Here is a 57,671-nt window from a genome sequence, read left to right on the forward strand (position 1 = left end):
CGGGTTGTCCAGGCATGGCCTGGTGCCGCATACCGGTCGGAGTCTTGCCCTGTTGGGTGGGGGTTCGGGGTTTGGTGTGGTGCTGTGGGTTGTGGGTTGGTCGTTTGTTGAGAATTACACAGTGGACGCGAGCATCTTTGTGGTCAAGTTGTCAAGGGCGGACGGTGGATGCCTTGGCACCAGGAGCCGATGAAGGACGTGGGAGGCCGCGATAGGCCTGGGGGAGCTGTCAACCAAGCTGTGATCCCAGGGTGTCCGAATGGGGAAACCTGGCATCAGTCATGTGATGTCACCCGCACCTGAATGCATAGGGTGTGTGGAGGGAACGCGGGGAAGTGAAACATCTCAGTACCCGTAGGAAGAGAAAACAATAGTGATTCCGTGAGTAGTGGCGAGCGAAAGCGGATTTAGGCTAAACCGGTTGCGTGTGATACCTGTCAGGGGTTGCGTGGTCGGGGTTGTGGGACTCTGCTGGACAAGCTGACACTTGTTCGAGAAGTTATAAAGCCAGTTGCTAGCCGAATGGTGTGGGAAAGCCAACCGTAGTCGGTGATAGTCCGGTAGGTGAAAGTGGCTGGTCTTCTGTGGATGTTCCCGAGTAGCGGCGGACCCCTGTAATCTGCCGTGAATCTGCCAGGACCACCTGGTAAGCCTGAATACTTCCTGGTGACCGATAGCGGACTAGTACCGTGAGGGAATGGTGAAAAGTACCCCGGGAGGGGAGTGAAATAGTACCTGAAACCGTTCGCCTACAATCCGTCGGAGCCTTTAGGGGTGACGGCGTGCCTTTTGAAGAATGAGCCTGCGAGTTAGTGGCATGTGGCGAGGTTAACCCGTGTGGGGTAGCCGTAGCGAAAGCGAGTCTTAATAGGGCGTTTAGTCGCATGTTCTAGACCCGAAGCGGAGTGATCTAGCCATGGGCAGGCTGAAGCGCGGGTAAGACCGTGTGGAGGGCCGAACCCACCAACGTTGAAAAGTTGGGGGATGACCTGTGGTTAGGGGTGAAAGGCCAATCAAACTCCGTGATAGCTGGTTCTCCCCGAAATGCATTTAGGTGCAGCGTTGCGTGTTTCTTGCCGGAGGTAGAGCACTGGATGGTCTAGGGGGCCTACAAGCTTACCGAAATCAGCTAAACTCCGAATGCCGGTAAGTGAGAGCGTGGCAGTGAGACTGCGGGGGATAAGCTTCGTAGTCGAGAGGGAAACAGCCCAGATCACCAGCTAAGGCCCCTAAGCGTGTGCTAAGTGGAAAAGGATGTGGGGTCGCATAGACAACCAGGAGGTTGGCTTAGAAGCAGCCATCCTTTAAAGAGTGCGTAATAGCTCACTGGTCAAGTGGTTCCGCGCCGACAATGTAGCGGGGCTCAAGTACACCGCCGAAGCTGTGGCATTCACATTTTTACTTCGCCTATGCCTTTGGGTGTGGGTGCAGGTGTGTGGATGGGTAGGGGAGCGTCGTGCCGGGGGTGAAGCAGCGGGGTGACCCAGCTGTGGACGCGGCACGAGTGAGAATGCAGGCATGAGTAGCGAATGAAGGGTGAGAAACCCTTCCGCCGGATGACCAAGGGTTCCAGGGCTAGGTTAATCCGCCCTGGGTGAGTCGGGACCTAAGGCGAGGCCGAGAGGCGTAGTCGATGGACAACGGGTTGATATTCCCGTACCCGCGAAAGAGCGCCCATGATGAACCTCGTTGTGCTAACCACGTGATCTGGTGGAGGTCTTCGGACTGATGCTGGTGAGCCTGGGAACCTGGTGGGTAGTAGTCAAGCGATGGGGTGACGCAGGAAGGTAGCTGATCCCGGCCGGTGGTTGTGCCGGGGTAAGCGTGTAGGCCGGTGTGTAGGCAAATCCGCACACCTTGTGGCTGAGACGTGATGCCGAGCCGATTCAGGTGAAGTCAGTGATCCTATGCTGCCGAGAAAAGCCTCTAGCGAGTTCTTAGCGGCCCGTACCCCAAACCGACACAGGTGGTCAGGTAGAGAATACCGAGGCGATCGGGCGAACTGTGGTTAAGGAACTCGGCAAATTGCCCCCGTAACTTAGGGAGAAGGGGGGCCGGACGCGTGAAGGGACTTGCTCCTGGAGCGTGGTATGGCCGCAGAGAGCAGGGGAAGCGACTGTTTACTAAAAACACAGGTCCATGCGAAGAAGTAATTCGATGTATATGGACTGACGCCTGCCCGGTGCTGGAACGTTAAGGGGACCGGTTAGCTCTTCGGGGCGAAGCTGAGAACTTAAGCGCCAGTAAACGGCGGTGGTAACTATAACCATCCTAAGGTAGCGAAATTCCTTGTCGGGTAAGTTCCGACCTGCACGAATGGCGTAACGACTTCCCCACTGTCTCAACCACAGGCCCGGCGAAATTGCATTACGAGTAAAGATGCTCGTTACGCGCGGCAGGACGGAAAGACCCCGGGACCTTTACTATAGCTTGACATTGGTATCTGAATTAGCTTGTGTAGGATAGGTGGGAGCCGGTGAAGCTTGTACGCCAGTACAGGTGGAGGCAATCTTGAAATACCACTCTGGTTGATTTGGGTATCTAACTTGGGGCCGTGATCCGGTTCAGGGACAGTGTCTGGTGGGTAGTTTAACTGGGGCGGTTGCCTCCTAAAGGGTAACGGAGGCGCCCAAAGGTTCCCTCATCCTGGTTGGCAATCAGGTGTTGAGTGTAAGTGCACAAGGGAGCTTGACTGTGAGACTGACGGGTCGAGCAGGGACGAAAGTCGGGACTAGTGATCCGGCACTTGCGTGTGGAAGCGGTGTCGCTCAACGGATAAAAGGTACCCCGGGGATAACAGGCTGATCTTCCCCAAGAGTCCATATCGACGGGATGGTTTGGCACCTCGATGTCGGCTCGTCGCATCCTGGGGCTGTAGCAGGTCCCAAGGGTTGGGCTGTTCGCCCATTAAAGCGGTACGCGAGCTGGGTTTAGAACGTCGTGAGACAGTTCGGTCCCTATCCGCCGTGCGCGTAGGATACTTGAGAAGGGCTGTCCCTAGTACGAGAGGACCGGGACGGACGAACCTCTGGTGTGCCAGTTGTTCCGCCAGGAGCATGGCTGGTTGGCTACGTTCGGAAGGGATAACCGCTGAAAGCATCTAAGCGGGAAGCTCGCTTCAAGATGAGGTATCCCACCCACTTTGGTGGGGTAAGGCTCCCAGTTAGACGACTGGGTTGATAGGCCGGAGATGTAAGCACGGTAACGTGTTGAGTTGACCGGTACTAATAGGCCGAGGACTTGACTACTAAGCTGCTACGCGTCCACTGTGTGATTCCCGACAAACGAACACCCGACCCCCCGCCCAAGGGAATGTGGGTGGTTGTGGGTGGTGTTTGATAAGTCGATAGTGTTACGGCGGTTATGGCGGAGGGGAAACGCCCGGTTACATTCCGAACCCGGAAGCTAAGCCCTCCAGCGCCGATGGTACTGCACTCGTGAGGGTGTGGGAGAGTAGGACACCGCCGGACTTCTTCATGGTTGTGGGCCATCCGATTCCGGGTGGCCCACAACCATTTTTGCGTTCGGTCGTGTTTCCCGACGACGACGACGCAGGCGTTGTTCAGTCGCGGGTCTGGACGTCGGAGCGGATGTCGCGCAGCAGTGCGGCGCCCTCGCCGGTGTCGCGGCCCGGGAACAACGCGATCGCGATGCTGCCGTGGTCGGCCCAGCCGCACACCGAGATGTCGCCGTCGCTGCCCCGGCTGACCCCACACTTCATCACGCCACCGAGCGGGCCGGCCTCCACCTTGCGTACGTCGGAGACGGCGCCGGTGTCGTCGGCCACCAGGTCGAACATCGAGTCGAGGTCGCGTTCCGGGCTCCACAGCAGCGTGGTGCCGCCGAAGAGCAGCACGCTGCGCTCGGACTCCGCCGGATCGCCGTACACGGCTCCGACGCTCTCGTCGAGGTCGATGCCGGCGGCGAACGCCGTACGCAGGTAGTCGGCGGTGGTCTGGGCCCGTTCGCTGGTGTCCCGTTTGAGACCGGCCGCGGTCGGTGGCGTACTGAGGGTGGTGTCCTTCTGCTGGGTGATCCGCAGCACGGCGGAACCGACGACCCCGGCACCGACCAGGCCGGCGACCAGGACCAGCCCACCGACGATCCGGCGGCGACGGGACGCCTTCGCCGGCCGGGACGGGCGCTCGTCGGTCGGGAACTCCTCGTCGCGCCCGGCCGGGGTGACGTCGATCGGTTCGGGCTCCGTGGAGGAGCCGGGCCGGCGGGCGAAGAGGCTGTCGTCCGACATGCCGTCACCGTACGCGAAACGGTGGTGGCGCACGTCGGCGGTCACGGAACCCTCCGTAGACTCGCGGGGTGACCGAGACTCCGCAGACCCGCAGCACCGACGCACCCACCCTCCCCGGGCAGTACCAGCCGGGCGAGGTAGAGCAGCGACGGTATGAGCAATGGGTATCCGCGGGGCTCTTCGAGGCGTCGGCCGACAGTGACCGGCCGCCGTACGCGATCGTCATCCCGCCGCCGAACGTCACCGGTTCGCTGCACGTCGGGCACGCCCTCGACCACACCATCCAGGACGCGCTGATCCGCCGCAAGCGGATGCAGGGTTTCGAGGCGCTGTGGCTGCCCGGCATGGACCACGCCGGAATCGCCACCCAGAACGTCGTCGAGCGGCAGCTCGCCGGGCAGGGCCTGTCCCGCCACGACCTCGGCCGGGAGAAGTTCGTCGAGCGGGTGTGGCAGTGGAAGGCCGAGTCCGGCGGCGCGATCCTCGGCCAGATGCGCCGGCTCGGCGACTCCGTCGACTGGAGCCGCGAGCGCTTCACGATGGACGAGGGCCTGTCCCGGGCCGTCCAGACGATCTTCAAGCGGCTTTACGACGAGGGTCTGATCTACCGGGCCGAGCGCATCATCAACTGGTGTCCGCGCTGCCTGACCGCCCTGAGCGACATCGAGGTCGAGCACAGCGACGACGACGGCGAGCTGGTGTCGATCCGCTACGGCGAGGGCGACAACTCGATCGTGGTGGCCACCACCCGGGCCGAGACGATGCTGGGTGACACGGCGGTGGCGGTGCACCCCGACGACGAGCGCTACAAGCACCTGGTCGGCACCGAGGTCGAGCTGCCGCTGACCGGGCGCCGGATCCCGATCGTCGCCGACGCGCACGTCGACCCGGCGTTCGGCACCGGCGCGGTCAAGGTGACCCCGGCGCACGACCCCAACGACTTCGAGATCGGCCAGCGGCACTCGCTGCCCAACCTGACGATCATGGACGAGCGGGGAGTGATCACCGCGCACGGCCCGTTCGAGGGCCTGGACCGCTTCGAGGCCCGCCCGGCGATCGTCGACGCGCTGCGCGAGCAGGGCCGGATCGTCGCGGAGAAGCGGCCGTACGTGCACGCCGTCGGGCACTGCTCGCGGTGCAAGACGACGGTCGAGCCCCGGCTGTCGTTGCAGTGGTTCGTCAACACCGGCCCGCTGGCCAAGGCGGCCGGCGACGCGGTACGCGACGGCCGTACCCGGATCGAGCCCGCCGAACTCGCCAAGCGCTACTTCGCCTGGGTCGACAACATGCACGACTGGTGTATCTCGCGGCAGCTGTGGTGGGGGCACCGGATCCCGGTCTGGTACGGCCCGCAGGGCGAGGTCGTCTGCGTCGGACCGGACGAGCGGCCGCCGGGGACCGAGGAGCAGGGCTGGCGGCAGGACGAGGACGTACTCGACACCTGGTTCTCCAGCGCGCTGTGGCCGTTCTCGACCCTGGGCTGGCCCGACGACACCGCCGACCTGCGCCGCTTCTACCCGACCTCGGTGCTGGTCACCGGCTACGACATCCTGTTCTTCTGGGTCGCCCGGATGATGATGTTCGGTCTGTACGCCCTCGACGGCCGGCAGCCGTTCGACGTCGTCGCGCTGCACGGCATGGTCCGTGACCAGTTCGGCAAGAAGATGTCGAAGTCGTTCGGCAACGTCGTCGACCCGCTGGACTGGATCGAGCGGTTCGGCGCCGACGCGACCCGGTTCACCCTCGCCCGGGGCGCCAACCCCGGATCGGACGTACCGGTCAGCGAGGAGTGGTGTCAGGGCTCCCGCAACTTCTGCAACAAGCTGTGGAACGCCACCCGGTTCGCGCTGATGAACGGCGCCCACGTCCAGGGTGACCTGCCCGATCCGGCCGAACTGTCGACCGTCGACCGGTGGATCCTGTCCCGGCTGCGCCAGGTCGTCGGCGAGGTCGACGAGCAGTTCGAGGCGTACGAGTTCGCGAAGGTCTGCGACACCCTCTACCACTTCGCCTGGGACGACGTCTGTGACTGGTACGTCGAACTGACCAAGCCGGTGCTCGCCGCCGGCGGGCCGGCCGCCGACGCCACCCGGCGGGTGCTCGGGCACGTGCTCGACCAGTTGATGCGGCTGCTGCACCCGGTGATCCCGTTCGTCACCGAGGAACTCTGGATCGCGCTGAACGGTGGCGGCACGGTCGTCACGGCCGCCTGGCCGGTCGCCGACGACGCGCTGCTCGACCCCGCCGCGGAGACCGAGATCGCCGCCCTCCAGAAGGTGGTGACCGAGGTCCGCCGGTTCCGGTCCGACCAGGGCCTCAAGCCCGGCCAGCGGGTCGCCGCCCGGCTCGGCGGCCTGGCCGGCGCCGGCATCGCGGCCCACGAGCCGCTGATCCGTGCGCTGGTCCGGCTCGACCCCGCCGGCGCCGACTTCGCGGCCACCGCCACCCTGGCCGTCTCGGCCGCGGTCACCGTCGAGTTGGACACCCGCGGCTCGATCGACGTCGCCGCCGAGCGGGCCCGGCTGGAGAAGGACCGGGCCGCCGCCGAGAAGGAGATCGCGCAGTGCCGGGGCAAGCTCGGCAACGTGGCGTTCGTCGGCAAGGCCCCGGAGGCGGTCGTCAACAAGATCAAGGACCGCCTGGCGGCGGCCGAGGCCGATCTCGTACGCATCTCGGCAGCCCTGGCGGCGTTGCCGTCATGACCGAGCGGAGCGAGGGGCGCATGACCGAGCGGAGCGAGGTCATCGGTTGGCTCAGGGGGAGTCAGGGGACCGCCGAGCGGAGCGAGGTGGGTGCATGACCAAGGGGGAGTTCGCGGAGGTCGACGCGGCGCTGGCCGGGCGGGGCTTCACCCGGATGGTCTTCGACCTCGGTCGGATCGAGGAGCTGCTCGACCTGCTCGGCAGCCCGCAGCGGGCGTACCCGTCGATCCACCTGACCGGGACCAACGGCAAGACGTCGACGGCCCGGATGATCGACTCACTGCTGCGGGCGTTCGGGCTGCACACCGGCCGGTACACCAGCCCACATCTGGAGACGGTGCGGGAGCGGATCAGCCTCGACGGCGAACCGGTCGGCGAGGAGCGGTTCGTGGCGACGTACCGGGAGGTCGAGCCGCTGGCCGCGCTGGTCGACGCCCGGTCCGACGAGCCGCTGACGTACTTCGACATGACCACGGCGCTGGCGTTCGCGGCGTTCGCCGACGCGCCGGTCGACGTGGCGGTGGTCGAGGTCGGGCTGGGCGGTGCCGAAGACGCCACCAACGTGTTGCAGGCCGGGGTCTGTGTGATCACCCCGATCGGCCTGGACCACACCGAGTGGCTCGGTGACACGGTGCAGGACATCGCGCTCGCCAAGGCCGGGATCATCCACAAGGGAGCGACGGTGGTCTCGGCGGCCCAGGACGAGGAGGCGGCCCGGCCGCTGCTCGAGCGGTGTGCCGAGGTGGGGGCGACGATCGCCCGGGAGGGCAGCGAGTTCGGCGTACTGCGCCGGTCGATGGCCGTCGGTGGCCAGGTGCTGACCATCCAGGGGCTCGGCGGCGTCTACGACGAGATCTTCATCCCGCTGCACGGCGCGCACCAGGCGCAGAACGCGGCGGTGGCGCTGGCCGCCGTCGAGGCGTTCCTCGGTGCCGGTGCCAACCGTCAGCTGCAGATCGACGCCGTACGCGAGGGGTTCGCCGCGGCCACGTCGCCGGGGCGGCTCGAACGGGTGCGTACGGCGCCGACGATCCTGCTCGACGGTGCCCACAACCCGCACGGGATGACCGCGACGGTCACCGCGTTGCAGGAGGAGTTCGCGTTCAGCCGGCTTGTCGCCGTCGTCGCGGTGCTCGGTGACAAGGACGCGTCCGGCCTGCTCGACCTGCTGGAGCCGGTCGTCGACGCGGTGGTGGTGACCCGGAACAGTTCACCGCGGGCGATGCCGGCCGAGGATCTGGCGGCCCTGGCGGTGGACGTGTTCGGCGAGGACCGGGTCGAGGTGGCCGCGACGATGCCGGACGCGATCGAGGCGGCGGTACGGCTCGCCGAGGCCGACGTGGAGGGCGAGCTGAGCGGGGTCGGGGTGGTCGTCACCGGTTCCGTGGTCACGGTCGCCGACGCGCGCCGGCTGCTGAAGCGATGAGCGGCCCGACGGACGGAGCGCCCGGGCGGCCGGACGGGGCGGGGCCGGCCGACGCCACGCCGTCCGGTCCGGCCGGCGGGCGACCGTCCGGGCTGCGTGACCCGGTACGGGCCGTACGCGGGCTCGGCGCGGGCACGCTGGTCATCGAGACGGTCGTGCTGTTGCTGGCGATCCAGCCGATCCGGGTCCTCGGTGGAAACCTGAGCGGCTCCGCGATCGCCGTCGTGGTGGGGCTGGCGGTGGCGGCGGTGGTGCTGGCCGGCATGATGCGCCGCCCGTGGGCGTGGCACGGCGGCACGGCGCTCCAGGTGCTGCTGCTGTTCGCCGGGTTCCTGCACTGGTCGCTGGGGGTGCTCGGGCTGGTCTTCGGCCTGGTGTGGCTGTACGTGCTGCACGTCCGGCGGACGATCCTCGGCTGACCCGCGCGCCGGTCGGCGGGCGCGCGGCCGGCGGGTCAGTCGGTGCGGTCGCGCCACTCGGTCAGCGCGATGCCGTGGCCGTCGGGGTCCTTGAACGCGGCCGCCCACTGCTCCACCCGGGCACCCCGGTTGACCACCCTCGGCTCGGAGGTGAACCGGACCCCGTTGGCCCGCAACTGCCGGTAGGCGGCCTGCACGTCGGCCACGTCGAGGTTGAGGTGGGTCACCCGGCGGTTGACCGGGGTCACGTCGGGGGTCGCCCACAGGACCAGCCGGGTGTTGCCCGACGCCAGGACGGCGTTGTTGTCGCCGCCGTCGATCTCGTTGAAGCCCAGCATGTCGCGGTAGAACGCCACGGACCGGGGCAGGTCGGCGACGGTCACGGTGATTCCGGAACCGCTGATGATCCCGCCCGACGACACCGGACCGGGGTCGGCCGGCGGGCGCGCTCCGAGGCCCGGGTCGGGATCCAGGTCGATGTCGAGGTCGTCGTGGGCGCCGGCGTCCGGACCGGGCTTGCGGGCGGTCGTGGGTGGGTCCGCGACGGTGGTGCCGCCCGACGCGGTGGCCGTGGCCGTCGCCGAACCACCGGCAGCGGCCGCGCCGGCGGGCGCGGGGGTGCCGGACGACCTGCGCGCCGCCTCGCTGTCGTCCAGATCGGAGTGTTCGGGTTCCGGGGCGAAATGCTCGGCCGGATCGGGGTGTTCCGGGGAGACGGTCCGCTGCCGGGGCCGGTGCGGGCTCGGCTTGGCCCGCTTGGCCAGCGGCGGCGCCGCCGGGGACGGGTCGACGAGGGTGCCCTCCAGCACGATCGGACCGCCCGGGCGCTGGTCGTGGTGGATGATCACGGGCTCGCCCCGCGGCCGGTCGAGGTCGTCGTCGAGGTCGACCGGCAGCGGCTCGACCATGGGCCCGAAGTCGTCGTCGGGGTCACGCCGCTGCCACGGTGGCAGGTCCTGCTCGATGAGGATCTCGTCGTCGAGCGGCTCGTGGTCGTGGAACTCCGGCGGCAGGTGCTCGGCGCTCATCGCCGCCTCGGCGTGCGTCAGCACGTCGTCCCAGAGGATGCGGACGTGCCGCGGGTCGTCGATGGCGACCATGATCGGGAGCGTCGCGCCGGGGTCGGGCCACTTCGTCACCGGGACCCGCGGGTCGCGTACCTTCACCGAGCGCGGGGGGACACCCGGGGCGTCGATCACGATCTGCATCTCGCACCGGCCGTAGGTCGACGACGCCGGCGGTTCGGTGGCGCTGTGCACGTGGGCGACACCGGCCACCCAGGCGCGGGCGCCGCGGCGCATGGCGGTGACCACCAGGAAGCTGACCGCCAGCACCAGCAGTGCCACGCCCAGCGCCACGATCGCCCAGCTCATCATGCCGGCGCCGAAGAGGATCACGAAGGTGGCGAAGGTGCCGAGCACCGCGGCCGCGAGCTTGCGTACGGGTGCAATCGGTCGACGACGGCCGTTCGCCACGATGGACCTCCCCCTGTGATTACCAGTCAGGCTAGGCCCGGGCACCGGGGAAGGGAAGTCCGGTCGATGCCCGGCGGCCGCCGCCGGTGGCCCGTCGCGGCCTCGCTAGGCTGACGGGGCTCGAGCGGTACCCGCGTACGCAGGAGGAGAAACCCGTGTCGACCAGCAGCCCTGTCGAGCAGACGCTCGTCCTGATCAAGCCCGACGCGGTCCGCCGCGGCCTGGTCGGGGAGATCATCGGTCGGTTCGAACGCAAGGGGCTGCGCCTGGACGCCACGGTGCTGCGGACCATGGACGGCGAGCTGGCCGACCAGCACTACGCCGAGCACGTCGACAAGGCGTTCTACCCGCCGCTGCGCGAGTTCATGACCGGCGGCACGCTCGTGGCGCTGGTCGTCTCCGGCGACCAGGCGATCGACGTCGTACGCGCCCTGGTCGGCGCGACCGACGGGCGCAAGGCCGCCGCCGGCACGATCCGGGGCGACCTGGCGCTGTCGAACCGGGAGAACCTGGTGCACGCCTCCGACTCGCCGGACAGCGCCAAGCGGGAGATCGAACTCTGGTTCCCCGCCGGGGTCTGACCGCACGTTTCGTCGTACCGGTGACATAGCTTTCCCGGCATGGCCGCGACCGCTACCTATTCGTACCTGCGCCCGTCCGGGCTGGCCCCCGACGACGGGCGGCTGACCCTGCAAACCTCGGGTGGGCCGGCGGCCCATCCGAGGTTCTTCACCGGTTTCGTGACCGCGCCCGAGGCCGCCGCCGTCGGGCTGCTGGCGGTCGCCGAGGTCGCCCGCACCCGCTACTTCCAGCCGCTCGCCCCGGCCAGCCTGGACCCGGTGGTGACCGGCGGCCTGGACCGGCTGCGGTTCGAGTCGTTCTCCGGCTGCTGCGGGGTCTACGCCCGGCTCGACGTGCTGCCCGCCGGCCTCGACGGCGACATCGTCGAACACGGCACCACCAACGTCGACGTCAACGCGCCGCTGCGGCAGGCGCTGGCCCGGGTCGGCAACACCGACCCGATGCACCTGGCGGTCGGCCCCGACGACCTGACCGTGACCACCTGGGACGGTCCGGTGGTGGAGAAGAAGGTGCCGCTGCCGTCGCGCTGGCTGCGCGGCTTCGCCGAGGCCCAGGTGATCACGTCCGGGTTCGATCCCCGCGCCGAGATCGACGCCCGGGAGGCGACCCAGTTCCTGCGCCGGCTGCCCGGCGGCACCGGCCGGTCGACGCTGTGGGTGGTCCCCGCCGGCCGGTCGCTGCGACTCACCTCCCGGCCGGTGCCGGGCGCGGTCTGCCTGCCCGGCGCGGGCCGGCTGGTCGCGCTGCGCCCGTTCCTGCGCTTCGCGACCGCGCTGCGGATCTACGGGCCACCGGTCGGCGCCGGCAGCGGCCCGGTCGCCAGCACCTGGGAGCTGCGGTCACCGGCGATGCGTCTCACGCTGACCCTGTCGCCCGAGCCGCACCGTGGCTTCTCCGGCGAGGGCGCGGTGCTCGCCGCGCTCTCCGGCGACGACGTCGCCGACGACGCCGACCTGATCAGCGCCCTGCTGTCGTGGGACCCGACGATCGACGTCGACGCGCTCGCCGCCGGCTCGGGACTCGCCGCCGACCGGGTCCGGGCCGCGCTGGCCCAACTCGGCACCGCCGGCCGGGTCGGCTTCGACGTGGCCGAGGCCGGCTATTTCCACCGGGTCCTGCCGTACGACGCGGCGGCCGCCGAGCGGCTCAACCCCCGGCTGGTCGCGGCCCGGGCCCTCGTCGAGGCCGGTGCCGTCACGGTCACCGGTGACCAGGCGACCGTACGCAGCGGCGACGGCTCCTACCAGGTGCGGATCGCCGACGGGCGGCTGTCGTGCACCTGCCTGTGGTGGGCGAGGCACCGCGGCGACCGGGGGCCGTGCAAGCACGCGCTCGCGGTCCGGATCGTCAGCTCGCCGGCATCGGCCGAGGTTCGTGCGGTCGCCGAGCGGAACGGGGTGGACGCGTGACCGGTGACCTGTGGGAGCGGCTGCGGCCCGGCCTGGACGACGGTAATGCCGACCGGGTCGCAGCCCTGCTGAAGTCGGTCGACGAGACCGAACGGCTCACCGCCGCGAAACCCCTCGAGGCGTACGTCCGGACGTTGTCGGAGCACGGCTGGGAGCGGCAGTCGGCGATCGTCCGCGCCATCGGGGTGGCCGCGGTCGGCTGCCTGCCCTCGGCGGCCCGCGCCGGCGCCCTGCTCTGCCGGCGCGACGTCCGGTGGCACTGGGACGACCTGTCGATCCCGTTGATGGTCGAGTTGGCCACCATTCGGGAGATCGACTGGCTCGGTGCCCTGGCCCTGCGGATGGCGGCCAAGCTCGACGCCAGGGGATGGGGCAACGACTGGCGTCCGGTGGCCGACCTCGTCCTCGCGGGCGGCGCCACCCCGCCCGCCGACGCGCCGTTCGTCCGCGGGTGGCTCCTCGCCCGGCCGATCGCGCGGCACAACGCCCGGCACGACACCCGGCCCGTTCCGCTCGCCGACCGGCTGCGCGACGACCCGTTCCTCGACCCGCTGTTGCCGGCGGTCTTCGAGCTCGACGGGATCGGCGACGTGCTCGGCAACCGGGGCTGGAGCGCGGAAACCGGTTCCTGGGACACCGCGCTCGTCTACCCGACCGCGCTGGCCGCCCTGGCCGCCGAGGGCCGGGTCGACCGGAAGCTGCTGCTCGACGGGTGCGTGAGCCGCTTCCTGCGCGGGGACCGCCCGGGCGCCCTGCGCGCCTTCGTCGCCCTGCACGACGCGCTGGAGCCGACCCTCGACGAGGCCGTCGAGCGGCGGCTCGACTACGTACGGCTGCTGTCCGAGGCGCCGGCGCCGGTGGCCCTGCTCGCCCTGAAAGCCCTCAAGCCGGTCGACGACGCCGGCCAGCTGGAACTCACGACCCTGCTCGACGCCAGCGCCGCGGTGCTGCGCCGGGAGGAGAAGGGCCTCGTACGCAAGCAGCTCGTCTGGCTCGACCGGCTTGTCCGGCGGCATCCCGACCGGGCCGGCGAGGTGCTGGCCACCCTCGCGACCGCCTGCGGGCACCCCGCGCTCGACGTACAGGAACGTGCCCTGACCGGGCTCGCCCGGCACCGGGCCCGACTCGACCCCGCCAGTCTCGGCGGGGCGCTGGAGGAGCTGGACGGCAGCCTGCACGCCCGGGCCGTCGAACTGCTCGGCGTCACGGTCGCCGCCCCCGAACCGGCGCCGTTCTGGATCCCGGCCGGGATCGCCCCGCCGGCGCCGATGCCGCCGCCCATCGGCGGCCCCGCCGAACTGGCCGAGGAGGTCGCGGTACTGGCGACGGCCACCTCCGGCACCGCCGTCGCCTGGGAGCGGATCCTCGCCGCGCTGGTGTCCCTGCGGGCCACCGATCCGGCCGCCCTGACCGAGGCACTCGCCCCGGTGCTGGCGACACACCACGAGACGCTCACCCACGGCCACTGGACGGCGGGACTCCTCGGCGAGTTCGGCGAGGCGGTGCGGAGTGCGATCGGCACCCGCCGGCGCGGCCCCGCCTGGCAGCGGGCGATCACCGCCGTCCGGTTGATGGTCAACGGAGGCCAGCCCGACCTGCTGGAGTTCAAGGTACGGCCCAGCCCGCGCCGGGTGCTCGCCCTGCGGCTGGCCGAGATCGCCGTACAGCTCGACCGGGCGCCGGTGCCGGCCCTGGTCGCCACCCCGACCTCGGCGAACGGCCAGCTCGACGCCGCCACGCTCGTCGAGCGGCTGACCAGGGCCGAGGAGGCCGGCTGGCAGCCGTGGCGGCTCGACCTCGAACAGGCCATGCTGCGGGTGTCGCCCGAGGTCGACCCGCTGGTCGTCAAGCGGGCCGAGGCGCTGCGCTCACCGGGCGGCCGGTGGGTCGCCGAGTGGTTCGCCGCCGGCGGGCTGGCCACCCCGGCCCCGGTCCGCACCGAGCAGCGGCTCACCTCCGACCACTACAGCGTCTCACCCGACCCCGGGCGCCGGGTGGTCGTCGGGCTCCAACCCGCCGGCCCGTCCCGGGGGATCATCGAAGAGATGCTGTGCGACATCAGGTTCGCCAACCGGGCCTACCACCCGCAATACCAGGGGGCGGACGTGTGGTGGCCGGCGGTGCTGCCGTACCACCGGGAGGTGATCGCCGCCTGGGCGCTGCCGAACCTGGCGGCGATGGCCGACTCCGACGCCCGTGACGACGGCCCCATCCTGCCGGTGCTCGCCGAGTGCGGCGGCCCGGTCGGGCCGGCGATGACCCTCGCACTGACCTACACGCTGGCGGCCAGGCAGGAGGCCGACCGGGTGGCGGGCGTGGACGCGCTGCTCACCCTCGCCACCGACCCGCGCTTCGACGCGGCGGCGGTCGGCCGGGAACTCGGCGGCCTCGGCGCGGACAGCGCGATCAAGGTCGGGCGGGTGGTGCCCGGACTCACCGACGCGTTCCGGGCCGGGGCCGGTGCGGCCGTGTGGGACATCGTCGCCGCCGCCGTGCCCTACCTGCTCAGCGCCGCCAAGCCGCCGCCGGGCACCCCGGACCTGTTGGCGCTCGGGACGCAGACGGCGGCGGCGCTGGGGCGTCGTACGCCGATCGAGGCGGTCGCCGGCGTCGCCGCGCGGGGTGGCAGCAGCCGCCTGGTGACCGAGGCCCGCCGCCTCCACCAGACCCTGACCGCCTGAACCCCCACCCGTCGCCCGACCCGTGCTCGGCGTGGTGGTGGGCCGAGTTGATCGTCTGCTGTTCAACCGATGCGATACGGCGTGTCGGCCGGCTTGTCAGCAGACGATCACCGGCAGGCACGGCCCGCCGCGCCGATCGAGGTGATGTATGCCGCAAGACGGGCAGGATCGTCACAACTGCTCCTTGATCGACGCGGCGGGTGGACCGGCTGCCGGGCGACTGACGCTAGGCGCCCCGGAGGAGGGAATCCGGTGGGGGTGGCGGGGGCGGCTCGGGTAGCCTGGACAGCCACAGGCGTTGACCCGGCCATCACCGGTGAGCCTCCGGAAGAAAGGGCCCTGCGGGCCAGACCGGAACCCCAAGACCGGCATCCGCGAGCCTGACTAGAACCGGACGGGTTCGGCCCGTGACAGCCGACCAACGAGTGGGCGGTCGCACCATCGGACCGCCAAGCGGGGTGGTACCGCGGGCAGGCGGGGCGCCGTGACGGCGTACCGGAGGCTCGTCCTCGCAGACCACGACAGTGAGCTGCACCGAGGAGAGCGACCCGCGATGGCTTATCCGAAGCATGCCCCCGACGGCACCGGCGTGCCGGCGAGCCCCGACCTGCCCGCGGTCGAGGCCCGGGTGCTGGAGCACTGGACGGCCGACAAGACCTTCGAGACCAGCGTCGAGACCCGCGACGCCGGCCCGGACGGCGCCAACGAGTTCGTCTTCTACGACGGGCCGCCGTTCGCCAACGGGCTGCCGCACTACGGGCACCTGTTCACCGGGTACGTGAAGGACGTGGTGCCGCGCTACCAGACGATGCGCGGGCGGCGGGTCGAGCGGCGCTTCGGCTGGGACTGCCACGGCCTGCCCGCCGAGGTTGTCGCGGAGAAGCAGCTCGGCATCACCACCAAGGCCGAGATCGTCGAACTGGGCATCGAGCGGTTCAACGACGCCTGCCGCACGTCGGTGCTCCAGTACACCCACGACTGGGAGCGCTACGTCACCCGGCAGGCCCGCTGGGTCGACTTCGCCAACGACTACAAGACCCTCGACCTGGACTACATGGAAAGTGTCATGTGGGCCTTCAAGACCCTGCACGACAAGGGTCTGGTCTACGAGGGCTTCAAGGTGCTGGCCTACTGCTGGCGGTGCGAGACGCCGCTGTCCAACACCGAGACCCGGATGGACGACGTCTACCGCGACCGGCAGGACCCGACGCTGACCGTCTGGTTCCAGCTCGACGCCGCGCCGGACGCGCCCGAGCCGGTCGCCGGGCCGGTTAAGGTCGGCGTCTGGACGACCACGCCGTGGACCCTGCCGTCCAACCTGGCCCTCGCCGTCGGCCCGGACATCGAGTACGCCGTACTGGAGCGCGACGGGGAGCGGTTCGTCGTCGGGGCCGCGCGGGTCGGGGCGTACGCCAAGGAGCTCGAGGGGTTCACCCAGGTCGGCACCGTTCTCGGCCGGGACCTGGTCGGGCGCCGCTACACCCCGCTGTTCGACTTCCTCGTCGGCCGGGCCGGCCCGAACGCCTACCAGGTGCTCGGCGCCGAGTTCGTGACCACCGAGGACGGCACCGGGGTGGTGCACCTGGCACCGGCGTTCGGTGAGGACGACCAGGCGACCTGCAACGCGGCCGGGATCCCGACGATCGTCACGGTCGACGAGCACACCCGGTTCACCGCGCTGGTTCCGTCGTACGAGGGTCAGCAGGTCTTCGACGCCAACAAGCCGGTGATCCGGGAGCTGAAGGAGCGGGGGGTGGTGCTGCGGCACGAGACCTACACCCACTCCTACCCGCACTGCTGGCGCTGCGACACCCCGCTGGTCTACAAGGCGGTGTCGTCGTGGTTCGTCGAGGTGACGAAGTTCCGGGACCGGATGGTCGAACTCAACCAGCAGATCAACTGGATCCCGGGGCACGTCAAGGACGGCTCGTTCGGCAAGTGGCTGGCCAACGCCCGGGACTGGTCGATCAGCCGGAACCGGTTCTGGGGCTCGCCGATCCCGGTGTGGAAGTCCGACGACCCGAACTACCCGCGGCTGGACGTCTACGGCTCGCTGGCCGAGCTGGAGCGCGACTTCGGCGTGCAGGTCACCGACCTGCACCGGCCGCAGATCGACACCCTCGTACGCCCCAACCCCGACGACCCGACCGGGAAGTCGATGATGCGCCGGGTGCCGGAGGTGCTGGACTGCTGGTTCGAGTCGGGCTCGATGCCGTTCGCCCAGGTGCACTACCCGTTCGAGAACGCGGACTGGTTCGAGCACCACTACCCGGGCGACTTCATCGTCGAGTACATCGGGCAGACCCGGGGCTGGTTCTACACCATGCACGTGCTGGCGACGGCGCTGTTCGACCGGCCGGCGTTCCGCAACTGCATGAGCCACGGCATCCTGCTCGGCGCCGACGGCCGCAAGATGTCCAAGAGCCTGAAGAACTATCCGGACGTCTACCACGTGTTCAACTCGCACGGGTCGGACGCGATGCGCTGGATGCTGATGGCGTCGCCGGTGCTGCGTGGCGGCGACATGGCGGTGACCGAGGTCGGCATCCGCGACGCCGTACGGCAGGTGCTGCTTCCACTGTGGAACGTCTGGTACTTCTTCTCGCTCTACGCCAACGCCGACGGCTACGAGGCGGTGCGCCGTACCGACTCGACGCACCTGCTCGACCGCTACGTGCTGGCCAAGACCGGCGAGCTGGTCTCGACCGTGCAGGCCCAGATGGACGAGTACGACATCTCCGGCGCCTGCGCGACCGTGCGGTCCTACCTGGACGCGCTGACCAACTGGTACGTCCGCCGGTCGCGGGACCGCTTCTGGTCCGGTGACCGCGACGCCTTCGACACCCTCTACACGGTGCTGGAGACGCTGTGCCGGGTGGTGGCGCCGCTCGCCCCGCTCACCGCCGAGGAGATCTGGCGCGGGCTGACCGGGGAGCGGTCGGTGCACCTGACCGACTGGCCGTCGGCCGACGAGTTCGCCGCCGCCGGCCCGGCGGGGGCGCTCGACGGGCATGCCCTGGTCGCGGCGATGGACGCCACCCGGGACGTCTGCTCGGCGGCACTGTCGCTGCGCAAGGCGAAGGGCCTGCGGGTCCGGCTGCCGCTGCCGGCGCTGACCGTGGCCAGCCCGTCGGCCGACGCGCTGCGGCCGTTCGCCGACCTGGTCGCCGACGAGGTCAACGTCAAGTCGGTGGTCTTCACCGACTCGGTCGACGACTACTGCCGGCAGGTGCTGACCGTGGTGCCGAGGGTGCTCGGGCCGCGGGTCGGCGGGCAGGTCCAGGCCGTGATCAAGGCGGTGAAGACCGGCGACTGGGAACTGGTCGACGGGGCGCCGGTCGCGGCCGGGGTGACGCTGGGCGAGGGGGAGTACGAGCTGCGCCTGGTCGCCGCCGACGCCGACCGCTCCGCGCCGCTGCCCGGCGGCGAGGGCGTGGTCGTGCTCGACACCGAGGTCACCCCGGACCTGGCCGCCGAAGGGCTGGCCCGGGACGTCGTACGGGTCGTGCAGCAGGCCCGGCGGGACGCCGACCTGAACGTGTCGGACCGGATCGCGGTGGTGCTCGCCGGCTCGCCGGAGGTCGCGGCCGCCGTCGGGACGCACCGTGACTTCATCGCGCGTGAGGTGCTGGCCGACAGCGTCGAGGTGGCTGCTGAGCTGGCCGGATTCGTCGGCGAGGTCGGTGACGGCGAGCAGGTGACGGTAACCGTCCGTCGGGTCTGACCCGCGCACGCCCCGCCGGACGGGACGCCTAACATCGGTGCGGCGGCGAGGGCCGCCCGCCCGTTGGGCGCGGACCTGGGGAGGGCGCGTGCCGCTGCTCTACACGATCGGTCAGCTCACCGTCGGTAACACGCTGCGGTGGGGCTGGCGGCCGAAGGTGGAGGGGCTGGAGCACGTGCCGGCCTCCGGTGGGGCCGTCTTCGCCGGCAACCACCTCTCGGTCGCCGACGAGTTGTTCCTCGGCGCCGTCGTGCCCCGGCACATCGCCTTCTGGGCGAAGTCCGAGTACTTCGACGGCACCGGGCTGACCGGCTGGGTGAGCCGTACGGTGATGGAGGGGATGGGCGCGATCCGGGTCGAGCGGGGCGGCGGCCGGGCCGCCCTGACCGCCTTCGACAGCGCGATCCCGGTGCTCAAGGCCGGTGACCTGGTGGCCGTCTATCCGGAGGGCACCAGGTCACCGGACGGCCGGCTCTACCGCGGCCGTACCGGGGCGGCCCGGCTGGCGATGCAGGCCGGGGTGCCGATCATCCCGGTCGGGATGATCGGCACCGACAAGGTCCAGCCGATCGGGGCCCGGGTGCCCCGGCTCGGCAAGATCACCGTACGGTTCGGCAAGCCGCTGGACCTGACCGGCCGGTCGGCCGACCGCAAGTCGCTGCGCGAGATCACCGACGAGACGATGGCCGAGATCCAGAAGCTGACCGGCCAGGAGTACGTCTCCCGCTACGCCCCGCCCCGCCAGCCCACCCCCTGACCCCTGACCTTCTCCGCGATCTTGCACTTGTCGCCCGGCAAATCGAACAAATGGGGGAGACAAGTGCAAGATCGCGAGGTCACGGGGCGCGGGAGCCGCGGTCGCGTTCCTGGGCCAGCACGGCGGGCAGGTCGTCGACCTGTTCGAGCTGGCGCAGCGAACGGGTCATCCGTACGTTGCCGCCGAGGCGGTCACGGGACCGGTCGAGAAAGGCCCAGTAGCCGGCCGTGAAGGGGCAGGCGTCCGCGCCGAGCCGGTGCCGCGGGTCGTAGCGGCAGCCGCCGCAGTAGTCGCTCATCCGGTTCACGTACGACCCGCCGGCCGCGTACGGCTTGGTGCTCATCCGGCCCAGGTCGGCGTACTGGCTCATGCCGACGACGTTGGCGGTCATCACCCACTCGTAGCCGTCGACGAAGCTGCGGTGGAACCAGTCGACGAGTTCGCCCGGCCGCCAGCCGCGTTGCAGCCCGTAGTTGCCGAGCACCATCAGGCGCGGGATGTGGTGCACCCAGCCCCGGTCGCGTACGTCGGCGAGCACGTCGGACAGGCAGCGGGCCCGTACGGCGTCGGCGTCGAGGTCGGCGAACCAGGCCGGGATCGAGCGGTTGGCCGCCAGCCGGTTGCTGGCCCGGTAACCGGCGTCGAAATACCAGTAGAGGTGCCAGACGAAGTCGCGCCAGCCGATGAGCTGCCGGACGAAACCCTCCACGCTGGACAGCGGCACCCCGTCGGCGCGGTGGGCCCGCTCGGCGCGGCGTACGGCCTCCATCGGGTCGAGCAGGCCGAGGTTGAACGCCGCCGAGAGCATGCTGTGCGCCATCGCCGGGTCGGTCGACAGCATCGCGTCCTCGTACGGCCCGAACAGCGTCAGCCGGTGGTCGACGAAGTGCCGTAGCCGGGCCAGCGCCTCGGCCCGGGTCGCCGGGAAACGGCGCGGCCCGTCCCGGCCGACGAACTCGATCCCGTCGGCCGCCCAGCGGTCCAGGTCCTCGCGTACGCCCGCGTCGATGTCGTCCTCGACGATCTCCGGCGGGGCCGGTACGTCGATCCGGGTCGCCCCCTTCGGCGGCGGCTGGCGGTTGTCGGCGTCGAGGTTCCACCGCCCGCTCACCGGGACCTCGCCGTCCATCAACACGTCGTGCAGGCGCCGGGCGTGGCGGTAGAAGTCCTCCAGCCGCAGCGCCCCGCGCCGCTCGTCGGCCCAGGCCACGAAGTCGGCCGGCGCGGTCACGAAGCCGCGTGGCGGCAGCATCGTCACCCGGTCCAGGCCGCGCACGAACTCCCTCGCCCGGCGCGAGGTGGGATGGCAGACCTCCAGCGGCTCGTCGACCTGCCGCAGCGCGTCCCGGTAGGTCTCGGTGCGCAGGTGGACGGCCCGGTCGCCGAGTTCCGCGGCCCGGTGCCGCAGCGCGGACAGGACCAGGTGGGCCTTCTGCCGGTGGAAGGCACGACGCCGGAACACCGCCCTGGACTCCACGAGCAGCACCGGCTGCTCCGGATCGTCGAGAAAGTGCGGCCCGAGCTGATCCGCGAAGATCCAACGCCGCACCATGTCCCGATTCTGCCCCGGTACGCCGTTGCGGGCACGCTTACCGACGTATCCGATGATCCGACCGAACGGCCATCCGTGACCGGATGGTCCGGTGCCGGAGGCGGTCGTTCCGGTGAGGCGGCCGGTCAGCCCCGGGTGATCACGACCGTACGCATCTCGCCGAGCAACCGGGCACTGTCGTCGACCGACAGCCGGGTGAACAGGCCGGCGCCGAGGCTGCCGTGGTCGGCCCAGGCGCACAGCACGATCGCGGTCTCACCCTGCCGGCCGGTGCCGCAGCGCTGGTAGGTGCCCCGGATCCCGGTCTCGATCGGCTCGACCCCGGTGAGCCGGTATTCGGCGGTCAGCCGGGTGATCTCCTCGCCGAGGTCGCTCTCCGGGCTGAACCGGTAGCCGGTGCTGCCGAACAGCGTGACCCGCTTGCCGTTGGGGGCCGAGTAGATGCCGGCGAAGGTGTCGCCGGTGATCAGGGCGGCGATGCCGAGATCCTGCTCGAGTTGCCGGGCGGCCTCGACGCTGTCCGGGTCGTCGCGCAGGGTCATGCCGGCCAGTTCGGCGGGCAGGGCCGCGGCGGCCGGGTACTGCTCCCACATCGGCTTGCCGAAGTAAGCCGGGCAGCCGCAGCAGCAGGCGATCGTGAACAGGGTCAGGAACACCATCACCAGCGGCCAGCGCCGGCGGCGCCGGACCGGCACCGCGACGTATCCCGGCGGCGGACGCCAGCCCGGCGGCACGACCTGCGGCGGGCCGTACGGGGGCTGGGCGCGTCGGTCCCGCCGGCCGCTCCGGGGCGGCTTCGGCGGGGGGGTGGGCCGGTCGGCCGGTGGCGGTGGCGGCTGTGGGCGGGGGGCAGCGGGCGGCGGCTCGGCGACCGCCGGGAACGGTCGGGTCGGCGGGTTGGCCGGCGAATGTCCGGCCCACGGGTCGCTGTCCGCCCACGGGTCGACCGGGGCACCGTGCTGCAACGCCTCGCGCTCGACGATCGGCAGTTCGAGGGTCGGGTCACGCGGCGGCTCCGGCCGCGGGGACCGGCCGGCGGGCAGGTCGAGGTTCCAGCGGCGCCGCTTCGGGGTCGCCGGCGGTACGGCCGCCGAGCCGGTCCAGATCGCCGCGGTCGGCGGCTCGTCGGGGCCGGTCGCCGCGCCCGGCCCGCCGGGTGGCGGCAGGGCGGCGGTGTCGGCGGTGTCGATGTCGTCCGCGGCCGGCGGCGCCGGTGGTACGGACTGGACCGGCGGGCCGGACGGAACCGGTGGCCCGGCGGGGACCGGTGGCCCGGCGGCCGGTGGCGCGGAGATCGGCGGCGCGGAGACCGGCGGCGCGCAGACCGGCGGGGCGGGGAAGCCGGTGGCGCGGCGGCCGGCGGCGCGGACGGAACCGGCGGCGCGGGGGAAGCCGGCGGCGACGGGACCGGTGGCGGGGAGGCGTCCGCCGGGCTCGACGGTGCCGCTGCGGGCGGTGTCGCTGCGGGCGGTGTCGGTTCCGGGCGGGCGGGCCACAGCGGCTCGGGTGCCTCTGGCTGGTCCGCCGGTCGATCCCCGTCCGGCTGCGGCATCGCGTCGTTCTCCTCTCACGCCAGTCCGAGGTTAGTACCGATCCTCCACCGCCCCTTCGATGCACCCGACCGGGTCCGCTCGGCGGCCGGCCCGCCCCTGGTCGGGCCGGAGGTGGGCGGCGTCGGGCGGCCGGCCGGGTGGACCGCGTACCCTTTGTGGTTGGTCCCTGTCCAGGGACGTCGGGAGGTTTCATGAGCGCCGCGTCGGCCACCACGAGCAGGCCCGCGACCCACTCCGTCTGGTCGCGGCTCGAACCGCTGCTGCCCCAGATCGGCAAGCCGATCCAGTACGTCGGCGGCGAGCTGGGCGCGGTGGTCAAGCAGTGGGAGGACACCGCCGTCCGCTGGGCGCTGATGTATCCCGACGCGTACGAGGTGGGGCAGCCGAACCAGGGCGTCCAGATCCTCTACGAGGTGCTCAACGAGCTGCCCGACGTGCTGGCCGAGCGGACGTACGCGGTCTGGCCGGACCTGGAGCGGCTGATGCGGGAGCACGAGGTCCCGCAGTTCACCCTGGAGGCGCACCGGTCGGTGCGGGCCTTCGACCTGTTCGGGGTCTCGTTCTCGACCGAGCTGGGCTACACCAACCTGCTCACCGCGATCGACCTCGCCGGCATCCCGCTGCTCGCCGCCGACCGGGGCGACGACGACCCGGTGGTGCTGGCCGGTGGGCACGCCGCGTTCAACCCCGAGCCGATCGCCGACTTCATCGACGCGGCCGTGCTCGGTGACGGCGAGGAGGCCGTACTCGAGATCACCGCGATCGTGCGGGAGTGGAAGGCCGAGGGGTCGCCGGGCGGCCGCGACGAGCTGCTGCTGCGGCTGGCCCGCACCGAGAGCGTCTACGTGCCCCGGTTCTACGACGTCGACTACCTGCCCGACGGGCGTATCCGGCGGGTGGTGCCCAACCGGGCGGACGTGCCGTTCCGGGTGCACAAGCGGACCACGATGGATCTCGACGCGTGGCCGTACCCGAAGAAGCCGATCGTGCCGCTGGCCGAGACGGTCCACGAGCGCTACGCGGTCGAGATCTTCCGGGGCTGCACCCGGGGCTGCCGGTTCTGCCAGGCCGGCATGATCACCCGGCCGGTACGCGAGCGGTCGATCACCACGGTCGCCCAGATGGTCCACGACGGGCTGGAATACTCCGGCTTCTCCGAGGTCGGCCTGCTCTCGTTGTCGTCGGCCGACCATTCCGAGATCGGCGACATCTGTTCCGGGCTGGCCGAGCAGTACGAGGGCACCAACGTCTCGCTGTCGCTGCCCTCGACCCGGGTCGACGCGTTCAATATCGACCTGGCCCAGGAACTGTCCCGCAACGGCCGGCGGACCGGCCTGACCTTCGCCCCCGAGGGCGGGTCGGAGCGGATCCGCAAGGTGATCAACAAGATGGTGTCGGAGGAGGACCTGATCCGCACCGTCGTCACCGCCTACAGCAACGGCTGGCGGCAGGTGAAGCTCTACTTCATGTGCGGGTTGCCCAGCGAGACCGACGAGGACGTGCTCCAGATCGCCCGGCTCGCCCACGAGGTGATCAAGGCCGGCCGGGCGGCGACCGGCTCGAAGGACATCCGCTGCACGGTCTCCATCGGCGGGTTCGTGCCCAAGCCGCACACCCCGTTCCAGTGGGCGTCGATGCAGACCCCGGAGGTCATCGACAACCGGCTCAAGCTGCTCAAGCAGGCGATCAACAGCGACCGTTCGCTGGGCCGCGCGATCGGCTTCCGCTACCACGACGGCGAGCCGTCGCTGATCGAGGGCCTGCTGTCGCGCGGCGACCGCCGGGTCGGCGCGGTGATCCGCCGGGTCTGGGAGGACGGCGGGCGCTTCGACGGCTGGAGCGAGCACTTCTCCTACCAGCGCTGGGTCGACGCCGCCGCCAAGGTGCTGCCGGAGTTCGGGGTCGACCTCGACTGGTTCACCACCCGCGAGCGCGAGGAACTGGAGGTCCTGCCCTGGGACCACCTCGACTCCGGGCTCGACAAGGACTGGCTCTGGCAGGACTGGCAGGACGCCATGTCCGGCTACGAGCAGGACGACTGCCGTTGGACGCCGTGCTTCGACTGCGGGGTCTGCCCGTCGATGGACACCGAGATCCAGATCGGCCCGACCGGGCGCAAGCTGCTGCCGATCACGCCGGTCAACCCGGGCCTGAAGGTGCCGACCGCGGGCTGAGTCTCGGCCCCACCTTCTCAAGGAGCAGGAAGATCAGTAGGAAACCACAGCCGGAAGGCGGCCAGGCGCCGGTGGTCCAGCGGATCCGGATCCGCTACGCCAAGCGCGGGCCGCTCCGGTTCACCTCGCACCGCGACTTCGCCCGCGCCTTCGAACGGGCGCTGCGCCGCGCCGGCGTACCGATCGCGTTCTCGCAGGGGTTCACCCCCCACCCGAAGATCTCCTACGCCAGCGCGGCGCCGACCGGGGTGGCCAGCGAGGCCGAATACCTGGAGATCGGGCTGCGGGAGACGGTCGATCCGGTTGAGCTGCGGCTGGCGCTCGACGCGGCGTTGTCGCCGGGCCTGGACGTCCTCGACGCCGTCGTGGCGAGCGGTGGCAGTCTCGCCGACAGGATCGACGCGTCGCACTGGCGGATCGAGTTGCCCGAGGTCGGCGATGCGGTTGCCCGCGCCGCGGTGACCGCTTTCACGTCCGCGTCCGAGGTGCTGGTCGAGCGCATGACGAAGCAGGGCAGACGTACCTTCGACGCCCGTGGCGCGGTCCACCGGCTGGAAGTGATCGAGGTGCGCGAGGCACCTTCCGAGGTCACAGCCGTACCGTGTGCGATACTCGACCTAGTCGTACGGCAGGTGACCCCCTCCGTGCGACCCGATGACGTTCTAGCTGGCCTCCGCGTGGTGGCCGACCTGGAGCCGCCGGTATCGCCACGGGCGACCCGGCTGGCGCAGGGCACGCTGACCGCGCAGGGGGACGTCGCGGATCCGTTGGAGGCGGACCGCGTCGGAGCGCTCATCGGTGAACGCTAGCCGGATTCCGGTCGGCGGTCAGTAGCCAGACTTCGGCGGCCAGGTGCACCTCACGGCCGCCGGAAACACCTTTGCGGCAACCCTGCGTGGCAGCGCTCACCCGCGCCCGGGGCAGCCAGAACTGGAGAACGTCCATGCTCGACAACGAGCCCGAGGGCGGCGAACGGACCGGATCACAGCCGGTCGCGGAAACCGCTGAAACCACACCCGTCCGCCGTACCCGTACGACCCGTCGGCGGACCGCCGCCGCCACCGAAGCCGCCGCGGAGCAGCCGTCCGGCGCCGAACCGGCCCCGGCCGCCGACCTGCCGGCGGAACAGCCGCCGGTCAAGGCGGTACGCCGCCGCCGCAAAGCGGCCGTAGCGGAACAACCCGACGATACGGGTGTGTCTTCGCAAGAAGCCACGAACACTCCGAATGTTAGCGATTCGGGCGCCGCCGAGGCTGCCGCCGTACCGGTGAAGGCGACCCGGACCCGCCGCAAGAAGGCCGTACCGGCCGCCGCCGAAGCTCCGCCGGCGGCCGCCGAAGCTCCCGCCGCCGGTTCGGTCAGCACGGACCCGGCCCCGGTCGGCGCCGTCGGTGAGCCGGTCGTCCCACCCGCGCCCGACGCGACCTCATCCGCGCCCGACGCGACCCCGCCGGCCGAGGCCGCCGAGCCGGTCGAGGAGGCCCCCCGGACCCGCCGCCGTCGGGCCACCCTGTCGGCACCGACCGTGCTGTTCATGGCCCCCGAACCGGAGGAGCAGCCGAAGCCGCGGCGCCGCCGGGCCGCGGCCGAGCCGGTCGAGGAGGCCCCCTCGCCCGTCGAGCCCGCCGCCGCACCCGACGCCGAGGAGGAGGCGGCCACCGAGGTCGCCGAGCCGACCCGCCGCCGGCGGCGCGGACGCCGTACCGCCGAGGTCACCGAGGCGGTGACCGAGGAGGAGGAGGCCGCCGCCGAGGACGAGGAGGAGGCCGCCGCCGAGGACGAGGCCGACGAGGAAGACGAGGACACCGACGAGACCGGCGCGGTCCGCCGCCGGCGCCGGCGCGGCCGGCGCGGTCGCGGCCGGGGCAAGGGCGGCGCCGACGAGGGCGACGAGGACGAGGAAGAGGCCGCCGAGGCGCAGGCCGACGAGGACGAGGAGACCGACGAGGGCGACGAGGGCGAGGGGCTGACCCGCCGCCGCCGTCGGCGCCGTCGCAAGGGCGCCGGAGACGCCGAGTCGGGCGCCGACGACGGCGTACACACCGTCGTACGCATCCGCGAGCCGCGCCGGACCACCGACGAGGTGCAGGGCGTCTCCGGCTCCACCCGGCTGGAGGCCAAGCGGCAGCGCCGCCGGGACGGACGCGAGCAGCGGCGTACCCGTCCGCCGATCCTGAGCGAGTCGGAGTTCCTGGCCCGCCGCGAGGCGGTCGACCGCGTGATGGTCGTACGGCAGCGCGGCGACCGCACCCAGATCGCCGTCCTCGAGGACGGCGTCCTGGTCGAGCACTACGTCACCCGGGCGTCGGCCGGCACGATGGCCGGCAACGTCTACCTCGGCAAGGTGCAGAACGTCCTGCCCAGCATGGAGGCGGCGTTCGTCGACGTCGGCCGGGGCCGCAACGCCGTGCTCTACGCCGGCGAGGTCAACTGGGACAGCACCGGTCTGGAGGGCCGGGCCCGGTCGATCGAGCAGGCCCTGCGCTCCGGCGACTCGGTGCTCGTACAGGTCACCAAGGACCCGATCGGCCACAAGGGCGCCCGGCTGACCAGCCACATCGCGCTCTCCGGCCGGCACCTGGTCTACGTACCCGGGGGCAACGCCTCGGGGATCAGCCGAAAGCTGCCCGACAACGAGCGCAAGCGGCTGCGCGACATCCTCAAGAAGCTGATCCCGGAGGGCGCGGGCGTCATCGTCCGCACCGCGGCCGAGGGCGCCACCGAGGACGAGCTGGCCCGTGACGTGAAGCGGCTCCAGGCGCAGTGGGAGGACATCCAGGCCAAGGCCGCGCAGGGTGGTGCGCCCGCGCTGCTGTCCGAGGAGCCCGACCTGGTCATCCGGGTCGTCCGGGACCTCTTCAACGAGGACTTCCGCGAGCTGGTCGTGCAGGGCGACGACGCCTACGAGATGGTGGAGTCCTACCTGGCGCACGTCTCGCCGGACCTGGTGAACCGGCTGCGGCGGCACACCGCCGTGGCCGACGTCTTCGCCGAGCTGCGCATCGACGAGCAGATCCTCAAGGGGCTGGACCGCAAGGTGTTCCTGCCCTCCGGCGGCCACCTGGTGATCGACCGCACCGAGGCGATGACCGTGGTCGACGTCAACACCGGCAAGTACACCGGTGCGGGCGGCAACCTGGAGGAGACGGTCACCCGCAACAACCTGGAGGCGGCCGAGGAGATCGTGCGCCAGCTCCGGCTGCGCGACCTCGGCGGCATCGTGGTCATCGACTTCATCGACATGGTCCTGGAATCCAACCGTGAGCTGGTGCTCCGCCGGCTCACCGAGTGCCTCGGCCGGGACCGCACCAAGCACCAGGTCACCGAGATCACCTCGCTCGGCCTGGTGCAGATGACCCGTAAGCGGATCGGTGCGGGGCTGCTGGAGGCGTTCAGCGAGACCTGCGACTGCTGCAAGGGCCGGGGACTGATCATCCACACCGAGCCGGTGCCGGAGAAGCCCAAGAGCGGCGGCGGCGCCGCGGATCGGGTCAAGGCGGTCGCCGCGGCCCCGGCCGCGCCGGCGACGACCACCGCGCCGGCCCCGGCCGCCACCACCTCCGGTACCACCCGGCGCCGGGGGCGCAAGGTCACGGTCGCCGAGCCGGCGCCGCCGCCGGTGTCGGAGTACGAGGACACCATGGGCTACGACCTCTCGCGCTACGAGACCGAGACGTCCAACGGCGTGGTGGAGACGCCACCGGTGGAGCCGACCCGGCTGGCCGGTGCCGACGATCCCGACGCCGTCGACGAGGCGGGCGAGGACGACGACGAGGCGGGCTCGACCGGGCGGCGCCGTGCCCGCCGAGGCGGCACCCGGCGCCGTACCCGGCCGTAGCACCCGCGGCCGGTACGGCTGTGCCGGCTGTCGGCCGGTGTGCCACACGGGATGTGAACGGGCGGCCTGAGCTGCCCGTTCACCCCCGGAGCCGGCGCCGGCGGCGCTACGCTGTCCTCACCAAGGTCAACTGTTGATCCCTCCGGCCCGCGGGGGCCGCCGGGTGGTTGTGGAAACCCCCGCGCCACCCGGCGTCCTTCCCCGCCGGCCGGAGGCGGTGCCACCGGCGGTCGCCGCGGCGGAGCCGGCGGGCGGCGCGGGCGTGCCGCGACGCCCGGCTCGGGTTAGGGTCGGGCGGGGCCGCGGGTGGACCGACCCGGGCCGGTCCCGACGCCCACCCCCTCCGGGAGACCAACACATGCGACGCCTGCTGGCCGCCGCCACGCTCGCCGCCACCCTCCTCCTCGGCGCCGGCTGCTCCGGTGACGAACCCGCCGCGGACCCGTCCCCGGGCGGCACCGGGTCGGCCACCCCGACCGCCGCCACCCCGTCCGCCGACCCGACCGGCACGCCCTCGGTAGAGGGATCGCAGCCGGGGTCCGCTCCCGCACCCGGCACGTCGGTGGCACCGGCCGGCGGCAACGCCCGCGAGGTCTGCGAGACGGCCAGCAAGGCCGCGGCCGGCGCGGCCGATACCTACATCACCCAGCTGGGCGCGATGATGCAGGCGACCGCCTCCGGCGACACGGCCGCCGCCGACGCGGCGCGTACGAAGGCCGAGGCGGCCCTGAAGAGCTGGTCCGGGGCAATGCGTGAGCAGGCCGGCCGGGCCACCGACGCCCGGCTCAAGGCGGTGCTGGGGGAGATCGCCACCGAGGTCGACTCGATGAAGGCCGACGTGACGAGCGTCGACGGTATGAAGCTCGACGAGTTGCAGCAACGCCTGGACGCGCTCTGCGGCAACTGACCCCGGCCTCCGGGCGGGGCCGGTTTGGGAGCCGGGACGACCATGGCGTACGCTAACCTGCGGCGCACCTGCGTGCGCAAGGTTGTCGCGTGCCTACTTCCGAGTGTGGCCACCGAACAGCCACCAGTCATCCGCCAGCAGCCAACGACAGGAGTCCGCGTCCCATGTACGCGATCGTCAAGACCGGCGGCAAGCAGTACAAGGTCGCCGAGGGCGACGTGATCGAGGTCGAGAAGCTCGCTGGTGCCCCCGGCGACGCGGTGAAGCTGTCCGCGGTGCTCCTCGTCGACGGTGACGACCTGGTGACCGACGCGGCGAAGCTTGCCGAGGTCGAGGTGTCCGGCGAGATCGCCGCGCACACCAAGGGTCCGAAGATCCGGATCCACAAGTTCAAGAACAAGACCGGCTACCACAAGCGCCAGGGTCACCGCCAGCCGCTGACCCAGGTCAAGGTGACCGGCATCTCCAGCGGGAAGTAGGCGTCCAGATGGCTCACAAAAAGGGTGCGTCCAGCTCGCGTAACGGTCGTGACTCTGCGGCCCAGCGGCTCGGCGTCAAGCGTTTCGGTGGGCAGGTGGTCAGCGCCGGCGAGATCCTGATCCGTCAGCGCGGCACCAAGTTCCACCCGGGCGACCTGGTCGGCCGCGGCGGCGACGACACGCTGTTCGCCCTGGCCGCGGGCGCGGTCCAGTTCGGCACCAAGCGGGGTCGCAAGACCGTCAGCATCGTGCCGGCACAGCAGTAGCTTCTTCGTCGAAGCGGGCCGCGGACACCGTCCCGGCCCGCTTCCGCGTTTCCCAAGGTTGAGAGGATTACGTCGTGGCGACGTTCGTTGACCGGGTCGTCCTGCACCTGCAGGCCGGCGACGGCGGGCACGGCTGTGTCTCCATCCACCGGGAGAAGTTCAAGCCGCTCGGCGGCCCGGACGGCGGCAACGGCGGCCACGGCGGCAGTGTGTCGCTGGTGGTCGATCCGCAGGTGCACACCCTCCTCGACTTCCATTTCCGGCCGCACGTCAAGGCCGAGAACGGCAAAGGCGGCGCGGGTGCGAACCGCGACGGGGCGAACGGCACCGACCTCGTCCTGAAGGTGCCCGACGGCACCGTCGTGCAGACCTCCGACGGCGAGGTGCTGGCCGACCTCGTCGGCGCCGGCACCACCTTCCACGTGGCCCAGGGTGGGCGCGGGGGCCGGGGCAACGCCTCGCTGGCCAACTCCCGTCGCAAGGCGCCCGGCTTCGCCGAACTCGGTGAGCCCGGTGACCGGCTCGACGTCGTCCTCGAACTGAAGAGCGTCGCCGACGTCGGCCTCGTCGGCTTCCCGTCGGCCGGCAAGTCGTCGCTGATCTCGGTCATCTCCGCGGCCAAGCCGAAGATCGCCGACTACCCGTTCACCACGCTCGTACCCAACCTCGGTGTGGTGCAGGCCGGCGAGCAGACGTTCACCGTCGCCGACGTACCGGGGCTGATCCCGGGGGCGGCCACCGGCAAGGGGCTGGGCCTGGAGTTCCTGCGCCACATCGAGCGGTGCTCGGTGCTGGTGCACGTGGTCGACGCGGCGACCATCGAACCCGGCCGCGACCCGCTCGCCGACATCGACGCGATCGAGGCCGAACTGGAGGCGTACGGCGGGCTCGCCGACCGACCCCGGCTGGTCGTGCTCAACAAGATCGACGTACCCGACGGGCGCGACATGGCCGACATCGTCCGGGCCGACGTCGAGGCGCGTGGCCTGCGGGTCTTCGAGACCAGCGCGGCGACCCGCGAGGGGCTGCGCGAACTGAAGTACGCGATGGCGGAACTGGTCACCCAGGCCCGGGTGCGGGAGGTGCCGGCCGAGGCCACCCGCATCGTGATCCGCCCGACGGCGGTCGACGACGCCGGGTTCACCATCGAGCAGGCCGCCGACGGCGCGTTCGTCGTCCGTGGTCCCCGACCCGAACGCTGGGTGCGCCAGACCAACTTCGACAACGACGAGGCGGTCGGCTACCTCGCCGACCGGCTGGCCCGGCTCGGCGTCGAGGACCAGCTCGGCAAGTCCGGCGCGGAGCCCGGCAGCCTGGTCCGGATCGGCGACCGCGAGTTCGACTGGCAGCCGACCCAGTACGCAGGCGCCGAATTCGTACCCGGTGCGCGGGGCACCGACGTGCGGCTGGAGGAGCGGTCCGGCCGGGCCACGGCGGCCGAGCGGCTTGCCGCCCGCAAGGCCCGCCGCCAGCGGTTCGAGGACCGGCTGGAGCAGCCGGCGGAGCGGGACACCGACGCGGAGTCGTAGCCGGCCGGCCGGTGCGGGGGTGGTACCGACGCCGATCTGTCTCGGGCGGGCCGGGGAAGGTCCATACTCGGGCAACCTTCCGGAAATCAGACCCTCCTACAGTTGGTCCGTGTTGATCGAGCGTCGCGCGCCCACCGACCCCGAACTCGCCGCCCTGGTGACCACCCAGCAGCGTGAGCTGCGCGAAGCCGACGGCGGGCTGGACGGGCAGGTGTTCATGCCGCACGACGACGCCCGCTACCTGGCCGGGGTCGTCGACGGCCGGACCGTCGCCTGCGGTGCCGTCCAGGCGCTCGACGCGCAGACCGCCGAGATCAAACGCATGTACGTCCGGCCGGCGTACCGCCGGCGGGGCCTTGCCCGTCAGCTCCTCACCGCACTGGAGGAACTGGCGTACGAGTCCGGGCACACGACCGTACGGCTGGAGACCGGGGTGTATCTGCCGGTCGCGATCGGGCTCTACCTCTCCGCCGGCTACGAGAAGATCCCGGTGTACGGCGAGTACGTCGACAACCCGTACAGCGTGTGCTTCGAGAAGCGGCTGCCGGTGCCGGCCTGACCTTTCAGGGGGCCGGCCGGCCTTCCGGCTCAGGCGACGTCGAACTCGCCGTCCTGGGCACCACCGACGAACGCCTCCCACTCCGAGCGGGTGAACACCAGCACCGGACCGTCGGGGTCGGCGGAGTTGCGCAGGCCGATCAGGTCGTCGACGAAGGCGACCTCGACGGCGCCCTGCGAGGCGTCGCCCTCCGCGCGCTGCCACACCGCCCGGGACAGGTCGAAGTCGCCCTTCGGATGCTCGGTGACGGTGGTTTCCTGCTGTACGTGATCGGTCACGGGGGTCAGGCTATACGTATCCCGGTTGCGGTGTGGGGCAGGATGTTGGGATGACCAGCCTCACGAGGGCCGAAGCCGCCGACCGCGCCGAACTGCTCACCGTCGAGTCCTACGACATCGATCTCGACCTGACCACGGGGGACACCCGTTTCCGGTCGACGACGACGATCCGGTTCCGCGCCGCCCGGCCCGGCAGCGCCACGTTCGTCGAGGTCAAGCCGGCGGAACTGCGCTCGGTACGGCTCAACGACACCCCCGTGGACGCGGCCGGTCTCGACGGCAACCGGCTGCCCCTCTCCGGCCTGCGGGCCGAGAACGTGCTCGTCGTCGAGGCCGAGATGGCATACACCCGTACGGGTGAGGGGCTGCACCGGTTCGTCGACCCGGCCGACGGCGAGACCTACCTCTACGCGATGTCATTTCTGGACGACGGGCAGCGGATCTTCGCCAGCTTCGACCAGCCCGACCTGAAGGCGCCGGTCACCCTGTCGGTCACCGCACCGCAAGGCTGGGTCGTGGCCGCCAACGGCGCGCTCGACGGCACGGTCACCGACGGCCGCCGGCGGTTCGTGACGACCCGGCCGCTGGCGACGTACCTGGTGTCGCTGATCGCCGGCCCCTACCACGCCCGGTACGACGAGCACGACGGCATACCGCTGGCGATCTACTGTCGACGGTCGCTCGCCGCGCACCTGGACAAGGACGCCGACGAGATCTTCACGGTCACCAGGCAGTGCCTCGACCGGTTCCACCAGCTCTTCGACGTGCGCTATCCGTTCGGCAAGTACGACCAGGCGTTCGTGCCCGAGTTCAACGCCGGTGCGATGGAGAACCCCGGGCTGGTCACGATCCGCGACGACTACGTCTTCCGGTCGGCGGTCACCGACAGCCAGCGCGAGCTGCGGGCCTGCACCATCGCGCACGAGATGGCCCACATGTGGTTCGGCGACCTGGTCACCATGCGCTGGTGGGACGACCTGTGGCTCAACGAGTCGTTCGCCGAATACCTCGGCAGCCGGGTGACCGCCGAGGCGACCCGGTTCACCGCCGCCTGGACCACCTTCGGCCTGCGCCGAAAGGGCTGGGGGTATGCCGCCGACCAGCGCCCGTCGACCCACCCGGTGGCGCCCGAGGAGGTCGCCGACTCCGCGCAGGCGCTGCTCAACTTCGACGGCATCTCCTACGCCAAGGGCGCCTCGGTGTTGCGGCAGCTCGTCGCCTGGGTCGGTGACGAGGCGTTCCTGGCCGGGCTCAACGCCCACTTCGCCGAGCACGCGTACGGCAACGCCACGCTCGCCGACCTGCTCGCCGCTCTCCGCCGGGCCGGCGGCCGGGACCTGTCCGGCTGGGCCGCCGCCTGGCTGCGCGAGGCGCAGGTCAACACGCTGCGCGTCGAGGCCGAGGTGGACGGTGCCGGCCGCTACGGCGAGGTCGCCGTCGTGCAGACCGCTCCGGCGAGCCATCCGGTGCTGCGTCCACACCGGATCGGGCTCGGCCTCTTCGACCGCTCCGGCACCGGTGTCGTGCTGCGTGAACGGCTCGAGATCGACCTCGACCCGGCCGTCGACGGCGGACGTACGGTCGTCGAGGGGTTGCGTGGCCAGCCGGCCGCCGACCTGCTGTTGCCGAACCACGGCGACCTCACCTACGCCAAGGTGCGCCTCGACCCGGCGTCGGCCGCGGCCGTACCGCTGATCCTGCCGCTGCTCGACGACTCGCTGGCCCGCGCGGTGCTGTGGACCGAGATGATCGAGGCGGTACGCGACGCGGAGCGGCCGGTCGGCGACCTGGTCGCCCTGATCCTCGCCGCGCTGCCGGTGGAGACCGAGGCCGTCGTGGTGGAGGACGTGCTGTGGGTGGCCGGCCGGTTCATCGACCGCTACCTCGACCCGGCGGGCCGGTCGGTCGCGCGTGGTCTCGTCGCGCAGGCGTGCGACCGGCTCCTCGCCGGTGCCGCGCCCGGCGGATCGGTGCAGTTGGCGGCGGCGCACGGGCTGATCGCGGCGGCCGACGACCCGGCCCGGCTGGCGGCCTGGCTGGCCGGCGACGGGGTGCCGGCCGGCATCGAGGTCGACGACGACCTGCGCTGGATGCTGCTCCACCGGCTGGCGGTGTTCGGCGCGGTCGACCAGGCGGCGATCGACGCCGAGGCGGCCCGTGACCGCAGCGCGGCGGGGGCCGAGTGGGCGGCCAGGTGCACGGCCGCCCGGCCGGACCCGGCCGCCAAGGAGCGGGCGTGGCGGGAGATCGTCGGTGACCTCGAACTGTCGAACCGGTTGATCGAGGCCCGGGCGGCGGGGTTCTGGCAACCCGAGCAGGTCGAGCTGACCGGGTCCTACGTGGAGCGGTACTTCGCCGAGATGCCGGAGATGGCGCGGGTCCGTACGCCGTGGGTGGCGGACGAGATCGCGCAGTTGGCGTTTCCGGCGTACGCGGTCGACCCGCGGACCCGGGAACTGGCGGCGGCCCTGCTGGCCCGCGACGACATCGAGCCGGGCCTGCGCCGGATGGTGACCGACGCCGACGACGACCTGCGCCGGGCCCTGGCGGCCCGGACCGGCCGCTGACCCCGGTGGTCGCCCGCGCGCCGCGGGCGACCACCGTTCGGAGATCGGCCTGCGATCGCCCGCGCGCCGGTCGGACCGTGACGGGCGACACTGGGCCGAGTGGTCGAAGATCGGCCTACGATCGGTGGCGTGGCGGACGGCACGCGGCGGATCGGGATCATGGGTGGCACGTTCGACCCGATCCATCACGGACACCTCGTGGCGGCCAGTGAGGTCGCCGACCGCTTCGGGCTCGACGAGGTCGTCTTCGTGCCGACCGGGCAGCCGTGGCAAAAGGAGGACGTGCCGGTCAGCCCGGCCGAGGACCGCTACCTGATGACGGTCGTCGCCACCGCCTCGAACCCGCGTTTCCAGGTGAGCCGTGCCGACGTCGACCGGGACGGGCCGACGTACACCGTCGACACGCTGCGCGACCTGCGGGCCGAGTACGGCCCCGACACCCGCCTCTTCTTCATCACCGGTGCCGACGCCCTGGAGAAGATCCTCTCCTGGAAGGACACCGACCAGATGTTCGAGCTGGCGCACTTCATCGGGGTGACCCGGCCGGGCTTCGAACTGTCCGCCGCCCACCTGCCCGACGACGCGGTCAGCCTGGTGCGGGTGCCGGCGATGGCGATCTCGTCGACCGACTGCCGGGCGAGGGTCGCGGCGGGCAAGCCGGTGTGGTACCTGGTGCCGGACGGGGTTGTGCAGTACATCGCAAAACGACGCCTTTACCAGACGTGATTCGCCCTTCTCATCCCGTTTGTCCCGAGTAACCGAGCGGCTGCCGGCCGGTCTCATGTGAGAGGCTAGACGGGTCTTACGCTCGACCAGAAGGAGAACGGTGACAGTTTCCGACCGCGCCCGCGAACTCGCGCTGGCTGCCGCCCAGGCCGCCGCCGACAAGAAGGCGCAGGACGTCGTCATCATCGACGTCGGGGACCAGCTCGTCATCACCGACGCGTTCCTGCTCGCCTCGGCGCCCAACGAGCGCCAGGTGATCGCCATCGTCGACGCGATCGAGGAGCGCCTGCTGAACCTCCCCGAAAAGGCCAAGCCCGTACGCCGTGAGGGTGAACGGTCCGGCCGGTGGGTGCTGCTCGACTACGTCGACGTGGTGATCCATGTGCAGCACTCCGAGGAGCGGGAGTTCTACGCCCTGGACCGGCTGTGGAAGGACTGCCCGACGATCCCGTTCGTCGACCGCGACCTCGTCGACGCCGAGGCGGGTGCCGGCGAATGACCCGGCTGCTGCTGTGGCGGCACGGCAACACCGACTGGAACGCGGTCGACCGGGTGCAGGGCCAGACCGACACCGCCCTCAACGACCTGGGTCGCGAGCAGGCTCTCGCCGCCGCGCCGCTGCTGGCCGCCATGCGGCCGGACGCGATCGTCGCCAGTGACCTCCAGCGGGCGCGGGACACCGCCGACACCCTGGCCGCCCTGACCGGCCTGCCGGTCGGCGCCGACCCCCGGCTGCGGGAGCGTCACTACGGCCTGTTCCAGGGGCTCACCTCGCCCGAGATCGCCGAGCGCTACCCGGCCGAGTACGCCCGCTGGCGGTCCGGTGACCAGTCGCCCGGCTGCGAGGTCGAGAGCCTCGACGACATGGGCAAACGGATGGCCGAGGCGTTGCAGGCGGCCGCCGACGTCAACCCGGGCGGCACGGTCGTGATCGCCACCCACGGCGGCGCCGCCCGCCAGGGCATGGGGCACCTGCTCGGCTGGCCGACCTCGATCCTGCACACCGTCGGCCCGCTCCAGAACTGCCACTGGACCGAGCTGCGCCTCGAAGCCGGCCGGGGCTGGCGGTTGCGCGCCCACAACGTCGGCGTCAACCCCGCGACCACCATCCCCGCCGGCATCTGACCCGGCCCACACCACGCCTTCCGGGCCGCTTGCCGCCGTTCACCCGATCGGCGACGGCGGCCCGGATCGGCTACGGTGCCGGAATGTCCGTCGCGGTCGTCACCGACTCCACCGCATACCTGCCGGTCGAGTTGGCCGGCGCCCACGACCTGACCGTCGTGCCGTTGTCCGTGGTCGTCAACGGTGTGGACGGCAGGGAGGGCATCGACATCAGCACCGGCCAGGTTGCCCGGGCCCTGACCGCGCGGCGCGCCGCGGTCACCACCTCGCGCCCCGCCCCCGAACAGTTCGTCGAGACCTACCGGCGGCTGCTCGACGGGGGCGCCACGGCGGTGCTCTCGGTGCACCTGTCCGCCGAACTGTCCGGCACCCTCGACGCCGCACGGATCGCCGCCGCCGAGATCGGTGAGCGGGTGGCCGTCGTCGACGCCCGGTCGACCGGGATGGGACTCGGCTTCCCGGCGCTCGCGGCCGGCGCGGCCGCCGACCGCGGCGCCGACCTCGACCGGGTACGGCAGGTCGCCCTCGACACGATCGACCGCACCAGCACCCTGTTCTACGTCGACACCCTGGAGTTCCTCCGCAAGGGTGGCCGGATCACGGCGGCCTCCGCACTGCTCGGCACCGCGCTGTCGGTCAAGCCGATCCTGCACGTCGTGGGCGGGGCGATCGTCATCCGGGAGAAGGTTCGTACGCCCAGCCGCGGGCTGGCCCGCCTCGTCGACCTGGCCGTCGAGGCGGCGGCCGACGCCGAGGTGGACGTGGCGGTGCACCACTTCGCCGCGCCGGAACGGGCCGCCGGCCTCGCCGAGGCGCTCACCGGCCGGCTGGGGGAGCGGCTGCACGACGTGTACGTCACCGAGATCGGGGCGGTCGTCGCCGCCCACGCCGGTCCGGGACTCGCCTGCGTCGTCGTCCACCGCCGTCCCTGAGCGGCCCTCTCCCGCCGCCATAGCAGAGAACCGCATGATCAGGGCGTCGTCCACAGGGGGCCCGGTCGTCCACAGGCCGGCATCTCGGGACCACCGGATCCCGGCTCGCCGCCATAACGTCGCCGCGTGTCCGACGATGACGAGACGGTCGTACGGCAGCGCCTGTTGCGCCTGGCCGACAGCGGGGACGGGCCCGATGCCGACTTACGCCCGCCGTTCCTGGACCCGTTGCGGCAGCCGCTGCGGGTCATGTCACCCGAGCACGATCCGTGGCCCGGTGATCCGCCGGCGGCGCTGACCGCCGGTGCGGCACCGGCCGGGGACACCGTCTCCGCCCGGCGCCCGGGTCCGACGAGCCCGCCGTCCGACCGGCTTGCCCGCCCGGCCGGCCTCGCGACCGACCGGCGTGCCGGGCCGACGGGGACCGGGCCGACGGGGGCCGGGCCGACGGGGGCCGGGCCGGAGCCGCCGGTCGAATGGCCCGGTGAGGACGCCGACCCGCCGCCGGACCGGTCCGACGATCCGGGGGAGTGGCCGTGGCGGCTCCGCGACCGGTGGGCCGCCGGTGACCCGGCGCCGGGCGGTGTGACCGACCACCGGGCCGGCCCGCCGCCCCTTCCGGCGCGGACACCGGCGTGGGATGCGGAGACCGACTCACCGCCCTCCGACGCGCCGGACGGGACGCGGCCGAGCCGACTCGGCGGCGCCCGGGCGTTCGATCCGGGGCGGCGGGGAGTGAAGGCGCTCGCGGCCGTCGCGGCGGTGGTGGTCGCCGTGGCCGCCGGGTGGGCCTGGTGGGCGCGGCCACGGGAAGAGCCGGTGGTGTCCGCGTCGATGGACCCGACCGTCGTGGACGCCCCCGCCGAGCCGGGCACGTCACCGGCCGCGACGGAGGTGGTGGTCGCCGTCGCCGGCCGGGTGCACCGTCCCGGCCTGGTCCGGCTGCCCGCCGGGTCCCGGGTCGCGGACGCCCTCACCGCCGCCGGTGGTGCGCTACCCGGAGTCGACGTCGCGCTGCTCAACCTCGCCCGCAAGCTGGTCGACGGGGAACTGATCCTGGTCGGTGTCACCGCACCGCCCGGTGCCGAGGACGCGGCCGGCGCCCCGGTGGGCGGGGGCGCGCCAGCGGCGCCGGGCGGGAAGCTCAACCTCAACACCGCCACCCTCGCCCAGTTGGACGGTCTGCCCGGGGTGGGGCCGGTGCTTGCACAGCGCATCCTCGACGCCCGTGAACGGCGTGGCGGCTTCCGCAGCGTGAGCGATCTGCGGCAGGTCGACGGGATCGGGGACAGCCGCTACGACGAACTGAAGGACCTGGTGACGGTGTGAAGGCCGGCGACAGGGAAGACCGGCCCGCCGCCGACCCGCCCGACCTGAGACTGGCGGGATTCGCGGTGGCGACCTGGATGTCGGCCCTGGGGGCGCTCCACTGGCCGCTGGCGGTCACCGTCGCGGTCGCGGCGGGAGCCGTACTGGCCACGCTGCTCCTGCTCCTCGGGCCGGCGGCGTCCGGGCCGGCGGCGTCCGGGCCGCTGACGGCCGTGTCGTTGGCGCCCGGGCCGGCGGCACCGGTCGACCGGGCGCCGCTGACCCACCGGTGGTTCCGGCGGCCCCGGCCCGACCACCGGCTCTGGATCGCCGTTTCGGTGCTGCTGGGCATGCTCTGCGGCAGCGCCGCGGCGGGCGCCCGGGTCGCCGTCCGCGACGCGGGGCCGGTCACCGGTCTCGTTGCCGGCCGGGCCCCGGTAACGGTCGAACTGGTCGTACGTGACGATCCCCGGCCACTCACCGGGGCCGCCGGTCGGCCTCCGCTCTACCTGGTCCGGGCACAGACCTCCTGGATTCGGTCCGACGAGGGCGGCCGGATCGACGTCCGCCTGCGCCTGCTCGTGCTGGCCACCGACGCCGGCTGGCGGCACCTCCTGCCGGGGCAACGGCTGACCGCCACCGGTCGGCTCGCGCAGTCGCGCGGCGGCGACCTGCACGCCGCCGTACTCAACACCGGCACCGCGCCGGTCCTGGCCGGCGAGCTGTCGTGGGCGCAGCGTGCCGCCGGATCCCTGCGGGCCGGCCTCCAGCGGGCCTGTGCGCCGTTGCCCGTCGAACCCGGTGGCCTGCTGCCCGGCCTGGTCGTCGGTGACACCAGCCGGCTCGACCCGGCGGTCGAGGAGGACTTCCGGGCCACCGGTATGACACACCTGGTCGCCGTGTCCGGATCGAACGTCGCGATCGTGGTCGGGCTGGTGCTGCTGCTGGCCCGCTGGGCCCGCGCCGGACCGGGGCTCGCCGCCGCCGCGTGCACCCTGGCGCTGGTCGGCTTCGTGATCCTGGCCCGGCCCTCGCCGAGCGTCGTACGCGCCGGCACGATGGGCGCCATCGCGCTGATCGGGCTGGCGATGGGCCGGCCCCGGGCCGCGCTGCCCGCCCTCGGCGCCGCGGTGACGGTGCTGGTCGTCTACGACCCCGAACTGGCCGGCGATGCCGGGTTCGCCCTGTCCGTACTCGCCACCGGCGGCCTGCTGCTGCTCGCACCCCGGATGCGGGAGGCGCTGCGCCGGCGCGGAACCCCGGCCTGGCTCGCGGACGCGCTCGCGGTGCCGGCCGCCGCCCAGCTCGCCTGCGGACCCGTGGTGGCGGGCCTTTCGGGCACGGTCAGCCTGGTGGCCGTACCGGCGAACCTGCTGGCGGTTCCGGCGATCGCGCCGGCCACCGTGCTCGGCGTCGCCGCCGCCGTGGTGTCCCCGCTCTGGCCGGCCGGGGCCGAGTTCGCGGCCTGGCTCGGCGGCTGGCCGGCGTGGTGGCTGGTCGTCGTGGCCCGCTACGGCGCCCGCGCCCCGGCCGGCACCCTGCCCTGGCTCGACGGTGTCGTCGGCGGCCTGTCGTTGGGCCTGCTCACCCTCGTGGTGGTGCTGCTCGCGCGGCACCCGGCCGTACGGCGACTGCTGGCGGTCGGTGTGGCGGCGGTGGTCGTCGGGGCGTTGCCGGTGCGCCTGGTCGCCCCGGGCTGGCCGCCGTCGGGCTGGGTGGTCGCCATCTGCGCGGTCGGTCAGGGCGACACGGCCGTACTCCCGATCGCGACGGGGCGTGCGGTCGTGATCGACGCCGGACCGGATCCGGCGGCGGCCGACCGCTGCCTGCGCCGCCTCGGGATCCGGGAGGTGTCGCTGTTGGTGATCAGCCATTTCCACGCCGACCACGTGGCCGGCCTCGACGGTGTGCTGCGCGGTCGCCGGCTCGGGGCGGTGGTCACGACCGGGTGGCCGGAGCCGGTCGCCGGCCACGACGCCGTGGCCCGGGCCGCCGCCGCCCGGGGCGTCGGCCCACGCCCGGTCGCGGCCGGCTGGCGGTTCGCGGCCGGACGGGTGGAACTCACCGTGGTCGGCCCGCCGGAGCGGCTTTCCGGCACCCGGTCCGACCCCAACAACAACTCGCTCGTCCTGCGGGCCCGGGTCGGCGCGGCCACCATGCTGTTCACCGGCGACGCCGAGGAAGAGGAACAGCGGGCGCTGCTCGAGCGACTCGGCCCGGCCGGTCTGCGGGCGCGGTTGCTCAAGGTCCCCCACCACGGGTCGGTCTACCAGGACCCACAGTTCCTGGCGGCGGTCGACCCCGCGGTCGCCCTGGTGTCGGTCGGGGTCGGCAACGACTACGGCCACCCGAACCCCGCCCTGCTCGCGATGCTTGCCCGGGGTGGTGCCCGGGTGCTGCGTACCGACCTGGACGGCGACCTCGCGGTGGTCGTCGGTGAGCGGGGGCTCGCGGTGGTCGTACGCGGCCCCGACCACCAGGCCGACTGACCCGATCGGCGCGGGTGAATTGTCGGGATTGGCGCTGGGTGATCCCTCGAACACGCAGAAGAGGTGAGCGAACGCGGCCCGGCCAGGGGCGTGCGACGATGTCCGGCGTGACTCCCACCGGCCCTGCTCCGATCGTGCTCGTCCTCGGCGACGAGGAACTGCTCGCCAACCGCGCGGTCACCCGGACCGTCGCCGACGCCCGGGCGGCAGACCCCAACCTCGACGTACGGGAGTACGAGGCCGGTTCGGTGGCACCCGGTGAGGTCGCCGAGATGCTCAGCCCCTCGTTGTTCGGCGGCCGGCGGGTGCTGGTCCTGCGGGCCGGGCAGGACGCCCGCAAGGACCTGGTGACCGTCCTGCTCGCCTACGCCAAGAACCCGGATCCCGACGTCACCCTCGTGGTCACCCATCTCGGCGCGGCCAAGGGCAAGGCGTTCGCCGACGGGCTGCGCGCCGCCGGCGCCACCGTCGTTCCGGTGCCGAAGATCAAGAAGGAGAAGGAGCGGATCGCGTTCGTCCGCGACGAGATCCGCGGCGGTGGCGGGCGCTGCACCGAGGAAGCCGCCGAGACGCTGGTCGCCGCCGTCGGTAACGACCTGCGCGAACTGGCCGCCGCCTGCTCGCAACTGCTGGCCGACACCGACGGCCGGATCGGCGCCGACACCGTGGCCCGCTACTACCGCGGCCGGGCCGAGGTGAGCGGCTTCACCGTCGCCGACGCGGCGATGGTCGGCGACGTTCCCGGCGCGCTCGAAGCGCTGCGGTGGGCGCTGCACGTCGGGGTCGACCCGGTGCCGATCGCCGACGCCATCGCCGACGGGGTGCGCACGGTGGCCCGGGTCGCCTCGGCCGGCCGGGGCAGCTCCTTCCAGTTGGCGAGCAGTCTCGGCATGCCGCCGTGGAAGGTCGAGCGGGCTCAGCGCCAGGGCCGCGGCTGGAGTCCGGAAGGGCTCGCCGACGCGATGCAGGCCGCCGCCGAGTGCAACGCCGCGGTCAAGGGCGGTGCCGACGATCGGGCGTACGCCCTCGAACGGGCGGTCTTCGCCGTCGCCGCCGCACGACAGGGAAGCGGGGGGCGATGACGGCCGACCTACCGGCCGACACCTCGGCCGACCGGGAGACGCGTCCGCTCTACGCCCGGCTGCTCCGCCTGAAGCATCTCAACCCCAGTGGGGCCTTGTGCTTCTGCTTTCTCGAGGGCACCGTCGCGCTCGGCCTCCTGCTCGCGCTCGCCGAGCTGGTGTCCCCGTGGGCGATACCCGTCCTGCCGCTCGTCGTCGCCGCCATGGTGAAGCTCAACGACGTGGTCGCGGGCGCGGTCGTCCGGTCGGCGCAGCAGGTGCCCGACCGGGAGCGGGCCCGCTTCCGCCTGGAGCGGGAATCGGTGGTGGGGCGGGCCGCGGTCGCCAGGACGGAGCCGGCCCGCCCGGGTGCGGTGACCGGCAAGGTGTCGATGGACACCGTCCGGGGCGCCGGCGCCCCGGACGGCACCGGACCGACGGCGGCAGACCCGGTCGGCGGACCCGTTCGGCCGGCGGTCGAGGACGACGCCCGGTACGGTGACGACCCGGCCCGCCACACCGGCCGGACGAACGCCGTCGGGCCGGGGGCCGCGGAATCAGCCGCGGCGGGTCGTCCAGCGCGCCACGAGACGGCGACCGACGGGCGCGGACGCGGTGGCACGACGGCCGGCGGAAGCGAGTGGTTCTCCACCAGGCCGTCGACGGCCGGCCGCACGGGTACGGGCTCGTACGCCGTCAACATGCACCCGACGGAGCCGCTGGAGAATCGGCCGCCGCAGTCCTGGCCGGCCGGTATCGAGGAGCCGGGCACCGCGGAGCAGCGAGCCCGCCAGTCCGGCAGCCACCGCTACGAGTAGTCCGGGCGTGCGGGCCGGATGGCCGTGTCCGTCCGTGGTGGGTCGGCCGTGTCTCGTCGGCCGTGGCGCGTCCGTGTAGCGCGCACCGCGACCGACACCCGTCATACCGGCAGCCCGCCCGCCGGCCCGTCCGCACCGGTGTCTGTTCGGCGCCACAGCGAATTCGCTGTTCTTACGCCGAATTCGCTGTGGTCTCCGACGGCGATGTCCGCTCGGACGGCGGGCGCGTCGGCCTAGATCGTCGTGATCAGGGAGTTCGCACCTCGGCACGCCGACGACACGCCCGTCGAGGTCCCTGATCACGCGGATCTTGGGGAAGAGGGCCGGGAGCCGGGTTGCTGCTTGCGGCCGCCGGTGGCCAGGTCGACGGCACCGAGACGACGAACTTGCCGATCCGGGCCGCCCGTTCCCCGGCTGACCACCCACCTGCGTTCGGCCCACCCACCGGCCTTCGGCGCCACTCGAGGGCCGGCGGCTCCGAAGTGGACGATCGGTCGCAGCACGACGGCGCCGACCGGATCCGATCCGGTCGGCGCCATCAGAGCTTGTGGGTGCGTCGAACCCGTCAGGCGGAGAGCGAGTTCAGGCGCTTGGCAATGGCCGACTTGCGGTTGGCCGCCTGGTTCTTGTGGATGACGCCCTTGCTCGCGGCCTTGTCGAGCTGGCGCGAGGCGTCGAGCAGGAGCGCGGTCGCCTTCTCGGTCTCGCCGGCCTCGGACGCCTCGTGGAACTTGCGGATGGCGGTCTTCAGCGACGACTTGACCGACTTGTTACGCAGCCGGCGCTTCTCGTTCTGCCGGTTGCGCTTGATCTGGGACTTGATGTTCGCCACGCGACAGCCTCGTCCTGGTAGTTCGGGTTGGTTGACTCGGGCGTAGGCGACGATCAACAGCAACCGACAGTCGAACGATCAACGGTCGAGCGATCAACGGTCGAGGTTGTTGCAGCATTCATCGCCACACGCGAAGAGCCAGGTTACCAGGTGGCCCGGCGACGAGCCAAAACGGTCCGGCTCCGGGGGCCGCCCGCCGGCCGGCGGGGCGGCCGGCCGGCCGGCGGGCCGGCGGGGCGGCGGGGCGGACGTGGTCAGCGCCAGCCCTGGCGGTCGGCCAGCCAGTCCAGGGCGGTCGTACCGCTCCACCGCTGATGAGGGCGCAGGTGCGGGGAGCCGCCGGTGGGCGCGGCGGCCGCCCGGCTCAGCCAGTAGCCGCAGAGCGCGGCGAGGGCCGCGTCGAGAGCTTCCGGAGGCGCGTCCCGGCCCGTCGGATGTCGGGCGAACAGCGCGTCGGCGTCGAGCCCGCTGGCGTACGCGGTGACCAGCAACGTCACCGTGTCGAACCAGGCGGGTCCGTGGCACAGCCAGTTCCAGTCGACGAACCACGCGGCTCCCCGACCGTCGATCAGCACGTTGTCGACCCGCAGGTCGCCGTGGACGAGGCCGGGGGCGGTCAGGTGGCCGGGCAGTTGGGCTTCGAGGGCGGCGAGTTCGCCGACCAGGGGGTGGGCGTACGGCGGCGTGGTGGCGGGCAGCGGCTCCCGGCCGGCGGTGATCTCCTGCCACCAGGACAGGTCTTCGCGGGCCAGGTCGGCCATTGCGGGCAGCCCGCCGGCCACCAGTTCCGGAGGCGCCTCGCGCAGGGCGGCGGCGGTGGTCGCCCAGGCGGCGAGGGTGGCGTCGAGGTCGGCGGGCCGCCAGGGCAGCGGCGGCATCTGCCCGTCGACCGCGTCGAAGCAGATCACGTAGTGCCCGGCGGTGGTCAGGGTCCAGCGGGGGCGGGGCGCGGCGACCGCCGGTGGCAGTAGGGCGGTCACGGCCGCCTCGTGCGCGTACCAGTCGCTGAGGTGGCGCTGCTCGACCAGGTCGGCGGCCTTGACGAAGACCCGGTCGCCGCCGGCGAGGTCGAGCACGGCGGCGAAACCACGGGTGAAGCCGCCGGTCGCGGGGGTTGCCCAGGTGACCTGGGTGCCGAGGCGCGCGGTGATCGCCGCCCGCAGGTCCGCCGGCAGGTCCGCCCACCGTGGACGGACGGCGGTCGCGTCGTACGACACCGGGGGCAGCGAGGTGACACGCATGGCACCATTCTGCCCGGCCGGCACCGGTGGGCCCGGCGGCCGAATGTCCCGGCTCCGCGTCGCGGCCTGGCAGACTCCCTCGTCATGAGCGAGCGAGTCGGCGGGCCGGTGGCGCCCGGTGGCCGGGTAGAGATCGGTGGTCGGGCGGAGACCGGTGGCCGGGTAGAGATCGGTGGCTGGGCAGAAGCCCGTGGCCGGGCAGAAGCCGGTGGCCGGGCAGAAGCCGGTGGCCGGGCAGAAGCCGGTGGCCGGGCAGAAGCCGGTGGCCGGGCAGAAGCCCGTGGCCGGGGAGAAAGCGGGCGGCGGTCGTGAACACGGAGCGGTTCTGGTCGGCGGTCGACCTGGCCCGGCGTGGTCCGGACGGAGCGGCCGGCCCGGCCGGGGGTGAGCCGGCCGACACCGCGCCGGCCGAGGTGGCGGCCCGGCTGGTCGAGGTCCTGGCCGCGGCGGCGCCGGAGACGATCGTGGCCTGGGACAGGCATCTGGACCGGGTGCTGGGCGCGTCGGCGAAGGTCGACCTGTGGGCGGCGGCCTACCTGATCAACGGCGGCTGCTCCGACGAGGGGTTCGACCACTTCCGGGGCTGGCTGGTGGCCCAGGGGCGGCGGACGCTGGCCGAGGCGGTGGCCGATCCGGATTCGCTGGCCGGCGTGCCGGCGGTGCGGCGGGCCGCGTCGACGGGGGCGGAGCTGGGCTGCGTGGAGATGCTCCGGGCGGCCGGCGCGGCCTACCACAGACTGACCGGTGCGGACCTGCCCCGGCCGGGTGCCGGACCGGCGCGGCCGGGGTTCGACGAGTTCTGGGACTTCGACGACGAGGACGAGATCCGGCGGCGCCTGCCGCGCCTGGCCGTGCTCTTCACCGAGCCGCCCGAGGAGTGATCCGGGGCCGCCCAGGAGTGATCCGACCGCCCGCAGGCCGGCATGGGAACATTAGGGGGTGGCCGGCACCGGTGCCGACCCTTGCCGACGCCGAGACGGCGACCAAGACCGCACCGAGCCGGACCAAGCCCGACCACGCGAACGAGACCCGCCCAGACCACGCAACGAGAACGGACGCCCGTGCCACCGACGCCCGACCCCGGCGCGAACCTGCCCGGTGCCACCGACCCGGCCCGCATCAGGAACTTCTGCATCATCGCGCACATCGACCACGGCAAGTCCACCCTGGCCGACCGGATGCTCCAGCTCACCGAGGTCGTCGACCCCCGGCAGATGCGCGCGCAGTATCTCGACCGGATGGACATCGAGCGTGAGCGCGGCATCACGATCAAGAGCCAGGCGGTCCGGATGCCGTGGACCATCCGCGAGGGCGACCGCAAGGGCGAGACCGCCGTACTCAACATGATCGACACGCCGGGCCACGTCGACTTCACGTACGAGGTGTCGCGCTCGCTGGCCGCCTGCGAGGGGGCCATCCTGCTGGTCGACGCCGCGCAGGGCATCGAGGCGCAGACGCTGGCCAACCTCTACCTGGCGCTCGAGAACGACCTGCACATCATCCCGGTGCTGAACAAGATCGACCTGCCGGCGGCGCAGCCCGACAAGTTCGCCGAGGAGTTGGCGCACCTGATCGGTGGCCGGCCGGAGGACTGCATCCGGGTGTCGGGCAAGACCGGTGAGGGGGTGCCGCACCTGCTCGACGAGATCGTGCGGCAGTTCGTCCCGCCGGTGGGCGACGCCGACGCGCCGGCCCGCGCGATGATCTTCGACTCGGTCTACGACGTCTACCGGGGCGTGGTCACCTACATCCGGGTGATCGACGGGAAGATCGAGGCCCGCGAGCGGATCAAGATGATGTCGACCGGGGCGGTGCACGAGCTGCTGGAGATCGGGGTGATCTCGCCCGAGATGGTCAAGGGCGGGGCACTCGGGGTGGGCGAGGTCGGCTACCTGATCACCGGGGTGAAGGACGTCCGGCAGTCCCGGGTCGGTGACACGGTCACCATCAACTCGCGACCGGCGACGGAGGCCCTGGGCGGCTACAAGGACCCGAAGCCGATGGTCTACTCCGGGCTCTACCCGATCGACGGATCCGACTATCCGGCGCTGCGGGACGCGCTCGACAAGCTGAAGCTCAACGACGCGGCACTCGCCTACGAGCCGGAGACCAGTGCCGCGCTGGGCTTCGGTTTCCGCTGCGGCTTCCTCGGCCTGCTGCACCTGGAGATCATCGCCGAGCGGCTGGAACGCGAGTTCAACCTCGACCTGATCTCCACCGCGCCGAACGTCGTCTACCGGGTGATCACCGAGGAGGGCGACGAGGTCACGGTGACCAACCCGAGCGAATACCCGACCCGCAAGATCGCCGAGGTCTACGAGCCGGTGGTCCGGGCGACGGTGCTGACCCCCAACGACTACGTCGGTGCCGTGATGGAGCTGTGCCAGGGCCGGCGGGGCAGCCTGCTCGGCATGGACTACCTGTCGGCCGACCGGGTCGAGCTGCGCTACACGCTGCCCCTCGCTGAGATCATCTTCGATTTCTTCGACCAGCTCAAGAGCCGTACGAAGGGTTACGCCAGCCTCGACTACGAGCCCTCCGGGGAGCAGCGGGCCGACCTGGTCAAGGTCGACATCCTGCTGCACGGCGAGCCGGTCGACGCGTTCAGCGCGATCGTGCACAAGGACAAGGCCTACAACTACGGCACGACGATCGCCTCCAAGCTCCAGAAGCTGATCCCACGGCAGCAGTTCGAGGTGCCGATCCAGGCGGCGATCGGCAGCCGGGTGATCGCCCGCGAGACGATCCGGGCGATCCGCAAGGACGTGCTCTCCAAGTGCTACGGCGGTGACATCACCCGTAAGCGCAAGCTGCTGGAGAAGCAGAAGGAAGGCAAGAAGCGGATGAAGATGGTCGGCCGGGTCGAGGTGCCGCAGGAGGCGTTCATCGCCGCGCTGTCCACCTCCGACGGCGACGGCGGCAAGGGCGGCGGCAAGAAGTGATCCCGCGGGCGTACGGGCCGGAGGCCCGGTTCTGCCCGCGGTGTGCCGCAGCCCTGTCGACCGCCCCGCCCGGCGGGTGCGGCGATTGTGGCTACCAGCTCTTCGTCAACGCCCGCCCGACGGCGAGCCTGATCGTGCTCGACGGCGACCGGTTCCTGGCCCTGCGTCGGGCCGCCGAGCCGCGGGCGGGCCGCTGGGAGACGCCGGGCGGTTTCTGCGACGGTGCCGAGCACCCGGCCGCCGCCGCGGTGCGCGAGGGACGGGAGGAGTTGGGCGTCGAGGTGACCCTCGGTGCCTTCGTCGGCATGTACGTCGGCAGCTACGACTACCAGGGCGAGACGCTGCCCGTACTCGACTGCTTCTACCTCGCGTCGATCCGCGACGGCGCGGTGACCCTGGACCCGGCAGAGTCGTCGGAGCTGGCCTGGTTCGACCTGTACGCACCGCCTGAGCTGGCGTTTCCGACGATGGACGCGGCGATCCGGGATGCGGCCCGGATCGCCCGGTGATCAGCCGGTTTGGATGTTCGAGGGGTCGGGAACTACACGTCACGACGACGTGAAAACGAATCCCCTCGAAGGAGGCGACCATGACGGTCACCGGAATTATCACGGCTCTCATCGTCGGTCTGATCATCGGCGCGCTCGGCCGCCTGGTCGTACCAGGCCGCCAGAACATCCCGATCTGGCTGACGATGCTGATCGGTGTCGGTGCGGCGCTGCTCGGTACCGTGATCGCGCGGGCCGCCGGCATTGCCACCTCGACCGCCGGAATCGACTGGGCGGAGCTGTTGATCCAGGTGGTGCTCGCCGCGATCGGTGTCGCGCTGGTTTCCGGAATGGGTGGCGGTCGCCGCCGCGTGACCCGTTGACGGTCTGCGGCTCGCCGCGATAAATCAAACGTAGAGGCGCCAGGCCGGCCGGCCTGGCGCCTCCACGTTGCTGCCCGGTGCCCGCCGTGAAGTGACCCGGACCACCCCCTGTCGTAAAGGAAATTTTCCTACTAGGGTGCGGCGGGGAAGGTAAATGCCGGGTAGGGGAGGGTGTCGTGAAGAAGTGGAGAGCGCCGGTCACCGCCGTGGTGGCCTCGGCCGCGATGCTGCTCACCGCGTGTGGCGGCGGTGACGAGGCGGCCGACACCAGCAAGCTCACGGTCTGGATGATGGGCGAGGGCAGCGAGACGCAGACCGCGTTCCTCGCCGAGGTCGAGGCGGAGTTCCAGCGCAAGCACCCCGACACCGACGTGGTGGTGCAGTACATCCCGTGGCTGGAGGCGCCGAAGAAGTTCCAGGCCGCGCTCGCCGGCGGTGAGGGTCCGGACGTCACCGAGCTCGGCAACACCGAGACGCAGGGCTGGGCGGCGCAGGAGGCGCTGGCCGACATCAGCGACCGCATGGCCGGCTGGACCGAGGGCAAGGACATCCTGCCCGACCTGGTGAAGAACGCCCAGCTCGACGGCAAGCAGTACGGCGTGCCGTGGTACGCCGGGGTCCGGGGCATCTACTACCGCACCGACTGGTTCGCCGAGGCCGGGGTCACCACCCCGCCGACGACCTGGGAGGAGCTGATCGCCGCCGGCAAGGCGGTGCAGGCCAAGCGGCCCGACACGTACGGCATCGCCCTGCCCGGCAACTCCGAACTGCCCTTCTACTCGTTCCTGTGGGCCGCCGGCGGGGAGATCGCCACCGGCAGCGGCAACAGTTGGAAGTCCGGCTACACCAGCCCGGAGGCGCGGTCCGCGGTGCAGTTCTGGACCGATATGGTCACCGTCCACAAGATCGCCCCGCCGGCCGCGGCCGGGTGGAACGAGGTCGACGCCCGTACCCAGTTCGCCACCGGCAAGGCGGCGATGGCGTTCGCCGGAAGCTGGCAGCAGGGCGCGATCAAGAAGGACAACCCCGACATCGAGAAGGTGTGGGGCACCTTCCCGATCCCCGGCCCGAACGGCCAGCCGGCACCGGCCTTCGCCGGCGGCTCGGACGTCGCGATCTGGGAGGACAGCAAGGTCAAGGACCTGGCCTGGGACTACACCACCATCCTGCTCAACAAGACCAACGCCCAGAAGTTCGCCGACAGCGTGGGCTTCTTCCCGGTCTACCAGGACCTGGTGGGCAGCGAGAAGTATGCCGGTGACAAGATCATGGCCGCCTTCGCGACCACGATGAAGAGCACCAAGCTGACCCCGATGACGCCCAAGTGGGTCGAGGTCAGCCGGAACCGGACGGTCACCCAGGCCATGAACAGCTCGATCATGAAGGGGCAGAAGACGGTCGAACAGGCCACCGCCGATGCCGCCGCCGAGATGGAAAGCATCCTCAACGCGCAGTGACGACGCTGACCAAGGCACCCGAGAGCGCCGCCGGGCGGGCGACCCCGCCCGGCGGCGCCGCCGGCTGGACCACGTGCCGTACCTGCTGCTGCTGCCCTGCGCGCTGGTCATCGGCGTACTGCTGCTCTGGCCGCTCGGTCAGGTCGTGGTGATGTCGCTGTACGACCTGGACAGCGTCCGCCAGGTGCGCGGCGAGCGCGAGTGGCCGTGGGCCGGCCTGGGCAACTACGCCGAGATCCTCGGCGACCCGTTCTTTCGTACGGTGCTGCGCAACACCGTGCTCTTCGCGGCCGCGAACGTGGTCCTCACGATGATCCTGGGGACCCTGGTCGGCCTGCTGCTCAACCGGCTCGGCCGGCGGATGGCGACCTTCGTCGGCAGTTGTGTGATGCTGGCCTGGGCCACCCCGGCGCTGACCGGCGCGATCGTCTGGAAATGGATCTTCGACGACACCAGCGGCCTGGTCACCTGGTTCTTCAACGCGCTGCCCGACGGGCTGTCCGAGGCGCTCTTCGGCCGCGCCAACTGGACCGGCTACGGCTGGTTCAACGATCCGCTGCTCTTCTTCGCCATCCTGACCCTGGTCGTGGTCTGGCACTCGTTCCCGTTCATCGCGGTGAGCGTGCTGGCCGGCCTGAAGAGCGTGCCGAGTGAACTGCACGAGGCGGCCCGGGTCGACGGCGCCGGCCCCTGGAAGGTCTTCTGGTCGATCACCTTCCCGCTGCTGCGGCCGGTCTTCGGCATCCTGGTGGTGCTGTCGACCATCTGGGACTTCAAGGTCTTCACCCAGCAGTACGCGCTGGCCGGCGGCACCCAGGACCGGTCGACGTACATGCTGAGCATCTACTCGTACGCCACGGCCTTCTCGCCCCCGCCCAAGTACGGGCTGGGGTCGGCGGTCGCCGTCATCCTCACGCTGATCCTGCTGGTCGTCACCGGGTTCTACATCCGGGCCCTGCTCAAGCAGGAGGAGTTGTGAAGCGGGCCGTACTGAACGCGACCGGGCTGCTGGTCGCGCTGTTCGCGGTCTTCCCGGTCTTCTGGATGATCTCGACGTCGTTCAAGCCCAACCGGGAGATCTTCTCGTCGACGCCGCAGCCGGTGCCGCGCGAGCCGACGCTGCAGCACTACCGGGAGATCCTCACCGGCAACCTGATCCCGGGCGTCACGTTCACCGACTTCTTCGTCAACAGCCTGCTGGTCGCGGTCGCGACCGTGCTCGTCAGCGGGCTGATCGCCCTGCTGGCCGCGACGGCGGTGGCGCGCTTCCGGTTCCGGCTCCGCACCTCGTTCCTGATCATGCTGCTGGTGGTGCAGATGATCCCGCTGGAGGCGCTGGTCATCCCGCTGTTCTTCATGATCCAGCGGCTCGGGCTCTACAACACCCTGCCGAGCCTGATCCTGACGTACATCGGGTTCTCGCTGCCGTTCGCGGTGTGGATGCTGCGCGGGTTCGTGGCCGCCGTACCGAAGGAACTGGAGGAGGCCGCCGCCATCGACGGGGCCAACCGGACGCAGACCTTCTGGCGCATCCTGCTGCCGCTGGTCGCCCCCGGCCTGGTCGCGACCAGCATCTTCTCGTTCATCGTCGCGTGGAACGAGCTGATCTTCGCGTTGACCTTCATCAACGACCAGAACCGTTACACCCTGCCGGTGGCGATGACGTTCTTCTTCGGCCGCGACGACACCGCCTGGGGATCGGTCATGGCCGCCTCCACGCTGCTCACCCTGCCGGTGATGATCTTCTTCATCGCGGTGCAGCGGAGGATGGTCTCCGGCCTGGTGGCCGGCGCCGTCAAGGGCTGACCCGGCCGGTCGGACCGCGCCGGCCCGTGCGCTCCACGCACGTCCTCACGGGACGAGCCGGGTGTCGACGCCGGCGCGGGCGACGATCTCCTGCAGGGCCGCCACGTGCCCGGCGAAGGCGGCCCGTCCGGCCGGGGTGAGCCGTACGGTGGTCTGCGCCCGCTTGCCGACGAAGGCCTTGCGGATCTGCACGTAGCCGGCCTCCTCCAGGGTGGTCAGCTGCTTGGACAGGGCCGAGTCGGACAGGCCGACGCTGTCGCGGACGTATCTGAACTCGGCCCACTCGGTGGCGCCGAGCAGGCTGACGATCGACAGCCGGGTGGGGGCGTGGATCAGTTCGTCGAAGCGGGGCGCGGTCACCGCAGCCCGCCGACCGGTCGTGAACTCATCACCCGCCGCAGGTAGCGCATCAGCAGCGGACCGCCGATGACCATGGCCAGGGCGACGGCCGCCGCGCCTACCGTCCCCGGTAGCGGCACGCCCAGTGCGTGCACGCCGAACGCGACCCCGAGCCCGACGGCCACCAGGCCGAGCGTCAGGCCGGTGATGGCCAGTCCGCCGCGGGCGCCGATCAGGTTGTTGCGGATCTGGGGGCCGCCGCGCCGCAGGAGCGCGAAGATCAGCGCGGCGAGACCGACGGCGTAGACCACCGAGCCGGTGGCGACCAGCCAGGGGATCTCGCTCTCGATGCTGCCGATGAAGGCGACCAGCAGCACGCCGAGGGTGGCCCAGAACCAGTCGGGGACGACTTTGGTGCCCACCACCTGGTCGCGCCGGTGGCGGACCTCCTGCAGGGCGCGGGCGGCCTCGCCGGCCGGGATCGGGTCGGGTTTCATGGCGGTCTCCCACTTCACCGTCGGGCTAGTGCTTTCCTGCTAGGAAAGTAGCAGCCCACTTTCCTAGTGGGCAAGTCCTTCCTTGGTGGCCGGATACGCGGAGAGGCCCCCGCCGCGAACGCGGCGGGGGCCTCTCGACGTCGTACGGATCAGCGCAGCCAGGGGATGCTGCGGTCGAGCAGACCGCGCTCCTTCAGCTCCTTGCGCAGCGGGATCTCGTCGTCGACGTACCCGTTCCAGTTGATGCCCCAGTAGTTGGCGGTGTGGGTGCCCTCGCCGAGCAGCTGCCGCTGGACCGGGGTGCGGTTCTGGTACCACTCGCCGGCCAGGTCGGGGTGCAGCTCGTCGAGCGGCCGGATCCACCGGTAGGTGTAGCCGACGAAGAGCATCTTGCGGGTGATGTTCGACAGGTTCGTCGACCGCGAGTGCCACTGGCGGCGGTCGAAGATGAACGCGTCACCCGGGTTGGCGGTGATCTCCACGGTCCCCTCCGGGTCCGGGTTGTGCACCGTCAGGTCGGTCGGCCGGGGCAGCGAGTTCCACAGGTGGCTGCCCGGGATGACCTTGGTGGCGCCCCGGCCGTTCTCCGACAGGTCGGAGAGGACGTAGGCGACCTTGAGCGAGAACATGGGCCGCGGCAGGTTCGGGTCCATGGTCTCGGGGTCCGAGTTCTGCCGGTAGCCGTCCTGGTGCCAGCCCCAGTACGGCTTCTCCGGCTCCAGTGCCGGCGGCGTCACGTCGAGGTGGTTGTGGTGGGTGTAGATGTTCCACCCGGCCAGGCCCCACATGTACGGGAAGGCGATCGGGTGGGTGAGGAGCTCGCCGAAGAGCTCGTCGCGCTCCAGGAAGCCCAGCAGGTGCAGCGTGCCGTCCTTGGTGGTGTTGCCGGCCGCCTTCTCCTCCGCGTAGACACGGTCGACAGCCGCCTCGAGCGCGGCGCGGTGATCCTCCGTCAGCACGTTGCGCAGCAGCAGGAAACCCTGCTCGTGGAATTCCTTGCGGTCGACGTCACTGATCGGTTCGTAACCGGTCCGGCCACCGTAATCGAACACGGCGTTCATTCCCTCCGCCTAGCGAAGCCTTTCGGCACAGGCTGCCGATCGTAACCCCAGGGCCGAGCGTCGACATCGGGCCGAATGGCACTGTTTCGCCGGCTCGAACCAATCTCTTACGCGAAGAAACCGTGCGATTACGTAGTGTTGTTGAGTACTGTTGGTGGTTCGGGATAAAGGACCATTTGCCGGATTGTGCGGTGACTGTAGGTCAGTAAGGCTCGCCTGTTTTGACCGGTCAGGAGTCGCCGAAGACCCTGGCGACGATTTTCGGCCGGTCAGGAGTCGCCGAAGACCTCGGCGACGACCTCGCCCGCCCCGGTCGTTCCGTCGATGCGTGACCACTCGCCCTCGTCGGCCGTCCACTCCCGGTCACCGAAGCGCACCCGCTTCACCCCGTGGTCGCCCGCGTGCGACACCAGCCAGTGCGCGTAACGCCAACCGACCCGGCTGTCGGCGGCCGACACCGTCAACCCGAGAAGCTCCGCCGGGCTCGCCGTCTGTACCTCGCCCCAGTCCAGCACCAGGCCGTTGACCAGGCCCGCCGCCGCCGCGTTGCCGCGAACCACCGGCTCCCGGGCGACCGAGCAGGCCACCGCGCCCACGGTGTTGCCCACCAGGGCACTGGCCAGCAACTGCGACTCGTCCTTCCACTGCTCGTACAACTCCGGGAAGGCCGAGCGCTGGACCGCCTGGGCGGCCTCGGTGACCCGCATCTCCTCCCAGCCGCGCACCTTCTTCAGCCCGGCGTAGAACTTCGTCGCCGCGTAACGGGGGTCACGGATCTGTTCCGGAGTGCCCCAGCCCTGGCTCGGCCGCTGCTGGAACAGCCCGATGGAGTCGCGGTCGCCGCCGGCCAGGTTCTCCAGCTTCGACTCCTGGAACGCGGTCGCCAGCGCCACCACGACCGCCTCCTCCGACATGCCCATCGTCACGCCGACCGCCGAGATGGTGGCCGCGTTGGCCATCTGCTCGGGGTTGAGGGTCAGGTTGGTCGCCGCGCCGGCGGGCAACTGGCCGGCCGGCGCGGCGACGGTGCAACTGCGGGCCGGCCGGGGCAGCGGTATGTCGATACCGAAGTCGGTCCTGCCGAGGTACACGCCAAGCCCGGCGACCGCCGCCAGTGCCACGAAACCGCCCACCGCTGCCCGAGTACGCACCGTCACCCCCTGTTGAGTCGTCGCCAAGCGTACGTCCGGTTGTGCGATATACCGCGTCCGGTGAGCGGTATGGCGCTATCCGGGGAGTCCCGCCGGGCGGCCGGGTGGTGCCTCGCAACCCATTCAGGTCTGTGGAAGCCAGGAAGGCGGACGCTTTTCCCGGAAGGCGGCCACCCCCTCGCGCCCCTCTTCGGACAGGAAATAGCCGGTCGACAGTGCGGAAAGTTCCGCAACCTCATTACGGACGGTAGTCGCCTCGCGGCGCCGGAGCAGCTCTTTCGCACCGGCGAGGGCCCGGGGCGCGCCGCGGACCAGGGCCGCGCAGTACTCGCCGACCACCTCGTCGAGAGTGTCCGCCGGCACCGCCGCGGTCACCAGCCCCACCTCGGCGGCCCGTCGCCCGTCGAAGGTCTCACCGGTCAGGTACAACTCGGCGGCCGCGCGCGGCGCCAGCCGGGGCAGCACGGTCGCCGAGATCACCGCCGGGACCACCCCGATCCGCACCTCGGTGAACGCGAACGTCGCCGTGTCCGCGCAGACCGCGATGTCGGCCGCCGCCACCAGCCCCAGGCCGCCCGCCCGTGCCGCGCCACCGACCCGGGCCACCACCGGCTTCGGGCACTCCCACAACGCCGCCAGCACGTCACCCAGCATTCCGGCCGGGACCGTGCCGCTGGCGTACGCGGCGGCGGTCTCCTTCAGGTCGGCGCCGGAGCAGAAGACCGGGCCGGTGTGCGAGAGCACCACCACCCGGACCGTGTCGTCGGCCACGGCCGCGTCGAGCGCCCGGAGCAGTTCGGTCATCAGCGGGGTGGACAGCGCGTTGCGGTTGGGCGGGCTGTCCAGCGTCAGCATCGTCACCCCGGCCCGGGTGGTGACCCGGACGAGGGCGTCGTCGGCAGTAGGCATGCGGGCACACTAGTCGCATGCCAGGCGAACTTCCCGATGGACAACCCGTGCCCGCCGACGGGTCGCTGCCGCCCGCCGCCCTCGCCGCGGTCGGCCGCCAGGGGTTCGGCGTGTACGTGCACGTCCCCTTCTGCGCCAGCCGGTGCGGCTACTGCGACTTCAACACGTACACGGCGCAGGAACTGGGCGGCGGGGTGCGCCGGGAGACGTACGCCGACAGCGTGCTGGCCGAGCTGGACCTCGCCGCCCGGGTGCTCGGCGACAACCCGCCGCCCCGGGTCGACACCGTCTTCGTCGGCGGCGGCACCCCCACCCTGCTGCCCGCCGACGACCTGGCCCGGATCCTGGAGCGGATCGACGCCACCTGGGGCCTCGCGCCGGACGCCGAGGTCACCACCGAGGCCAACCCGGAGTCGGTGACCCCGGAGTCGCTCAAGACGCTGCGGGCCGCCGGCTACACCCGGATCTCGCTGGGCATGCAGTCGGCCGCCCCCGGCGTGCTCGCGGTGCTCGACCGCCGGCACACCGCCGGCCGGGCCACCGCCGCCGCCGCCGAGGCCCGCGACGCCGGCTTCGACCACGTCAACCTCGACCTGATCTACGGCACGCCGGGGGAGAGCGCCGACGACTTCGCCGCGTCGCTGGCGGCCGTGGTGGCCGCCGGGGTCGACCACGTGAGCGCGTACGCGCTGATCGTGGAGGACGGCACCCGGCTGGCCGCCCGGATGGGGCGCGGCGAGCTGCCGTACCCGTCGGACGACGTGGCGGCCGACCGCTACCTGGCCGCCGAGGCCGCCCTCGGCGCGGCCGGGTTCTCCTGGTACGAGGTGTCGAACTGGGCGACGTCGCCGGACGCCCGCTGCCGGCACAACCTGCTCTACTGGACCGGCGGCGACTGGTGGGGGCTCGGACCGGGGGCGCACAGCCACGTCGGCGGGGTGCGCTGGTGGAACGTCAAGCACCCGTCGGCGTACGCGGCC

45 protein-coding genes and 2 rRNA genes (1 of these 47 only partly in view) are annotated in these 57,671 nt (G+C 71.6%); 35 read left to right on the top strand and 12 right to left on the bottom strand.

Translation table 11 applies throughout. The features are described from left to right. Positions 1-141: 141 nt before the first annotated feature. Together QCD66_RS07135 and rrf are read left to right on the top strand one after the other, a co-directional pair. Positions 142-3,248, top strand: a 23S ribosomal RNA gene (locus QCD66_RS07135). A 105-nt stretch (positions 3,249-3,353) separates the two neighbouring features. Then, positions 3,354-3,470 (top strand): 5S ribosomal RNA (gene rrf / locus QCD66_RS07140). Between the two features lie 92 nt (positions 3,471-3,562). Here the strand turns inward: rrf and QCD66_RS07145 are convergent. Further along, positions 3,563-4,249: a hypothetical protein gene (locus QCD66_RS07145; RefSeq protein ID WP_375736469.1), complete on the bottom strand. Its 687-nt coding sequence runs from the start codon at positions 4,247-4,249 to the stop codon at positions 3,563-3,565. A gap of 68 nt (positions 4,250-4,317) precedes the next feature. Here QCD66_RS07145 and QCD66_RS07150 point away from each other — a divergent pair, with 68 nt between their 5' ends. The 3 genes from QCD66_RS07150 (at position 4,318) to QCD66_RS07160 (ending at position 8,796) form a co-directional block, all read left to right on the top strand. Further along, on the top strand, positions 4,318-6,951 hold the full coding sequence (locus QCD66_RS07150) for a valine--tRNA ligase (protein WP_375736468.1): 2,634 nt from the start codon (positions 4,318-4,320) through the stop codon (positions 6,949-6,951). 94 nt (positions 6,952-7,045) lie between these two features. Next, positions 7,046-8,377 (top strand): folylpolyglutamate synthase/dihydrofolate synthase family protein, encoded by a 1,332-nt coding sequence (locus QCD66_RS07155; protein WP_364208881.1) that lies wholly within the window; start codon positions 7,046-7,048, stop codon positions 8,375-8,377. Further along, positions 8,374-8,796 (top strand): DUF4233 domain-containing protein, encoded by a 423-nt coding sequence (locus tag QCD66_RS07160; RefSeq protein WP_364208884.1) that lies wholly within the window; start codon positions 8,374-8,376, stop codon positions 8,794-8,796. Before QCD66_RS07155 ends, QCD66_RS07160 begins: the two co-directional genes overlap by 4 nt. Positions 8,797-8,831: 35 nt before the next feature. Here QCD66_RS07160 and QCD66_RS07165 read toward each other — a convergent pair whose 3' ends face one another. Continuing rightward, positions 8,832-10,271 (bottom strand): VOC family protein, encoded by a 1,440-nt coding sequence (locus tag QCD66_RS07165; protein ID WP_375736467.1) that lies wholly within the window; start codon positions 10,269-10,271, stop codon positions 8,832-8,834. Positions 10,272-10,426: 155 nt separating this feature from the next. Between QCD66_RS07165 and ndk the strand changes: the two genes are divergently transcribed. The 5 genes from ndk (at position 10,427) to QCD66_RS07190 (ending at position 19,424) form a co-directional block, all read left to right on the top strand. Continuing rightward, a complete protein-coding gene (gene ndk, locus QCD66_RS07170; RefSeq protein WP_375736466.1) occupies positions 10,427-10,852 on the top strand; it encodes a nucleoside-diphosphate kinase in 426 nt (141 codons plus the stop codon). Positions 10,853-10,891: 39 nt separating this feature from the next. Beyond that, complete coding sequence (locus QCD66_RS07175) at positions 10,892-12,262, top strand: SWIM zinc finger family protein (RefSeq protein WP_375736465.1); 1,371 nt, start codon at positions 10,892-10,894, stop codon at positions 12,260-12,262. Then, positions 12,259-14,943, top strand: coding sequence for a DUF6493 family protein (locus tag QCD66_RS07180; RefSeq protein WP_375736464.1), 2,685 nt, complete (start codon positions 12,259-12,261; stop codon positions 14,941-14,943). The genes QCD66_RS07175 and QCD66_RS07180 overlap by 4 nt, the downstream gene beginning before the upstream one ends. 553 nt (positions 14,944-15,496) lie before the next feature. Beyond that, a complete protein-coding gene (gene ileS, locus QCD66_RS07185) occupies positions 15,497-18,667 on the top strand; it encodes an isoleucine--tRNA ligase (protein WP_375736463.1) in 3,171 nt (1,056 codons plus the stop codon). Between the two features lie 88 nt (positions 18,668-18,755). Further along, on the top strand, positions 18,756-19,424 hold the full coding sequence (locus QCD66_RS07190) for a lysophospholipid acyltransferase family protein (protein ID WP_357543233.1): 669 nt from the start codon (positions 18,756-18,758) through the stop codon (positions 19,422-19,424). A gap of 79 nt (positions 19,425-19,503) precedes the next feature. On the opposite strand, the gene QCD66_RS07195 is transcribed toward QCD66_RS07190, so the two are convergent. After that, positions 19,504-20,976 carry a cryptochrome/photolyase family protein gene (locus QCD66_RS07195; RefSeq protein WP_375736462.1) on the bottom strand — a complete coding sequence of 491 codons (1,473 nt, stop codon included), beginning with the start codon at positions 20,974-20,976 and terminating at the stop codon, positions 19,504-19,506. Positions 20,977-21,101: 125 nt separating this feature from the next. Continuing rightward, positions 21,102-22,472 carry a hypothetical protein gene (locus tag QCD66_RS07200; RefSeq protein ID WP_407567049.1) on the bottom strand — a complete coding sequence of 457 codons (1,371 nt, stop codon included), beginning with the start codon at positions 22,470-22,472 and terminating at the stop codon, positions 21,102-21,104. A 248-nt stretch (positions 22,473-22,720) separates the two neighbouring features. Between QCD66_RS07200 and QCD66_RS07205 the strand changes: the two genes are divergently transcribed. The 8 genes from QCD66_RS07205 to QCD66_RS07240 all read left to right on the top strand — a co-directional run bounded on the left by QCD66_RS07205 (position 22,721) and on the right by QCD66_RS07240 (position 32,281). Beyond that, the gene (locus tag QCD66_RS07205; RefSeq protein ID WP_364208907.1) at positions 22,721-24,703 is read left to right on the top strand and encodes a TIGR03960 family B12-binding radical SAM protein; all 1,983 of its coding nucleotides are present in this window, start codon (positions 22,721-22,723) and stop codon (positions 24,701-24,703) included. 71 nt (positions 24,704-24,774) lie between these two features. Then, complete coding sequence (locus QCD66_RS07210; RefSeq protein ID WP_364208910.1) at positions 24,775-25,512, top strand: TIGR03936 family radical SAM-associated protein; 738 nt, start codon at positions 24,775-24,777, stop codon at positions 25,510-25,512. Positions 25,513-25,646: 134 nt separating this feature from the next. Further along, entirely contained in the window at positions 25,647-28,541 is a 2,895-nt protein-coding gene (locus tag QCD66_RS07215; protein WP_407567050.1) for an Rne/Rng family ribonuclease, read from the top strand. Between the two features lie 358 nt (positions 28,542-28,899). After that, on the top strand, positions 28,900-29,448 hold the full coding sequence (locus QCD66_RS07220) for a hypothetical protein (RefSeq protein ID WP_375735606.1): 549 nt from the start codon (positions 28,900-28,902) through the stop codon (positions 29,446-29,448). A 164-nt stretch (positions 29,449-29,612) separates the two neighbouring features. Continuing rightward, complete coding sequence (gene rplU / locus QCD66_RS07225) at positions 29,613-29,927, top strand: 50S ribosomal protein L21 (protein WP_212821820.1); 315 nt, start codon at positions 29,613-29,615, stop codon at positions 29,925-29,927. Positions 29,928-29,935: 8 nt separating this feature from the next. Beyond that, entirely contained in the window at positions 29,936-30,193 is a 258-nt protein-coding gene (rpmA, locus tag QCD66_RS07230) for a 50S ribosomal protein L27 (protein ID WP_184536332.1), read from the top strand. A gap of 74 nt (positions 30,194-30,267) precedes the next feature. Beyond that, a complete protein-coding gene (gene obgE / locus QCD66_RS07235; protein ID WP_364208919.1) occupies positions 30,268-31,722 on the top strand; it encodes a GTPase ObgE in 1,455 nt (484 codons plus the stop codon). Positions 31,723-31,831: 109 nt separating this feature from the next. Then, a complete protein-coding gene (locus QCD66_RS07240; RefSeq protein WP_364208922.1) occupies positions 31,832-32,281 on the top strand; it encodes a GNAT family N-acetyltransferase in 450 nt (149 codons plus the stop codon). A gap of 29 nt (positions 32,282-32,310) precedes the next feature. On the opposite strand, the gene QCD66_RS07245 is transcribed toward QCD66_RS07240, so the two are convergent. Then, complete coding sequence (locus tag QCD66_RS07245) at positions 32,311-32,559, bottom strand: DUF397 domain-containing protein (RefSeq protein WP_364208925.1); 249 nt, start codon at positions 32,557-32,559, stop codon at positions 32,311-32,313. A 50-nt stretch (positions 32,560-32,609) separates the two neighbouring features. Here QCD66_RS07245 and pepN point away from each other — a divergent pair, with 50 nt between their 5' ends. The 9 genes from pepN (at position 32,610) to QCD66_RS07290 (ending at position 43,585) form a co-directional block, all read left to right on the top strand. Continuing rightward, positions 32,610-35,126: an aminopeptidase N gene (gene pepN / locus QCD66_RS07250; protein ID WP_375735607.1), complete on the top strand. Its 2,517-nt coding sequence runs from the start codon at positions 32,610-32,612 to the stop codon at positions 35,124-35,126. A gap of 129 nt (positions 35,127-35,255) precedes the next feature. Continuing rightward, positions 35,256-35,852 carry a nicotinate-nucleotide adenylyltransferase gene (nadD, locus tag QCD66_RS07255; RefSeq protein ID WP_357543211.1) on the top strand — a complete coding sequence of 199 codons (597 nt, stop codon included), beginning with the start codon at positions 35,256-35,258 and terminating at the stop codon, positions 35,850-35,852. A gap of 100 nt (positions 35,853-35,952) precedes the next feature. Continuing rightward, positions 35,953-36,351, top strand: coding sequence for a ribosome silencing factor (gene rsfS, locus QCD66_RS07260; RefSeq protein ID WP_357543209.1), 399 nt, complete (start codon positions 35,953-35,955; stop codon positions 36,349-36,351). After that, the gene (locus QCD66_RS07265) at positions 36,348-36,977 is read left to right on the top strand and encodes a histidine phosphatase family protein (protein ID WP_364208933.1); all 630 of its coding nucleotides are present in this window, start codon (positions 36,348-36,350) and stop codon (positions 36,975-36,977) included. The genes rsfS and QCD66_RS07265 overlap by 4 nt, the downstream gene beginning before the upstream one ends. Positions 36,978-37,060: 83 nt before the next feature. After that, positions 37,061-37,909, top strand: coding sequence for a DegV family protein (locus tag QCD66_RS07270; RefSeq protein WP_375735608.1), 849 nt, complete (start codon positions 37,061-37,063; stop codon positions 37,907-37,909). Positions 37,910-38,494: 585 nt separating this feature from the next. After that, positions 38,495-39,238, top strand: coding sequence for a helix-hairpin-helix domain-containing protein (locus tag QCD66_RS07275; RefSeq protein WP_375735620.1), 744 nt, complete (start codon positions 38,495-38,497; stop codon positions 39,236-39,238). A 77-nt stretch (positions 39,239-39,315) separates the two neighbouring features. After that, complete coding sequence (locus tag QCD66_RS07280) at positions 39,316-41,706, top strand: ComEC/Rec2 family competence protein (RefSeq protein ID WP_375735621.1); 2,391 nt, start codon at positions 39,316-39,318, stop codon at positions 41,704-41,706. 98 nt (positions 41,707-41,804) lie between these two features. Then, a complete protein-coding gene (gene holA, locus QCD66_RS07285) occupies positions 41,805-42,788 on the top strand; it encodes a DNA polymerase III subunit delta (RefSeq protein WP_375735609.1) in 984 nt (327 codons plus the stop codon). Beyond that, positions 42,785-43,585 carry a hypothetical protein gene (locus QCD66_RS07290; protein WP_375735610.1) on the top strand — a complete coding sequence of 267 codons (801 nt, stop codon included), beginning with the start codon at positions 42,785-42,787 and terminating at the stop codon, positions 43,583-43,585. The genes holA and QCD66_RS07290 overlap by 4 nt, the downstream gene beginning before the upstream one ends. 565 nt (positions 43,586-44,150) lie before the next feature. Here the strand turns inward: QCD66_RS07290 and rpsT are convergent. Then, a complete protein-coding gene (gene rpsT, locus QCD66_RS07295; RefSeq protein WP_364208942.1) occupies positions 44,151-44,417 on the bottom strand; it encodes a 30S ribosomal protein S20 in 267 nt (88 codons plus the stop codon). A gap of 254 nt (positions 44,418-44,671) precedes the next feature. Beyond that, positions 44,672-45,658 (bottom strand): phosphotransferase, encoded by a 987-nt coding sequence (locus QCD66_RS07300; protein ID WP_364208945.1) that lies wholly within the window; start codon positions 45,656-45,658, stop codon positions 44,672-44,674. Positions 45,659-45,966: 308 nt separating this feature from the next. Between QCD66_RS07300 and QCD66_RS07305 the strand changes: the two genes are divergently transcribed. The 7 genes from QCD66_RS07305 (at position 45,967) to QCD66_RS07335 (ending at position 52,734) form a co-directional block, all read left to right on the top strand. Further along, on the top strand, positions 45,967-46,539 hold the full coding sequence (locus QCD66_RS07305) for a DUF4240 domain-containing protein (protein WP_375735611.1): 573 nt from the start codon (positions 45,967-45,969) through the stop codon (positions 46,537-46,539). 180 nt (positions 46,540-46,719) lie between these two features. Continuing rightward, positions 46,720-48,600 carry a translation elongation factor 4 gene (lepA, locus tag QCD66_RS07310; protein ID WP_364208951.1) on the top strand — a complete coding sequence of 627 codons (1,881 nt, stop codon included), beginning with the start codon at positions 46,720-46,722 and terminating at the stop codon, positions 48,598-48,600. Beyond that, a complete protein-coding gene (locus QCD66_RS07315; RefSeq protein WP_375735612.1) occupies positions 48,597-49,109 on the top strand; it encodes an NUDIX hydrolase in 513 nt (170 codons plus the stop codon). The genes lepA and QCD66_RS07315 overlap by 4 nt, the downstream gene beginning before the upstream one ends. 80 nt (positions 49,110-49,189) lie before the next feature. After that, positions 49,190-49,471 carry a GlsB/YeaQ/YmgE family stress response membrane protein gene (locus QCD66_RS07320; RefSeq protein WP_357543161.1) on the top strand — a complete coding sequence of 94 codons (282 nt, stop codon included), beginning with the start codon at positions 49,190-49,192 and terminating at the stop codon, positions 49,469-49,471. 176 nt (positions 49,472-49,647) lie between these two features. Beyond that, positions 49,648-50,928: a sugar ABC transporter substrate-binding protein gene (locus QCD66_RS07325; RefSeq protein WP_375735613.1), complete on the top strand. Its 1,281-nt coding sequence runs from the start codon at positions 49,648-49,650 to the stop codon at positions 50,926-50,928. 73 nt (positions 50,929-51,001) lie between these two features. After that, entirely contained in the window at positions 51,002-51,907 is a 906-nt protein-coding gene (locus QCD66_RS07330) for a carbohydrate ABC transporter permease (protein WP_407567051.1), read from the top strand. Next, positions 51,904-52,734 (top strand): carbohydrate ABC transporter permease, encoded by an 831-nt coding sequence (locus QCD66_RS07335; RefSeq protein WP_364208963.1) that lies wholly within the window; start codon positions 51,904-51,906, stop codon positions 52,732-52,734. Before QCD66_RS07330 ends, QCD66_RS07335 begins: the two co-directional genes overlap by 4 nt. Before the next feature lie 45 nt (positions 52,735-52,779). Here QCD66_RS07335 and QCD66_RS07340 read toward each other — a convergent pair whose 3' ends face one another. The 5 genes from QCD66_RS07340 to QCD66_RS07360 all read right to left on the bottom strand — a co-directional run bounded on the left by QCD66_RS07340 (position 52,780) and on the right by QCD66_RS07360 (position 56,691). Further along, positions 52,780-53,094, bottom strand: coding sequence for a transcriptional regulator (locus tag QCD66_RS07340; protein WP_357542668.1), 315 nt, complete (start codon positions 53,092-53,094; stop codon positions 52,780-52,782). Then, on the bottom strand, positions 53,091-53,570 hold the full coding sequence (locus QCD66_RS07345; RefSeq protein ID WP_375735615.1) for a hypothetical protein: 480 nt from the start codon (positions 53,568-53,570) through the stop codon (positions 53,091-53,093). The genes QCD66_RS07340 and QCD66_RS07345 overlap by 4 nt, the downstream gene beginning before the upstream one ends. Positions 53,571-53,719: 149 nt before the next feature. Continuing rightward, positions 53,720-54,631, bottom strand: a complete 912-nt coding sequence (locus QCD66_RS07350; RefSeq protein WP_364208970.1) for a phytanoyl-CoA dioxygenase family protein — start codon at positions 54,629-54,631, stop codon at positions 53,720-53,722. Positions 54,632-54,900: 269 nt separating this feature from the next. Continuing rightward, positions 54,901-55,788: a hypothetical protein gene (locus QCD66_RS07355; RefSeq protein WP_364208973.1), complete on the bottom strand. Its 888-nt coding sequence runs from the start codon at positions 55,786-55,788 to the stop codon at positions 54,901-54,903. A gap of 117 nt (positions 55,789-55,905) precedes the next feature. After that, positions 55,906-56,691 (bottom strand): enoyl-CoA hydratase-related protein, encoded by a 786-nt coding sequence (locus QCD66_RS07360; protein ID WP_357542674.1) that lies wholly within the window; start codon positions 56,689-56,691, stop codon positions 55,906-55,908. A 17-nt stretch (positions 56,692-56,708) separates the two neighbouring features. Here QCD66_RS07360 and hemW point away from each other — a divergent pair, with 17 nt between their 5' ends. Next, positions 56,709-57,671, top strand: partial view of a radical SAM family heme chaperone HemW gene (gene hemW / locus QCD66_RS07365; protein ID WP_375735616.1) — the 5' portion only. Its footprint extends 261 nt past the window's final position; only the first 963 of its 1,224 coding nucleotides appear in the window; the start codon lies at positions 56,709-56,711; its stop codon lies off the right edge, out of view.

It is taken from the genome of Polymorphospora sp. A560 (assembly GCF_045781765.1).
GTDB lineage: Bacteria > Actinomycetota > Actinomycetes > Mycobacteriales > Micromonosporaceae > Polymorphospora > Polymorphospora lycopeni.

What these genes read in the sequence shown, in the direction of transcription:
- QCD66_RS07145 (WP_375736469.1), bottom strand. Translation starts at nt 4,249, where the DNA reads ATGTCGGACGACAGCCTCTTCGCCCGCCGGCCCGGCTCCTCCACGGAG.
- QCD66_RS07155 (WP_364208881.1), top strand. Translation starts at nt 7,046, where the DNA reads ATGACCAAGGGGGAGTTCGCGGAGGTCGACGCGGCGCTGGCCGGGCGG.
- QCD66_RS07160 (WP_364208884.1), top strand. Translation starts at nt 8,374, where the DNA reads ATGAGCGGCCCGACGGACGGAGCGCCCGGGCGGCCGGACGGGGCGGGG.
- QCD66_RS07175 (WP_375736465.1), top strand. Translation starts at nt 10,892, where the DNA reads ATGGCCGCGACCGCTACCTATTCGTACCTGCGCCCGTCCGGGCTGGCC.
- ileS (WP_375736463.1), top strand. Translation starts at nt 15,497, where the DNA reads ATGGCTTATCCGAAGCATGCCCCCGACGGCACCGGCGTGCCGGCGAGC.
- QCD66_RS07195 (WP_375736462.1), bottom strand. Translation starts at nt 20,976, where the DNA reads ATGGTGCGGCGTTGGATCTTCGCGGATCAGCTCGGGCCGCACTTTCTC.
- QCD66_RS07205 (WP_364208907.1), top strand. Translation starts at nt 22,721, where the DNA reads ATGAGCGCCGCGTCGGCCACCACGAGCAGGCCCGCGACCCACTCCGTC.
- QCD66_RS07215 (WP_407567050.1), top strand. Translation starts at nt 25,647, where the DNA reads ATGCTCGACAACGAGCCCGAGGGCGGCGAACGGACCGGATCACAGCCG.
- QCD66_RS07220 (WP_375735606.1), top strand. Translation starts at nt 28,900, where the DNA reads ATGCGACGCCTGCTGGCCGCCGCCACGCTCGCCGCCACCCTCCTCCTC.
- rplU (WP_212821820.1), top strand. Translation starts at nt 29,613, where the DNA reads ATGTACGCGATCGTCAAGACCGGCGGCAAGCAGTACAAGGTCGCCGAG.
- rpmA (WP_184536332.1), top strand. Translation starts at nt 29,936, where the DNA reads ATGGCTCACAAAAAGGGTGCGTCCAGCTCGCGTAACGGTCGTGACTCT.
- pepN (WP_375735607.1), top strand. Translation starts at nt 32,610, where the DNA reads ATGACCAGCCTCACGAGGGCCGAAGCCGCCGACCGCGCCGAACTGCTC.
- QCD66_RS07265 (WP_364208933.1), top strand. Translation starts at nt 36,348, where the DNA reads ATGACCCGGCTGCTGCTGTGGCGGCACGGCAACACCGACTGGAACGCG.
- QCD66_RS07270 (WP_375735608.1), top strand. Translation starts at nt 37,061, where the DNA reads ATGTCCGTCGCGGTCGTCACCGACTCCACCGCATACCTGCCGGTCGAG.
- QCD66_RS07280 (WP_375735621.1), top strand. Translation starts at nt 39,316, where the DNA reads ATGTCGGCCCTGGGGGCGCTCCACTGGCCGCTGGCGGTCACCGTCGCG.
- holA (WP_375735609.1), top strand. Translation starts at nt 41,805, where the DNA reads ATGTCCGGCGTGACTCCCACCGGCCCTGCTCCGATCGTGCTCGTCCTC.
- QCD66_RS07290 (WP_375735610.1), top strand. Translation starts at nt 42,785, where the DNA reads ATGACGGCCGACCTACCGGCCGACACCTCGGCCGACCGGGAGACGCGT.
- QCD66_RS07300 (WP_364208945.1), bottom strand. Translation starts at nt 45,658, where the DNA reads ATGCGTGTCACCTCGCTGCCCCCGGTGTCGTACGACGCGACCGCCGTC.
- QCD66_RS07320 (WP_357543161.1), top strand. Translation starts at nt 49,190, where the DNA reads ATGACGGTCACCGGAATTATCACGGCTCTCATCGTCGGTCTGATCATC.
- QCD66_RS07345 (WP_375735615.1), bottom strand. Translation starts at nt 53,570, where the DNA reads ATGAAACCCGACCCGATCCCGGCCGGCGAGGCCGCCCGCGCCCTGCAG.
- QCD66_RS07350 (WP_364208970.1), bottom strand. Translation starts at nt 54,631, where the DNA reads ATGAACGCCGTGTTCGATTACGGTGGCCGGACCGGTTACGAACCGATC.
- QCD66_RS07360 (WP_357542674.1), bottom strand. Translation starts at nt 56,691, where the DNA reads ATGCCTACTGCCGACGACGCCCTCGTCCGGGTCACCACCCGGGCCGGG.